The following is a 57363-nucleotide window of genomic DNA, read 5'->3' on the forward strand; positions in this document are numbered from 1 at the left end:
TGCTGGCGACCATAGCAAGAGTGAACCACCTGATCCCTTCCCGAACTCAGAAGTGAAACCTCTTCGCGCTGATGGTAGTGTGGGGTTACCCATGTGAGAGTAAGTCATCGCCAGCTCATTATTCAAAGCCCCCTTGACATAAACGTCAAGGGGGCTTTTTTATACGGAAAGGAAAATATTAAGAAGAAAAGTAGAAGAAAGAAGTTTAAAACAATATATTTACAATAATAAATTATGTGAAAAATATAGCATATATCAAAATATCATAAATTACTGCAAGTCTATTTGGTCGAATTTATCTACAACTTTAGTCTAGGTTTTTAAGAAAATTAACCAGAGTTAAGTTTTTGCTGTAGACAAAAAGTGAATATTGATTCATTTTATATACAAAAGTGAATAACCATTCATTTTTTATAAAATAAAAAGCTCACAATTGGAGGTGAGGGAAAAATGACAGCAACAACAATGAATGTGAATGCTGTAGTGGATCAAGCAAAGTTTAAACCTTTTCATTTAAAAATTGTACTTTGGTGCGTATTTGTCGTTATTTTTGACGGTTATGATTTGGCGATTAACGGTGTGGCTTTACCACTACTGATGCAAGAATGGAATATGACGGCTGTACAGGCAGGTATGCTTGCGAGTACGGCACTGGCAGGCATGATGTTTGGCGCCATGCTGTTTGGCATGTTGGCAGACAAAATTGGCCGTAAAAATGTCATATTAATTTGTGTGACGTTATTTAGTGGCTTTACTTTTTGGGGCGGCTTTGCATCCAACCCAACAGAGTTTGGTATTTTACGTTTTATTGCAGGTTTAGGGATTGGCGGGGTATTGCCTAACCTCGTGGCTTTAACCTCTGAATATGCACCACAAAAAATGCGTAGTACCTTAGTTACCACCATGTTCAGCGGCTATGCCGTGGGCGGCATTATGGCAGCCTTACTTGGTGCATGGTTGACGCCTAGCTTTGGCTGGGAAGTGATGTTCTATATTGCGGGATTACCGTTACTTATTTTGCCTTTATTGTGGTTTTTCTTACCAGAATCTTTAACTTTTTTGGTGAAAAAACAGCAACATGAAAAAGCGCGTCACATCGTCCAGCAAATTAGCCCACAAGAAAATATCAGCCCACAAACACAATTTGTATTAAATGAAGTACAAACCGCAGATGCCTCAATTGCAGCCTTATTTCAAAATAACCGTGGCATGAGTACTTTGCTGTTTTGGTGCTGCTTCTTTATGTGTTTGTTGATGGTTTATGCTTTGGGCAGTTGGTTGCCAAAACTGATGATGGCAGCAGGTTATTCGCTGGGTAACAGTTTAATGTTCTTAATGGCGATGAACATTGGTGCTGTGATCGGAACCATCAGTGGCGGGATTTTAGCAGACCGTTTCCACTTAAAACCTGTGATTATTGGCATGTTTTTATTGGGCGCATTCTCTCTAGTGGGTCTAGGCTTTAATTCACCACAGCCTGTGATTTATTTATTGGTGGGCTTAGCAGGTGCTTCTGCCATTGGCAGCAGTATTTTATTGTATAGCTTTGTTGCTCAGTATTATCCACTTACGATTCGTTCTACAGGTATCGGCTGTGCTTCTGCAGTGGGGCGTGTCGGTGCGATTGTAGGCCCTATTATTATTGGCGTACTTTTGGGCATGGATTTACCACATAAAATGAACTTTTTGGCGGTGGCGATTCCTGCAGTGATTGGTGCAATTGCAGTAGCACTGATTCGTTTACAAAGTACATCACAGGTGGTGAGTGAGCCAAGCGTGGTTAAAAAAGCCAGCCGATCTTATAGTTAATTGATCGTTAGTGTTTTGGGACTTTGAAATTAAGGAGCATTGCTCCTTAATTTTTTGCCTATTCACTTTGTAGAAGATTTAAGTAAGAAAGTGTGTATCGCTACATTTCTACTGTGCACGAGGTACATTTCATTGATTATGATGTCTTGATTAGCACAAGCAAAGATTGAATGAATAGAGGAGCAATTAGGATGCTCAAGATAAATCGGCAATACTATGGATTTATATGTCTAGTTGTATTGGGTTTAACTACAGGGTGTAATGCGCAAGTTGAGCCGAAACAGAACACGGCTGCTTTAGAGTCAAAATCAACTTCTGCACAAAATTTACAACGCTATCAAATACAGCCAATTGCAGATTTTAATGAGCCGTGGGCATTGGCAGAATTACCCGATGGACGCCTATTAATTACAGAAAAAGCGGGGAAATTAAAACTTTTTGATCCAAAAACAGGTCAAAGCTTAGATGTTCAAGCTATCCCTGAAGTCGCCTATGGCGGACAAGGTGGTTTGGGTGACGTCATTTTAGATCCTGACTTTAAACAGAATCAGCAGATTTATTTAAGTTATGCCGAAGCGGGTGCGGGTGGTTACGGTGCAGTCGTGATTCGGGGCAAGCTTGTATTAGATGCCAAACCCACGCCAAAACTCACCCAAATTCAAAGAATCTGGCAGCAAGTGCCGAAAGTATCGGGACAAGGACATTATGCGCATCGTATAAAGTTTGGTGCAGATGGCAAATTGTGGATAAGTTCTGGTGAGCGACAAAAGTTTGAACCTGCTCAGGATTTAAAATCTAATTTAGGCAAAATTTTGTGTCTAAATGCAGATGGCACAACCCCTTTAGACAATCCATTTCAAACACATGGAGAGATTGCCAAGCAAGTCTGGAGTTTGGGGCATCGCAACCCTTTAGGCATGGCATTCGATTCTACAGGGCAGCTTTGGGTTGCAGAAATGGGACCTAAAGGGGGTGATGAGTTGAATCTGATTGCCAAAGGCGAAAACTATGGCTATCCGTTGGTGTCGAACGGTGATCATTATAATGGTTTGCCAATTCCAGACCATGCGACTCGTCCTGAATTTACAGCCCCAGTGCTGGATTGGACGCCTGTCATCTCTCCCTCAAGTTTGATGTTTTATACGGGAGATGTATTTCCACACTGGAAGCATAAAGCCATTCTTGGTGGTTTATCTTCAAAAGCAATTATTGTGGTGGATACGCAAGCACAGCCTGTTCGGGAGTTACAGCGTATCGAGATGGGTCAGCGGATTCGTGGCGTACTTCAAGCACAGGATGGCAATATTTGGGTGATTGAAGATGGTCAATCTGCCAGATTGCTTAAATTGGTGGCTCCATAAAATAAATTTCTTCAGGTCTAAACTTATTTCAAAGTAGGACAAAAAACAAATAGAAAAAAGCCCCAACATCATGTCGGGGCTTTTTCAGATTTATGTTTAGGTATTACTCCTGTTATACCTTTCAGCGTCCTGCCGTTATATTATTTATTATTGTTATTCTTGCTTTTAGAAACATCCTGTTTCTGTATGTGTTAAATATAAAATGAAAGCTGATCTTTGCCTAGCGTCAATTTTCTGCAGTGCATGTAAGCTAAAACGTACAACGATATATCGGTAAAATATAGATCAATAAACTGGATTTATTTAATTTTAAGTATTTGATTATATTTAATAATTATCTTATTCAATAAAAAATCTCCCAAATTCATTTTCTTGTACTTGGGAGATTTGAACAGCAGAAAGATGCAGTAAGTATGCAAATTGATTACATCAACTTAATACCTTGTTGTCCTGCTGGGGTCACTCTTAAGATTTCAACTTCAAAGGTAATATTTTTACCCGCTAAAGGGTGGTTAAAGTCTACTTCAGTCACATCATCGTTGACAGATTTCACCACGCCATAGAGGCTTTGTTTGGCTTTATCTTCAAATTCAATCATGTGTCCTTCAACTGGATGTTGCTCAAATTTAACCGTATCAAAAGTTTGTACGTTTTCAGGATTCCATGGACCAAATGCTTCTTCAGGTGGAAGACTCACGGTACGACGGTCACCTGCACGTAAACCAAATAATGACTTTTCAAAACCAGGTAATAGGCTGCCATCGCCCATGACCAAACTTACAGGTTCAGCGCGGCTACGGGTGTTGTCAATTTCTACACCATTTTCAATGGCGACAGAAAAGTGCAACTCGACTTTTGAGCCATCTTCAATACGAGTTTCATCATTTGGATTAATAATTTCAGTCATGTTGCGCCTGCGCTCGTTCAATTCGGTGTTTTTCTAGGAAAAACGTATCAATTAACAGCAAAATTGTGCCAAGCGTGATGGCACTGTCTGCAATATTAAAGGCAGGGAAGTGGCTGTTGTTGTAGTACACGTGAATAAAATCGACCACGTAGCCAAGGCTGACCCGATCAATTAAATTCCCAATCGCACCGCCTAAAATCAAGGCAATCGCCAAAGGCAGTACGATGACATTTTTTGGCATACGCATCAGCCAAAATACAAAAATTACAGACACTAAACCTGCCAGTGAGGTAAAGAAATAACGTTGCCATCCACCTGCATCGGACAAGAAACTAAAGGCAGCGCCATAGTTATGCAGTAAAGTCCAATTCAAAAAGGGCAATACAGGCACAGGATCTGCGTAATTCAGATGCGATACTGCAATCCATTTGGTCCATTGGTCGAGAATAATCGCGACAATGGACAAGCCCACCCACCATAAATTATGTGGAAAGAACTGGAATAAGCCCTTTTTGTGTTGTGGATTAGGCATATTTTCTCTCTTCGCCTTGACCTGTTGGAAGGTTGATAATACAACGTGAGCACAAACCTGGATGTGCAGAATGTGTATTCACATCAGGGAGTACATGCCAGCAACGTACGCATTTTTCGCCATCTGCTGCAGAAACTTTCACGTTCAAGCCATCTAAATCAGAGGCTTCGCCTTGTGCAGCATCAAAGCTATTCACAATCACTTGTGAAGTAATCAGAACAAAACGCAGCTCATCGCCTAGTTTATCCAATACGGCTTTGAGTTCGTCATTCGCCCAAAGCTCAACTTTAGCAGACAGGTTGGAACCAACGGTTTTGGCAGTACGTGCAGCTTCAATGAATTTATTGACGGCAGATTTAACTGCAATTAGGGTTTGCCATTCCGCTTCTGCCAAGATGTTGGCTTCAGAAGCCACTGGAATGTCATACCATTCTGCAGTGAAGACATATTTTTCTGATTGCTCAGGAATGAGTGGCCATGCTTCTTGTGCCGTAAAGCTTAAGATTGGTGCCATCCAGCGAACGAAAGCCTGAACCAAGTGATACAAAGCGGTTTGTGCAGAATGACGTGCTTGTGAGTCGGCTTTAGTGGTGTACTGACGGTCTTTAATGATGTCGAGGTAGAAGCCACCCAAATCGTTAATACAGAAGTTGGTCAGCGCACTGGTTACGATATGGAAGTTCATATCTTCATAGGCTTGCTGAATGGTTTTTTGCACTTCTGCGGCACGTTGCAGGATGTATTGATCTAAAGCAATCAATTGATCTACAGGAAGCGCATCTGTCGATGGTTTAAAGCCATTTAAGTTGGCCAACAAGAAACGCAAGGTATTACGGATACGACGATAACCGTCTGATGCGCGGCTAAAGATTTCCTTACCTGCAGTCATTTCATAGCGGTAATCTGCAGATGCGATCCAGAAACGTAAGCCGTCTGCACCCATGTCTTTAATGATGTCTTGTGGGGTGATGATATTGCCCAATGACTTCGACATTTTACGGCCTTTTTCATCGACCACGAAACCGTGCGTTAACAAGCCTTTATATGGTGCACGTTCATTGATGGCAATTGAGGTCAGCAATGAAGACTGGAACCAGCCACGGTGTTGGTCTGAACCTTCAAGGTAAAGATCGGCAGGGTCTTGTAGTTCTTCACGCTCACGTAGTACAGCGTAGTGGGTTGTCCCTGAGTCGAACCATACGTCTAATGTATCGCGTACTGCATTGTAGTGCTCGGCATCATCACCAATGAAGTCTTTGGCTTCACGGTTATACCAACCATCAATCCCTTCTTGCTCGATCAGTTTTGCAACGTCTTCGATCAATTCAGGTGTGCGAGGGTGTAATTCGTTGGTGTCTTTGTGTACGAAGAATGGAATTGGCACACCCCAAGTACGCTGACGTGAAATACACCAGTCTGGACGGCCTTCAATCATGGCTTGAATACGGTTTTTACCCCAATCTGGCACGAAGCTGATCTCATTTTCGATCGCATTCAATGCACCTTGACGTAAACCTTGGTTATCCATGCTGATAAACCATTGTGGTGTGGCACGGAAAATAATTGGGGTTTTATGACGCCAGCAGTGCGGATAGCTGTGTTTGATTGGGTGATGTGCCCACAGCTTATTGTTTTCTGCCAAAGTCGCAATAATTTGTGGATTGGCTTTGTAGATGTGTTCGCCTGCAAAGATTGGTGCAGTAGGTAAATATACGCCATTGCCACCGACAGGATTGTCAACTTTTAGGTTGTATTGTAAGCCAACTTTATAGTCGTCCACACCATGTCCAGGCGCGGTATGTACTGCACCTGTACCGCTTGTTGCGGTCACGTGTTCACCTAAAATCACAGGTACTTGGCGTGCTTGAATCAGTGGATGTTGTAAGATCAGGTTTTCGAGTTTGTCACCTGTGAAGTCAGCCAATACTTCATAGCTGCTAAAGCCATAGCGTTCAGTTGCTGACAGTACCAATTCTTTGGCCAAAATAAAGTTTTGTGGTGCTTTTTCATCGGCACGTGCCTTCACCAATTGGTATTCAATTTCGGCATGTAATGCAACGGCTTGGTTCGCAGGTAAAGTCCACGGTGTTGTGGTCCAAATCACGATATCTGTTGCATCGGTAATTTGAACGCCCAAACGTGCAGATAAATCGGCTAAATCGACCACAGCAAAACCGACATCAATTGCATCGGATTTTTTATCTTCATATTCAACTTCGGCTTCTGCCAATGCAGAACCACAGTCCAAACACCAGTTCACAGGTTTAAGACCCGGTTCAATATGACCTGCTTTGGCAATTGCACCCAATGAACGCACGATATCGGCTTCTTGCTTGAAGTTCATGGTGAGGTAAGGATTGTCCCAATCACCAAATACACCCATACGCACGAAGTCTTTTTTCTGTAATTCGACTTGGGTGTAAGCATATTCGCGACAGGCTTTACGGAAAGTCGAAGCATCGACTTTTACACCCACCTTACCCACTTTTTCTTCTACTTTAAGTTCAATTGGTAAACCGTGACAGTCCCAACCTGGAACATAAGGTGCGTCATAGCCATCCATGACACGGCTTTTAATAATGATGTCTTTTAGGACTTTATTGACCGCATGACCTAAGTGAATTTGACCATTGGCGTATGGAGGGCCATCGTGAAGCACATATTTTTTCTTGCCAATACGCGATGCACGAATCTGCTGATAAATGTTGTCGGCATACCACTCTTCTAACCATTTCGCTTCACGTACTGCGAGATTTGCTTTCATTGCAAATTCAGTACCTGGGAGGTTTAGCGTGGCTTTATAATCCACTGCATTTTCAGGAGTTTGCTTATCGCTCATGCAAGTTGTCTTCCAGTTGAATCAGCCCATGGACTGACGCGTTTTACATTAAATATTCAGGGTAAAATTAAAAAGGGAAATCGGGATGATCTTGTCGAAATTCAAGAAGTTTTTCAACATCATCATCAATTCCCGCTTTGAGTGCTTCAAGCGAAGGGTAATTTTTTTCGCCATGTAAATAGTTTAAAAATGTGACCCGCATTAATAAGCCATACAGATTAGCAGAAACATTGGGGAAATGTACTTCTAATCGCCATTCGGGCTGTACTTGTTGGATGGCTGGGCGCGTACCCACATGCCCTGCACCAAACAGACTGTTCGGGCTGTAGCCTGCAACACCCGTTTTGTGAGGATGATCGTGTTTGACTTTTTCGCTTAAAGCGGTGGTTTCACAGACCACTTCAACGCCATAAATGCCATTTAAGCAGGGTTTATGGCGGTTTAAGCGTACATTAATGGTTGGAAAATCAAGTGTGCGACCAATTTGATCGCCATATTGGACGCGCCCTGTAATGCTATATGGGCGTCCAAGCAGTTTGGCTGCCAGTGCCAAATCACCTGCTTGTAAGGTTTGACGAATACGAGTTGAGCTAACACGCTCACCATTTAGTTCAATGGTGTTTAAATTGGTGACCTGAAAGCCATAGTTGCGCAAAAACTCGCTATTGCCTTGGCGGTTTTTACCAAAATGGAAGTCATCACCCAAGACCAAATGCGAGGCATTCAGGGTATCTTTTAAAAGTTTTGCAAAGGCTTCGGCGCTTAAACTGCGGAAATGATTGTCAAATTTCGCTACTGCAATGTAGTCGATGCCCAATTCAGTCAGATATTCGACTTTTTCCCGCAACGAGCTGATGCGTGGTGGAGCATCGTAGCCTTTAAAAAATTCCAGTGGTTGAGGTTCAAACAGCATCACCACGGTTTTGAGTTGTTGCATAGCAGCAACTTCTTTGAGCTGTTGAATCATCGCCTGATGACCGACATGCACACCATCAAAATTGCCAATGGTCACGGCAGTTTGGGCGAGGTCGGTGGTTGAAGATAAAGCATTCAGGCGGAGCAGCTGCATGATCGGATGAAAGTTGAAAATTTGTAAGGGCTATATATTGCCATATTCTCGCGCTTTCGTCTTGCTGTTGTGTTTTTAACCTGAAAAATTATCTGAAAATCAGGCAAAATCCGACTATTTGAGCGCTAAAGGTGAACTGGATTTGCACCGCGTCAGATTTTCTTTTCTAATGTGCCCAGTTTCAATGATCTGTACGAGTAAATAGTGATGAATTCTGATTTCGCTTTAATTATGGCATTGCCCAGTGAGTCTAAAGGCTTGTTTGAGCAGGCTGGGATTCAGGTGCATTACAGTGGCATTGGCAAGGTCAATGCTGCATTTAAAGCCTTTGAAGTGATTCAAAAGACAGGTTGTAAAACTTTATTGAATTTAGGCACAGCTGGCAGCTCACATTTTGATGCACATGCTTTGGTGGAAGTCTGCCAGTTTGTGCAGCGCGATATGGATGTTTCTCCGTTGGGTTTTCAGGTGGGGGTCACGCCAATGGATCAGGAACATCCTGCAGAAATTCATTTGGAACGCTATTTTGAGCATTTGCCAAGTGGTATTTGTGGTACGGGGGATAGCTTTGAAACGGGTACGCCCAAAGTACCGTGTCAGTTGGTTGACATGGAAGGCTATGCGATTGCCAAAGTCTGTAAAAAATTAGGGGTGCGGATGCTGTCGGTGAAATATATTACCGATGGTGCCAATGATACAGCGCATTTAGACTGGGAAGAAAACTTGTTGTTGGGTGCGCAAAAACTATTGTCTTTGTATCAGGGTCTTAAATAATATCGTTGCCAAAACGCCACGACCCTAGTCATAACTAGGGTCGTGAGTAAAAGTGCGTATCTTAGTTAGTGCTGTGCAATTAGTCTTCTGATTCTTGTTCAGGTGTGGCAGTGACCACAGCGGCTTGAGGTGCATCCACTTCGTCCTGACGCGGCATAATACCGTAGAGCATCATGTGAACTGTATGTTGCAAGACACGTTGCAACATGCTGCGGTTGCGCAGGGTTTTACCTGTCACCATTTCCATTTGCGTTGCAAAGTCGGCATAGTTTTGGGTAATCGCCCAAATATTCAAAATAAGCAACTCAGGATCAATCTGCTTAGACAGTTTGCCTTGCTCTTGCCACATGGTAATGACTTTGGCTTTGCGTTTGACCAGTTTTTTCAGAGGGCCTTTTAAAATTTCCTGAATATGTGGCGCACCTTGAATCACTTCTAATGCAAATAGACGTGATGCTTTCGGCTGAGTACGTGAAACCTCAATTTTCTGCAGCAGATAATTGGTAATTGCTTCATCAGGCTCGAGTTCAGCTTCGAGCATTTGCAAAGGTGCAAGCCATTTTTGTAGTACTGTAGTTAGTACTTCAACATATAAGGCTTCTTTATTTTCATAATAATAGAAAATATTCGACTTATGCATCTCTGCAATTTGTGCGATTTCATCCAAACTTGCGCCGCTAAATCCGTATAAAGAAAATACGTCGAGTGCAGCATTGAGAAGCTGATGGCGTTTTTGTGTACTCTTTTTTTGTTCCATTCGTAATTTTAAAACAATGAAAAAAGGGAATTATTAATTGTACGGCAAATCATCAGGCTTGTGCATCTTTTAAAGATGTATTTTTAAAATATTTTTAGTTTATTCTGTAGTTTAGCTATGCAATCAATCAAAAAACCAATTAGGGTTGGGGAGTATATTTGCTCATGTATTTTCTGACTAAATGATTAGCGTTTGTTGATTTTATTTATAAATGGTAAAAGTGAAGTTTTCTTCTGTCTTGTATCAATTTTATTTAAAAAAACTAAACAGTGGTGTGAGTGCTGCCAATTTTGATCATCCCTACACTGCCGTGCTGACAGGTATAGGTGTGATGACCTGATTTAATCGGCAGCATGTTCCACGTGAAACATTTCTGGGTTTTGATTGTGCTGTGTCATTCAGCGTACCAAAAGTTTCGCTTAGAGCCGTTTTTTACACACAATTGAGTTGCGTTGATAGTTATATAAAGCCTGACGTGCATCGGGTAAATCATCGACACTGGCAGGTGCAAAGCCCTGTTCTAAAAACCAGTGTGCGGTGCGAGTGGTTAAAATAAATAATTGCTGAATACCCATGGTTTTGGCTTTATCTTCTAAATAATCCAGAATTTGGCGACCACGGTTGGATTTACGATAAGCAGGATGCACCGCGACACAGGCAATTTCGGCCGACTTGAGTTCATGACCTGTGGTCGGAATGGGGTACAAGGCGGCACAGGCGAGAATCATGCCGTCACGTTCAATCACTGCAAATTGTCCAATTTCATTTTCCAGACGCTCACGTGAACGATATACCAACACGCCTTCTTCTTCTAAAGGACGTAATAAACGAATCAAACCGCCTACATCCTGAATATTGGCCGTACGCACTTCTTCATAATGTGCATCACTCACCATCGTCCCTGAACCATCACGGGTAAACAGTTCTTCGAGTAAAGCACCATCGTAGGCATAGGAAATGAGATGTACCCGATGTACGCCGTTTAATGAGGCATCTTGGGCTGCATTTAAATGTAAAGCTAGTTCGGGATGATGTCGCTGAGCATCTTCAATATATGGATTTAAATGTTGCGGATGAACTTCACGTTGCAATTGACCTTCAGCATTTTGCAAACCGTGTTGTGCGCCTAAGAAAATCAGTTTGTCAGCTTTTAATTGAATGGCAGTTTTAGTTGCCACTTCTTCAGCCAACAAGTTAAACACTTCACCTGTGGTGGAATAACCTGTTGGACCGAGCAACACAATATTATGATTTTCTAAATGGCGTTGAATGGCATCGACATCTACAGTGCGGACTTCGCCAGTCAGTTGATAATCGACCCCATCACGAATGCCATACGGTTTGGCGGTGATAAAGTTACCCGACACCACATCAATCCGTGCGCCGTACATAGGGGAGTTAGCTAGCCCCATCGACAATAAGGCTTCAATTTGCAGGCGAATTGAACCGACAGCATTCATGACACACGATAAAGATTCACGAGTGGTGACACGACGTTGCAAATGAAACGGTGTATCAATTTGGCTGAATTTTAAGTTTTGATTAATTTGTGGACGCGCACCATGTACCAAAATCAAACGAATACCAAGCGAGTGTAGTAGGGCAATATCATGAATAATGTGCTGAAAGTTTTCATGCAAAACCGCTTCACCATCGAACATAATCACAAAGGTTTTATTGCGGTGGGCATTGATATAAGGCGCAGAATGTCTAAACCAATGCACATATTGTAAGGTTGTGCTGTGCGGGTTTTCAGTTGGAGTCATTCGTTGGCCTGCTGTAATGATCGATGGTGCTGTCTTTGATTCTAATCAAAAAATTCTGCAGCGGAAGACTAAATATAAAAAAACACCTGAATGGTGCTTCAGGTGTTGTGGAGAAATGCTATTTTTCAGCTCAGGCTGAACGGTTTTAGCCAATAATACGAATAATACGCTGGGTGCGCTCATTAATCAGCACATAGTCACCGTTGACTTTATACCACTGCTGATAACGACCTGTGTTGGGTAAACGACGTGCTTCACGATCACTGACTTTGTAGTGGTTCGCATCATATCCGCGTGGGAGGTTTTGACCTACACGCCAGTCACGACTTGGATTCACGCGTTTTTGATCATAACGCTTTTGTTCCCACTGTGCATGATGACGTGGATTGTCCCAGCGCTTGTCTTGATGTTTATATGCTGCACTCGCTTGATGACGACGATCATCATAACGATGGTCGGGTGCTGCCATGGCCGATGTTGCCATGATTGCGCTTAAAGACAGTGCTAAGGTGCTGAGTAATTTTTTCATGGGATTTACCTTCAGTTTTAAATATGGGTTGATGTGTTCAAATTAATCAAATACTCAAGATAAACGATGGTGGAAATTGAGGTGAATTGTGAATTTTATGGAGAAAACAAGGAGAGCTCGAGCGGGATATTTCACAACAATAAGATGAGTGTGAGCATCATCCTATAAAAAAGCCCAAAGTGGACTTTGGGCTATGGATTTAGAGCTTGTGTATGTACAGCAGTAGGTCTATAAACCTGCGATACGCAAAATCTGGTGATTTTCGACATCGACCAAAATGTAGTCTTGGTTGATTTTATACCATTGTTGTTTGCGTTCAGGGCGGGGCAAGTTATGTTCCTGATAATCGACTTTATAACCATTGCCACGATAATGCTGCGGCATGACATAACCCGTTTGCCATTTATGTTGCTGTAGACGTTTTACACCACGTTCTTCACGCATGCGGCGTTTGTCTTGCATACGCTCTTCAGCATCGGCACGAAATTCACGTTTATTGTGTGCTTGGTGACGAGGATGGTCAGCAGAGTCTCGATCAAATTGAGGAGCGGCAGTTGCAAAATTGCTGCTTAGTAAAGCACTGAAAGACATTGCCAGAACTGTCAAAATCTTTTTCATGTAAACCCCTCATTCTCTCATCTTGATATCACAGTTCATACTTTAACCATTAAATGCAGAGAAACTGTGAAGAAAGCACATGAATTTTTTAAATACGCTCTGCAGGATGCGGCATGGTATAGATTCTATTATGCGACAAAATACGAAATTTAGCAGGTATAGCTCAGAAAAATAGGCTAGATGATTTTTGTTGTACTCAGGAAAGGATGAGGCATCACCATAGCAGCGTACTGCTATGGTCTGCTTTAGTTCCAATGTTCAGTTAAGCCTTGTAAAGATTGCACAGCGATGGCAACACATTCGGCTGTTTCACGATCATCCAAAGCCACAATTAAATGCTGACCTAATTGCAAGCTTTCAATACTTTGAATCACGGCAGTTTTACGTTGAATATCAGTCATCACAATTTACCTAATGCTTGTTGTGGAGATGCATCAAGCATAGGTGATGTATGTAATTTGTAAAACCGTTTAATTTTATAAAATCAATTCAGCAAAACGATTAACACCCCCCGTTGCCGTGATTTTTGCTTAATAGGCGTAGTTTAAGTCGGTATAGTCGGTGAGTGATTTTTGAATATGTGCATTAATAAATTCACGTACATCTTCAGCTGTCATCGGTGCACCTTGTTTTGTAATCACGTGTTCAATTTCAGGTTGCCCTTCAATTTTAATACGATAGACAAAGTTTTTAACCACGTGATAGCGATCATCCAACTTTTCAATGCCAGTGACATAGTGGTAAGCGTGTTCAAAATTGAGATCGGTATGTGAAAACACAAACTGATCAAACAGTTTGATTTTCTGACCGTTGTCGAGTGCCTGAATGTCATCTACGATGCTGGCTTCAAACTTCATGCCATATTTTTCAGAAATAGGCTGACCATCAATCAATAAAGACACCATACCATCTTCAAGTGGTGTCACGGTGATGTTGTTTAATTCAGTCATGTTGCTCTCTGCATCGTTGAGGTTGAATTGAAATGTGAAGCATGGCAATCAGGCTTTGTGCTGCCAAAAATAGGCAGGGTAGAAACCTGAAGATGCTTGTGCGATGCCATTTTACCGCAAATCCATGCGCAAAAATTGGCAATATGCTAGGTTAAGTCCATAAAAAAGGAAGCAAGCGCTTCCTTTCTTCGGATCAAACCACAGGACTAATCCTGTGCATCAATACTTTGACCATTCATGTGCAAGCTGTCATCGCCCATTAAATATAAATAGGCAGGCATGATGGCATCGGGTGTAGGTAAAGTTTTTGGATCTTCATCAGGATAGGCTTTGGCACGCATGGCAGTGCGGGTTGCACCCGGGTTAATGCAGTTGTAGCGAATATTTGGATGCACCTGTTCTTTGGCAAATAACTGGCTCACCGCTTCAATTGCAATTTTAGACACCGAATAAGCACCCCAGCGTTCACGTGCTTCACGACCTACACCTGAACTGGCAAACACGACTGAAGCATGTTCCGATTTTGCCAAAAGTGGTAATAATTCCTGAGTGAGTACAAATGGCGCACGTAAATTCACTGCCATGACGTCATCCCAAACATCGGCAGGGTAATTTGCCAACTCAGTCCGTTCGCCTAAAATGCCTGCATTATGCAAAATACCATCCAAACGTCCGAATTGTTTGTCTAGGGTATCGACCAGTAATTCATAATCTCGTGGTGAAGCACTTGAAAGCTGCAGCGGCAAAATAGCAGGTTGTGGTGCGCCTAAACTTTCGATTTCATCATAAATCACTTCAAGTTTATTTAAGGTACGACCATGCAGCACTACGGTTGCTCCGTGTAGCGCATAACTGAGGGCAGCCGCTCGTCCAATACCATCACCCGCACCTGTGATCAGGATAATACGATCTTTGAGAAGATCGGGGCGAGGTTGATATTCTGAGTATTTCATGGGCATCCCTCCTGTTCATTTCTTATTGCTTATGGGTTGAGTTTCATGTCATCGCTTTACAGGACTGATTCAAGCATTGGCACTGCTGTTTTGCGTTGCAGCTTGCAGCACCAATTTGTCTAAAACCGTATGTAATTCAGTCACTGAATCCACTATACAATCTGCTTGCCATGCTGTTAAGTCATCTTTGTGTTGCAAGGGTAAATAACCGTATGCTGCCAAAATGGTATACATATTGGCGTTACGACCTGCATCGATATCACGTGGATGATCGCCCACATAAATACAATGTTCTGGGGCAATTTCAATCTGTTTGGCCGCCAAATACATAGGTTCTGGGTCTGGCTTGGTACGGCTAACATCTTCAGGGCAGACCAAAACTGCACAGCGTTCAGTTAAATTCAGTGCTTTGAGCAGTGCTTCGCTGAGCCAGCGCGGTTTATTGGTGACAATACCCCACGGAATTTGACGCTGTTCCAACGCATCAAGCAGTGGATACATGCCTTCAAACAGATCAGTTTCGACTGCAATATCTGCGCCGTACAGGTCTAAAAAGCGTTGTCGATGCGCAAGAAATACAGGGTCATCTACTTCAAGTTCTGGATAGACCAATTTGACCATCGCCCGTGCACCTTCAGACACCTGCGTGCGAATGGCTTCTGCTGCCACAATCTCACAGCCTTTATCGTGGCACATGTCTTGAATGATGCGAATAAAATCTGCAGCGGTATCAATTAAGGTGCCATCGAGGTCGAATAAAACGGCTTTCATTCTGTTGCCTCATTGACCGTGTAAACCATGTAGTTCACATCAACATTAGGTGCCAACCAATAGCGTTTAGTCAGTGGGTTGTAGTGTAAACCCGTCATATCTTTAAGTTTTAAACCCGCTTGGCGAATGTCGTGTGCCAATTCAGACGGTTTAATAAATTTATGATAATCGTGTGTGCCTTTGGCTAACATGCGCAGCACGTATTCTGCCCCAATAATGGCAAATAGGTATGATTTAGGGTTGCGGTTAATGGTCGAGAAAAATACATGACCGCCCGGCTTGACCAGTTTTTGGCAGGCTTGAATAATCGAGGCCGGATCAGGTACGTGCTCTAACATTTCCATGCAAGTCACCACATCGTATTGACCAGCTTGCTCATCTACCAATTGCTCAACAGGAATTTGGCGATATTCAATATTGTGTACGCCTTCTTGTTCTGCATGCAGGCGTGCCACGTTTAAAGGTGCTTCGCCCATATCAATTCCAAGCACATTGGCACCGCGACGAGCCATGCTTTCTGCCAAAATACCACCACCACAGCCGACGTCTAGCACTTTCTTGCCTGCCAAGCCGCCTGCGTGCTCATCAATCCAGTTTAAGCGCAGTGGATTAATCATGTGCAGGGGACGGAACTCGGAATGCTGATCCCACCATATGGCTGCAAATGCTTCAAATTTGGCAATTTCTTGTGGATCAACATTCAAATGCGACATGGGTGCCACCTCAATTGGGTCGTGATAATTGGAAAAATAGATATAAACCCTAGTGTAGCGTTAATTCTAAAAAAAGCGATAAAAGCTGTAAAAAAGTTCACAGAAGGAAAACGAAATCAGCATAATTGATTTATAGTGTTGCCATACACTAAACAGAATGATTTAGAGGATTATAAACGCAATGAAAAAATTCCTTTTAGGTAGTTTGGCAACTGCCATCTTTGCTATTTCTGGTAGCACTATGGCGGCAAATTTTGTAGCAGGTAAAGATTATAGCGTTGTCGCCAACCCGGGTAAGGTTGATGTACCAGGTAAAATTGAAGTGCGTGAGTTCTTTTGGTATGGCTGTGGTCACTGCTTTACTTTAGAACCATATATGCAAACATGGTTACGCCAGTTACCTAAAGATGTGAATTTTGTGCGTACTCCTGCAGCCATGAATCCTGTTTGGGAAATGAATGCACGTGGTTATTATGTGTCTGAAGCTTTGGGTGTGCGCAAGAAAACTCACTTGCCACTTTTCCATGCCATTCATGACAAAGGTCAGCAAATTTTTGACCAACAATCACAAGCTAAATTCTTTGTGAAATATGGTGTACCTGAAGCGAAATTTAACAGCATGTTTAACTCGTTTGCGATCACCTCTAAAATTTCACAAGCTAAACAATTGGCGCGTCAGTACCAATTGACAGGTGTACCTGCGGTGGTGGTGAATGGTAAATATATCGTTCAAGGCGATAACGGCAAAGTGATTCAAGTAGTGAACTACTTGGTTGATCAAGAGCGTAAAGCTAAGAAATAAGCAGATGCAATAACAAGATGATGCAAGGCTGAATCAGCAGCGCATCGCTAAAAACCGCAATGATTGCAACGTCATTGCGGTTTTTTTATTGCAGGTTAAAAGTGTGTTGTATGTTTAATCTGCGACAGGCTGCGGACGTTGCCAGTGGCAAATGCCACGAAATAATAAATGTACTTGAGTAATGGTTTGTTGAATAAAACGCTGCTGTTGTTCAGGTAATTTTTCGGCTTCAAATTGGCGTTCTAAACCAATCCAGCTCATTGCCCAATTTAACGATAAATTAATTAAAATATTGGCCAGAATGTGAAAATCTTCAGCATGCTGAAAATGTTGTACGCTTTCGACCCGTTGTAAATCATTAGCTAAATCTTCAATTAAAAAATCAATTTCACGGGCGATGGCTTGCCGTAAAATGGTCGAACCGCCCCAGCGTTCGGCAATTAAAAAAATCCATTGTTGTGGATGTTGATCGACAGATTTAAAAAATAGGGTCAATGCCTTTTCGGTCTGTGCATCGGGTTGGTATAAATAAGCTTGTCCCAACTGATACAAAATACCTTTAATGTGCAAGGCAACTTGATCGACCAAATCTAGCCCCAACTCATCCATATCTTGAAAATGCCGATAAAATGCGGTGGGCACCAGTCCAATCTGTCGTGAAATTTCTCTTAAGCTAATGCTGCTAAATGCACGTCCTGCGCTGCTGAGTTGCAGCACTGCATCCATAATTGCCTGACGACTTTGTTGTTTTCGTTCTTCCCGAATCGACATTGTATTTCCTGATTCTGCCAGTGCCGCGCAGTCTAACAAAAACCTGTGTTTCACGATAATACTAAAAGATGAATGAAGCCACTTTGTAAAAATACAGGCAAAATTTACCGAAACAGCACACGTCAAGCTTTGGAAAAGCGACCTGCGCTGTGGCATCTGTTATACTTGCGGGCAATTTATTTGAGCCAAAAATAAGGACACATTATGCGTATTGACCAACGAGCTTTAGATCAATTACGTGAGGTAAAAATTACCCGTAACTATACTCGCTATGCTGAAGGTTCAGTGTTGGTAGAGTTTGGTCATACCAAAGTTTTGTGTACCGCAAGTATTGATAACTCTGTACCGCGCTTTTTAAAAGGGCAGGGACAAGGTTGGGTAACTGCAGAATATGGCATGTTGCCACGTTCAACTCATACCCGTAGTGACCGTGAAGCGGCGCGTGGTAAACAAAGCGGACGTACACAGGAAATTCAGCGCTTAATTGGTCGTAGCTTGCGTGCCATGGTCGATTTGAAGAAACTGGGTGAAAACACCATTACCATTGACTGCGATGTGATTCAGGCCGATGGCGGTACCCGTACTGCAGCCATTACAGGTGCAGCAGTGGCATTGATTGATGCTATGAATGTGTTGCTGGAAAAGAAAAAAATTAAGCATGACCCATTAAAGGGTTTGGTGGCTGCAATTTCTGTGGGCATGTACCAAGACCAAGTGTTATTGGATTTGTGCTATGAAGAAGATTCAAATTGCCAAACTGATTTAAACGTGGTGATGACACAAGCAGGTGAATTTATTGAAATTCAGGGTACTGCTGAAGATAAGCCGTTTAATCGTGTGCAATGTAATGCCATGTTGGAAATGGCAGAAAAAGGTATTCAGGAATTGGTAAAAAAACAGCAGCAAGCTTTAGGTTGGTAAGCTAAGCTTTTTGATGTTTTTCTGCTGTTTAAGAGCGCATCTTCGGATGCGTTTTTTTATGGATGAGATTTAGATTGCGATAGGAAGCGTGAAGCAAAAAGCTACAATATTGCAGGATGCGTTCTTTTAAGATGGAAAACTGTATGCAAAGAGCCTGAATGAAAAGAGGAGGAAAGCATGAAACTATTGATTATTTTAATGTCTGCCATGATGTTGTTTTTAACTGCATGTGATTCACGTACTGAGCGTGAAAATGAAGACAATCGTAGTGTACTCGGTCAAGCTTCTGACAACGACAACGACAACGACAACGACAACGACAACGACAACGACAACGACAACGACAACGACAACGACAACGACAACGACAACGACAACGACAACGACAACGACAACAAGGACGATGATTAAATTCAAAATTGAGGCATAAAAAAAGGAGGCTCATTTGCCTCCTTAAAATCAATTTTTGGAAAAAATTAAGGGTGCAGATTGCACCCTTAATTTTAAAAGTAATCGTTTACGCATTAAAACGCATTGATAAATCCACAGCTTTGACATCTTTGGTTAAAACACCCATCGAAATATAATCTACGCCTGTACTAGCCACTTCACGTAAATTTTCAATGGTGATGTTGCCCGACGCTTCAAGTTTACAACGACCTGCCACATGCTTGACCGCATCAATCATTTGTTGCTGGCTAAAGTTATCCAACATCACAATATCAGCTTTGGCTTCAAGGGCTTGATTTAGTTCATCCCAAGTTTCCACTTCAACTTCTACAGGTTTGCCCGGAGCAATGGCATGTGCTTTGGCAATTGCCTGAGTAATGCCGCCTGCTGCCATAATGTGATTTTCTTTAATCAAAAAGGCATCAAATAAGCCTAAACGATGGTTTTGTCCACCACCGACCGTGACAGCATATTTTTGTGCAATGCGTAAACCCGGTAAGGTTTTACGGGTATCTAGCAGTTTGGTATTTAAGCCTTCAAGTTGTTGCACATAGGCTGCGGTTTTAGTCGCAACAGCAGACAGGGTTTGCACAAAATTCAGCGCAGGGCGTTCTACCGTTAACAGGCTGCGTGCAGAACCTGCCAATTTCAAAAAGGCTTCATTGGCAGCAACGTGGTCGCCATCATTTTTTAACCACGTGACTTGCACATTGGCATCGTATGCTTGAATCAGGGCATTTACCCACGGTTGACCTGCCAAAATCATGTCTTCACGGCTAATAATGGTGGCAGTGGCCTGCTCATCTTCAGGGGTCAATAATGCGGTAATATCACCATCGCCAATATCTTCATGCAAGGCTTGCTGAATATTGATTTGGATGGATTGTTCAAGCAAAGCTGGAGAGATGCTCATAAGATTTTCCGTGTCGATCTTGCCCATGAAAATTGCGCGTTATATTAACACTGTTCTGCGTCAGGATGTGTTTTTTAGCCACGTTCGGGTGTAATTTAAGATGTTCATTGTCACGCGTTGGCATTAAACTGAAATTTCTGTTCTATTTTTCTATTCTAATGGTTTGGGGATTGCCTTATGCAGCATGTGCCGTCGTTTCAGGTGGTTGAGGGTCAATTACAAGGGGCAAGACAAGTCCCATCTCCGAATTTCAACGCCCGTCCGACAGACCAAGAGATTCAATTGCTGGTCATTCACAATATTAGTTTGCCGCCGTCACAATTTGGTGGTGGTTATATTGAGCAATTTTTTCAGAACCAAATGGATTGGTCGCAGCATCCTTACTTTCAGACCATTCAAGGCCTGCAGGTTTCGGCACATTTGTTGATTTTAAGAACAGGCGAGGTGCTGCAATTTGTTAATTTTGCAGATCGGGCGTGGCATGCGGGGCGTTCTAGTTATTTGGCACAGCCTGAATGTAATGACTATTCAATTGGGATTGAATTAGAGGGCAGTGATGACTTGCCTTTTGAAACAGCGCAATATCAGAGTTTGGTGCAGGTGGTACACAGTTTGCAGCAGGCCTATCCGAGTATTCAACAGCATATTGCAGGACATTCCGATATTGCACCGGGACGTAAAACTGATCCAGGGCCGTATTTTGACTGGCAGTATTTTCGTGAACAGTTATCTCAACTTAAAGCTTCGACATCACAGGAAAAATTGATCAATCAATAACAAAACTTTGTTGATGCTTTGATTACAATAGCGACTAAATTTTTAATTGGGTGGTAACGATGGCGCTTTGGCGATCGACCTTTATTGTCAGTGCAATGACCATGCTGTCACGGGTGCTAGGATTAGTCCGTGATGTGGTATTGCTGAATGTGTTTGGTGCAGGTAAAGATTTCGATACCTTTGTGGTGGCGTTTCGTATCCCCAACTTTTTCAGGCGACTGTTTGCCGAAGGGGCGTTTTCGCAGGCATTTATTCCTGTATTGACCGAATATAAAACCAGCCGCACTCATGCCGAAGTACAAATTTTAATTAGTCGGGTTTTTGGCTGTTTAATGACGGTAATGACAGGGCTAACCTTTACCGCCATGGTGGCTGCGCCTGCGGTGATGTATATCTACGCACCGGGTTTCCATAGCGACCCTGAAAAGTTTGCGCTAGCCACCGATATGTTCCGCCTGACCATTCCTTATTTGTTGTTTATGTCGCTGACGGCATTTGCCAGCAGTATTTTGAACAGCTATGGCTCATTTACCACGCCTGCCTTTGCGCCTGTATTGCTGAATGTGGCGATGATTGCAGGTGCATTATGGCTCACACCGTACATGGCAGAGCCGATTATGGCACTGGGTTGGGCGGTGATTATCGCGGGTGCTTTACAACTTGCGATTCAAATTCCAGAACTATGGCGTAAAAAGCTGCTGATTCCCCCTAAAGTTGATTTCAAGCATGAAGGGGTGGATCGGATTATGAAGCTGATGCTGCCTGCTTTATTTGGGGTATCGGTCACGCAAATTAACCTGCTACTCAACACCATTTGGGCATCTTTTATGCAGGATGGTTCGGTGTCGTGGTTGTATAGTGCGGAACGTATGACAGAGCTACCTTTGGGCTTAATTGGTGTAGCGATTGGGACGGTCATTTTACCGTCACTGTCTGCGCGTCATGCAGAACAAAATATGGATAAATTCCGCGGCATGATGGACTGGGCTGCACGGGTGATTATTTTGGTAGGTGTCCCTGCCAGTATTGCACTGTTTATGTTATCAACGCCTATTATCCAAGCCTTGTTTGAGCGTGGTCAGTTTAGTTTTAAAGATACGCAAATGACCGCTTTGGCCTTGCAATGTATGAGTGCAGGGGTGATTTCATTCATGCTGATTAAAGTCTTTGCACCGGGTTTTTATGCACAGCAAGACACCAAAACACCAGTACGTGTGGGTTTAATGGCTGTGGCTGCCAATGCGATTTTAAACGTGGTGTTTATTGGCTTCTTTAAACTGATTGACTGGCAAGCTGAACACATGGCATTGGCACTGGCATCATCAGGTTCGGCTTTGGTGAATGCAGGCATGTTGTATTTCTATTTGCATCAACGCAAGATTTTCCGTTTTGGTGCGCACTGGAAAAAACTCATGGTGCAGTTTGCAGTGGCAAATGCCGTGATGATTGCTGCGTTGTGGTATGCCTTAACTTGGTATAACGGTGATGTATCACAATGGATGCGTGTGGCAGAAGTCACTGCGCTGTGTGTGGTGGGCGTAGTGGCCTATGGGGTTGGATTGTTGGCAACGGGTTTTAGACCACGTCATTTAAAACCTTAATGAAGCGAAGTTGATCTGAAAAAATACCGCAATTTAAATTGCGGTATTTTTTTGTTTAAAGATGATGCGGCTTTGGATTATTTTACAATTTCTAAAAGTTCCACATCAAAAATAAGCGTGCTGTTTGGCTCAATTGCATCGCCTGAGCCAATTTGACCGTAGGCTAGAGCAGCAGGAATAAAGAAGCGATATTTGGCACCAACTTTCATGAGTTGTAAGCCTTCAGTCCAACCTTGAATGACTTGGCTGACCTGAAATTCTGCAGCTTGATCGCGGGCGATAGAACTGTCAAATACCGTACCATCAATTAAACGACCTTCATAATGGACTTTAACGGTAGAGGTGGCTTTGGGTGATTTGCCCGTACCTGCCTGTAAGACTTGATATTGCAAGCCAGACTTGGTGACTTTGACCCCTGCCTTTTTGGCATTATTGTTTAAAAAGGCTTGCCCAATTTTAGCATTGCTATCGGCTACTTTTTTAAGCTCAATCAGTTGTTTGGCTTCGGCTTGCTTTTTGAATTGAGTCAGCACTCGTGCCATTTCTTCATCGCTTAAACTGGCGGCTTGGTCTTGTGTTGCCATTTTTAAGCCAGCAATGAAGGCTTCGAGATCAATATCTTTTAAGGTTTCCGCATTGCTGCGCCCCATTAAATAACCAAAGCTATAACCGACCTGATCTGCAACAGGACTTTTATTGGTCACGGTTTTGGCAAAACTGCCACTGCTGAGCAGTGCGATACACACAAGGGCAAGGTGTTTTTTCATTCTTTTCGTCCTAAGACCATACAGGAGAGCCAAGCTCTCCTGAAAGGGTGATGTTGTTATTTCACTTCAATCAGTTCAACATCAAAAATTAAGGTGCTGTTGGCAGGAATCATGCCTGGTACACCTTGTTCGCCGTAGCCCAGTTTCGATGGAATATAGAGCGTAGCTTTACCGCCTTCCTTCATGAGCTGTAAACCTTCAGTCCAGCCCGGAATGACTTGATTCAGTGGGAATTCAATTGGCTCACCACGTTGTACCGAGCTGTCAAATACTTTGCCATCGACCAGTTTACCCGTGTAGTGCACTTTGACCACAGAGCTTGCCGTTGGCTGTTTGCCTGTGCCTTCTTTAATCACTTGATATTGCAAGCCAGAAGCTGTGGTTTGTACGCCTGCTTTTTTGCCATTTTCAGTTAAGAATGAATCACTGGCTGTTTGTGCAGCTTGCGCCTGAGTGGCTTGTTTTTGTTGCAACTCTTGCTGGAATTGCTCATAGGCTTTTTGTAATTCTTCTTCGGTGTAGGCAGGTTGTTTACGCGCATGACCTTCACGCACACCTGTTACAAAGCTGTTGATGTCTAGCTCTGGTGGGGTTTGATGTGCCACTTCATAACCCAAAGCGTAGCTGATTTTTTCAACCGCAGAAGCATTTGCCGACGCTTTAGAGGTCGCCACTGCTGGGTTTTGAGAGGCATAATAAACAGGAACAAGTGCAGCACCGCCTAAAATTACAGCAACAGCGATGGGTAAGGCTTTACTCATAGGTTTTCTCAAATTCATTTTATAGTTAAAAAAGCAGCATTCATCTTAGCAGACTTTTTCACAGACTTTTCTAGTTTGGCACGTGGCTTTGCAGCCTGTGTCGATTCAACTTTTTAATATATGCTGCTTACGCAGTTTATTCTATAACAGACTGAATATCTAAAACATTTTTTATACATAAATCTTATCAATTCAGGACTAGATGTGGGTCATTTAAGAAAAGTCAGATTGCGTTTGGGCTGTAGGTAAATTTTTATTGTAATCGCATAAATGATCAAGACAGCGTCCTGATGGGTTGTTGTCCAATAATAGGATTAACCTTCGGTTCGACCCACTTTTGTTTCGGCAAAAGTGGGCAAAACCATTGTCATCCACAAAACCTGTTTAATTCTTGTATCTCATTCATTATTTCGCAGAAACAATAATGGTCTAATGCTACGCAGGTTGTGGATGACACTTCCGAGTATCCTCATGTGATCTAGGTTTTTAGATGAGCGGTTTTACCTAAATAAAGATAGAAATATATTTGACTATCATGACTTATCTTAAAAGTCAGTCAAAGTCGGCCTTTAACACAACCCGATAGCGTGCCTTGCCCTGATGCAAATGTTCAATTGCCTGATTGATCTGTGACATCGGAAAAACTTCCACCTGTGGGGCAATCTGTTTGCGTGCGGCAAATTGTAGTAATTGACGCAGCGCTGCAGGCGAACCTGTCGATGAACCAGTAACCGATTTTGCACCGCCAATTAAGCTGCCCGCCTTAATTTGCATGGGTTCTAGCGCTACACCTAGCATGTGAATAGTGCCATGTGGTGCAAGCGTACTTAAATAAGCATTCCAGTCCAAGCTTACGTTTACCGTACTTAAAATCAGGTCAAACTTGCCACGCTGGGTTTTAAGGGCAGCAGCATCACGGCTGTTCACTACATGGTCTGCACCCATAGCCAGTAATTCTGCGGTTTTGTCTGGATTGGAACTGAACGCCGTAATTTCACAGCCCCATGCTTTTAATAATTTGATGGCGATATGCCCCAAGCCACCAATACCAATCACCGCAACATGATGTACTGCCTGAATTTGATGTTTCAAGATCGGATCAAATACGGTAATTCCACCACAGAGCAAAGGCCCTGCACTGACAGGATCGACCTCATCGGGTAATGGAATGACCCACTGCCAACCTGCACGGACTTTATCGGCAAAACCACCTGCATGTCCCACAATGGTTGCGGTGGTGCCATTGCTGCACAGCACTTGTTCGCCTGCAATACAGGCATCGCAGTGTTGGCAACTGTCTGCAGTCCAGCCAATGCCTACACGTTGCCCCACGGTTAAACCTTTGGCTTCACTGCCCAATTGAGTAATCGTGCCAATAATTTCATGTCCTGCCACCACAGGATATACTGAGGAATGCCAGTCATTTTGAATGACTGAAAGATCGGAATGGCATAAGCCACAATATTCGACTTTGACTTCTACCTGATGCGCCTGCAGTTCACCCGCATCAAATTGATAGGCTTGCAGGGCTTCACCTGCCTGCATTGCGGCATAGGCTCGAATGGTATTACTCATATTGCACCGTCCTTGTCATAAGGCTGACTGTATTGATTGGTGATCTTGCTATTATGGGTTGAGCAGTTTTGAATACTAAAGCTTGGATGTTGCTTTAAGATGTTGTTTTAAAGTGACAGTGATTTTCATGATCATCGACCATGCCTACAGCTTGCATAAAAGCATAGCAGGTGGTCGGGCCTACAAATTTAAAACCATTTTTCTTTAGGGCTTTCGACATGGCAACACTAGCGTCGGTTTGTGCAGGCGCAAGACGATAGTCAGGTACATCATTCCTAATAGGTTGCTGTGCAACAAAACCCCAAAGCCATGTCACGACGTTTATATCGGCGTCTTTTAGTTTTTGCCATGCACGTGCGTTGTCACGAATTGCTTGTAATTTACCTCGATGTCGAATCAATCCAGCATCTTGTAATTTGAGCGCAATATCATCATCACTGAAGGCGGCAATTTCAGCAATGCTGTATTGAAAAAAATGCTGACGATACGCTTCACGTTTTTTTAATACAGTAATCCAAGACAAGCCTGCTTGCTGTCCTTCTAAACACAGCATTTCAAATAAATGCACTTCGGCAAATACAGCTTGTCCCCACTCTAAATCATGATAGGCAATATAGAGCGGATCATCGGAACACCAGCCACAGCGTTGTATCGTCATGGGTCATGCTCCTTGTTGAATAGATAGCTGAATAGATGTGAATGGGACGGACTTAAAGCTGAAATGCTGCCCATTGGTCATGTTGGTTATCCCAATAATATAGTTCTGCCTGTTGCAGATCGTGAAAGGAAATCCAGTTGTCTTTACCAACTTTATCTGAATAACCTGTGCTGATGAGCAGGGCATCTTCAGTAATTTCCATGACCCAGCCTTGATGGACTTGTCCTGCCAATACAATTTTTTGTTGATTGCCAGATTCTGCAAATTCCACCAATCGATTTATCAAGGCTTCAGACATGAAATGTTCCTAACAAAATTAACGTAAATAAGGATAAGGATTGACCGCACCGCGTCCTTTACCATTTAAATAAAGTCCGTAATGCAAATGTGCGGCAGTGTGTCGGGCGTTGCCTGTATTGCCGACATAGCCAATATGCGTTCCTGCCTTGACATAATCGCCCACGTTTAAACCGCGTTTATGTCCATCCAAGTGTGCATAGTAATGCCAAGTGCCTGCAGGCCCTAATATCCAAATTACTTTACCACCTAAGCGATTATCGCGTAAGTCTGCAATTAAACCTTCTGTAGCGCTATACACTTTGCTGCCTTTGGCGGCAAGAATATCAATGCCTTCATGCAAACGTCCGCTACTACGAGATGCACCCCAAGTGTCATTCAACTGATGCGCTTTAATGCCCTGCACAGGAATGGGCAAGCGAGTTTTTAAACTCATTTGATTGAGTTTTTGCACCAAGGCAGGCGGGAGTGGGGTACTAGGACGTTTCGGTGCAGAACTACAGGCCGCAATCAATAAGGTAAAGAGTGACAGGCTTAAAACAGCAATCCATCGAAACATAAGACATCCTTGTAATGGCAGTGAAAGCAAAGATTTCATTCATCACGATGCTTGACTATGTCACAGATTGATTGCCGAGATCAATTTTTTCATGGCCGTCGGAATGCCCAAATCGCTGGCTTGTTGCGGACTATACCAATCTGCATTCAGTTCTATTGCCAAGTGTTCTTGTAGATCAGCATCGACCTGAAAACACAGTGCTTCAAGCTGCCAAGTGAAATGGGTAAAGCTATGTGAAATCTGTGCGCGTTGCTGTACCTGTTTAAGGCTCAAGCTTTGACACAGTTGCTCAAAAGCCTGTGCATCTTCAATGACAGGCAAACACCATAGTCCACCCCAAAGTCCTGTATTGGGACGTTGTTGCCATAACCACTGATCTGCGCATTGCAGTACTAAGACCTGTGCAGATTTAACGGGTACGGCTTTTTTCGGTTTTTTAAAGGGCAATTCCTGCTCTAAACCTTGTTGATGTACTTTGCAGTGTTGTTGCATTGGGCAATATAAGCACAGTGGCTTTTTGGGGGTACAAATGGTGGCGCCCAAATCCATAATGGCCTGCGTATAGTCGTGATTACGCACTTCGGGGCAGAGCTGTTCTGCCAGTTGCCACATGGCACGTTCATGCACAGGTTTGGATAAATCATCTTCAATAGCAAAAAAACGTGCCAATACCCGTTTGACGTTGCCATCCATAATGACGCCGTATTGGCGTAAACCCAGCGACATCATGGCACCACCCGTAGAGCGACCAATGCCCGGCAAAGCCATCCACTGTTCGAGCGTACTTGGAAAATGTCCTTGCTGTGCCACAATGGCTGCGGCTTTATGCAAGTTGCGGGCGCGGGCGTAATAGCCTAAACCTGCCCAATACGGTGCAACTTCATCCCAAGTTGCACGTCCTAAATCTTGCACTGTCGGAAAGCGCTGCAAAAAACGCTCAAAATATTGCAATACGGTTTTGACCTGAGTTTGTTGCAGCATGATTTCAGACACCCACACCGCATAGGGATCATCGGCGACTTGCCACGGCAGGTCATGGCGTCCGTGTTGATCGAACCACGTGAGGAGAGCATCGGAAAATGAAAAAGCAGTCATGCGAACCCAGTTTGTAAAGTAGCGGCTTAGTATAGCCAAACTGGCGTGGGAATTACGTGCATAAATAAAGAAGATGAGCGTGCATCTTCTTCTTTAGGTTTGGTTTCACTTGGTTTGGGATAAAACGAGTCGTGGTTTAAATTTGACCGCTCATACCCCAACGGTTATCCAATTTTAAGGTCTGACCTTCATAGCGTGGAATAATGTGGATGTGTAAATGCTCAGATTTAGCATCAAACACATCGCCATCATTAAAACCCACATGGAAACCTGCAGGTTGATGACGCAATTGCAACTCATTGCGCGCCAATTCTAATAAAGACAATAAGCTTTTACGTTCTTTGTCTGTAATGTCAAAAAAAGAGCCGACGTGACGTAGCGGAATGATCACGCAATGTCCTTTAGACAGGGCATTGGGTTCAGGCAAAATTACCCCAAATTCATTTTTTGCCAAAACATCATAATCATCAAAATTGCAATAAGGGCATTGCTCAGTCATTGTTATATCCTCTTCTTTAAAATTTTCTTGGCTTGCGTTGAGTATATGCTGCGTAATGTGAACAGCAGATTAATCTGCTAAACGACGATCCAACACTTCATACATGGCAGCTAAACCTTGTTGCTCTGCCGATGCGTTATAGCCTAAATCGACCCCATTGGCTTTGGCACGTTCATCGGCTTGAGGGTTACTAAAGCCGTGTTTGGCATCTTCAAAAATAATCACTTCATGCTCTACTTGAGCCGCGTGCATTTCTTCACGGAAACTTGCGACGTCGTCTAAAGTCACCATGCTGTCCAGTTCACCATGCAACACCAAAATCTCGGCTTGTACCTGACCTTGTTGTGCAGGGGCTTTCGGGCTGAGGTTGGCGTGGAAGGTCACCACTGCTTTTAATGCTGCGCCAGAACGAGCCAAATCCAGAACGACTTTGCCGCCATAACAGAAACCAATTGCAGCGAGTTTATCGCGATTTACTTCAGGTTGGGCAGCTAAAGTGTCCAAAGCTGCAGACGCACGAGTCACAATTGTGTCAGCATCTGCAAAAGTTTGCATCATCCATTCATTGGCTTGGGCTGCGGTGGTGGTGACTTTTTTATCGCCATACATATCAATCGCTAAGGCTGCAAAACCATGTTCAGCCAATTCACGCGCACGTTGTTCGGTGTATTCGTTACGTCCCCACCATTCAGGTGCGACAATCACCCCCGCGATAGCTTGCGCTGCTTCTGGTGCAGCAAAATAACCGATCAGTTTGCTGCCATCTGCAGCGGTATATTCAATTTCGCGAGTTTTGATTGCTAAAGCCATGCCTTATTCCTTATCGTTTTCAATGCCATGATTAAAGCATAATAATATGGCACGCATTTTTAAAAACAGGGGAAATACTGCCTATAAATGTGAGAAAATATTTTAAAAAGAGCCAAATTGGCATTTGTTGCGTAAAAAGCAGACATAAAAAAAGAAGGAAAAATCCTTCTTTTTTATCTGATTTTTAGGAATTTATAGACGAGGTCACTAGATTTTTCCGCGAGAGAGGAAACCAACAATTGCCAAAATCACAGCAATCACCAATAAAATAATGGCAAAGTCTTTGGATAAACCTGCGACACCACCAAAACCAAGTAAACTCGCGATTAACGCAATCACTGCGAAGATTATAGCCCAACGAAACATAATTGTTCTCCATGTGTTTTTATAGCTTCTGAATTTAGTATAGGGAGCTGAACGCAGCACACTGTTTTGTTTTTGTGTATTAAATGTTCAGTTGTTTGAGTTAAGTGTTTGATTCATTTAAAGACTAAACAAAAGCAACAAGTTGAAACAAGGCTGTTATAATGACGCAGTTTTGTTATTTTCTGTGCGCTATGTCTGATCAATTACGACCTGAATTTTGGAAAAACTATCCGCTGAATGCCTTAAATACTGCGGAATGGGAAGCCTTGTGCGATGGTTGCGGTTTATGCTGTTTGGTCAAACTAGAAGATGAAGACACGCAAGAAGTGGCCTATACCAAAGTGGCGTGCAAGTTACTGGACTGTAACACAGCACGTTGTTCAGATTATGCCAATCGCTTTGACTTTGTGCCCGATTGCATTCAACTTACCCCCGAAAAACTAGAAAAAATTCACTGGTTGCCGCCAAGTTGTGCCTATCGTCGTTTAAAACAGGGCAAAAATTTGCCATCTTGGCATTACTTAAATACGGGCTCACGCCAAAGTGTGATTAAAGCCAAAAAATCTGCGGCAGGGCGTTGTATTTCAGAATTGGATGTTGCAGAAGAAGATATAGAAGATTATGTGGTGCGTTGGGTGCGTTAATTCATACTGCAGAATAAACTTTGAATCGTGTTTTAGCGATAAATCGGTACGATTAGAAATACTCCAAAGCTTGAGATCATAGTAGACTAGGTTGAAGTCAAGTATAGAAATAACAAGATGTCAGAGAGTCATATTCCACTGCCTGAGCGTTTGCGTCCACGCGATTTATCGCAAATTATTGGTCAAGATCATCTTTTAGGTGAGCAAGCGCCGTTACGCCAAATGATTGATCAGGGGCATTTGCCTTCAATTATTTTCTGGGGGCCACCAGGGGTGGGGAAAACCACCATCGCTTTGCTGTTGGCGCAGGCGGTAGATCGTCCTTTTATCAGCCTTTCTGCCTTGAATACTGGGGTCAAAGAGCTGCGTGAAATTATTGCCGAAGGCGGCGATTTGCTCACACCAGTGGTGTTTATTGATGAAATTCATCGCTTTAATAAGTCGCAGCAAGATGCCTTATTAAATGCGGTGGAAAAGGGCAAAATCACCTTAATTGGTGCGACCACTGAAAATCCATCTTTTGAAGTCAATAGTGCGCTGCTTTCACGTTGTCAGGTCTATACCTTAAAGGCTTTAGATGCCGATTCGATTCAGACTTTGCTTACTCAAGCCATTCAGCAAGATCAATTCTTAAAAGACCGTTATATTCAGATTGAAGAATTTGATGCTCTGATTCAGTTTGCTGCAGGTGATGCACGCAAGGCTTTAAACCTACTGGACTTGGTGGCAAGCACCTTTGAACCCGAGGTGGAAAATATCATCACCAACGCGATTGTGGTCAAGGTTGCGCAACAAAACATTGCCCGTTATGACAAGTCAGGCGAGCAACATTATGATTTGGTATCGGCTTTTATTAAGTCAATTCGTGGCAGTGACCCCGATGCTGCATTGTATTGGATGGCGCGCATGCTCAAAGGCGGTGAAGACCCGAGCTTTATTGCGCGTCGCATGTTGATTGCTGCTTCGGAAGATATTGGTAATTCAAACCCCAATGCCTTGTTATTGGCAGGCGAGTGTTTCCGCTCGGTACAAGTGTTGGGTATGCCTGAAGCGCGGATTATTTTAGGACAATGTGCAGTATATTTAGCGACCAGTGCCAAAAGTAACAGTACTTATTTGGCAATTAATAAAGCCATGGATTTGGCTGAAAAAACCGCCAACTTGCCTGTACCACTGCATTTGCGTAATGCACCGACCAAACTGATGAAAGAACAGGGCTATGGGGTAGATTATTTGTATCCACATAACTACCCAGAGCATTTTGTGTTACAAGACTATTTGCCGCCTGAACTGAAAGGCACAAAGTTGTATGAGTCGGCGCGTAATAAGCGTGAAGTGGAAGGTGAGCGTTTACAACAACGTCGTTGGCAGCAGATTCAATCCTAAGCGGTTTGGTATAGCTGAAAAGATATTTGCAAAAGTCTTGGCATAAAAAAAGCTCAAGAATCAACTTGAGCTTTTTTGCATTTGTTTGCAGCCTTGCGTGCTGCATTCAAAGGCTTAGAGCGGTTTGATGTTTACAGCATTCGGGCCTTTTTGACCTTGTGCAATGCTGAATTCAACTTGCTGACCTTCGTGTAAAGTCTTGAAGCCTGAGTGTGCGATTTCGCTGAAATGTGCAAACACATCTGGACCAGATTCTGGTTGAATAAAACCAAAACCTTTAGTTTCGTTAAACCACTTTACCGTGCCTTTCATTGTCGGATTTGACATAGGGAAATATCCTGCTGAATTTTAATATGTTGCAATCTAAAAAAGATTTGGAATAACTGGGAAAAAGATGCGACTTAAAATCTGAACAAACGAAGGATTACAAAATAAAACTACGGACTTAGACGATTAAAACGAACTTCATATTTTTCTAGTATGGCAATAAGCATACACGGAATTGCAGAATACACAATTTAAATTCAGATAAATTTAAAAATAGGCGGGCGGACTGGGTATTGTGGATGGGGCGATTTTTTTCAAAGATTTGGTTTGTAAACCCTGTTTGGTCTACAGCAAAATACAAAAAACCGAGCAATGTTGCTCGGTTTTGGGAATTCAGCTTTTAAAATTGAAAAGCTTGAATTAGATATTGTCTAAGTCGATGCCTAAACGTGCAGCAACTTCTTCATAAGCTTCAACCACACCGCCTAAACCTTGACGGAAACGGTCTTTGTCGAGTTTCTTCTTGGTGTCTTTGTCCCATAAACGGCAACCGTCTGGAGAGAACTCATCACCCAACACAATACGGTCGTGGAATACACCAAACTCAAGTTTGAAGTCGACCAAAATCATGTTACCTGCATCAAACAATGCTTTTAATACATCGTTGACTTGGTAAGTTAATTCTTTCATTTTTGCCAATTGTTCAGCATTGGCCCAACCTAAAGCAATCGCTTGAGATTCGTTTACCATTGGGTCGCCAAGAGCGTCATCTTTAAAGAACAATTCAAATGTAGGTGGGGTCAGTTCTTTACCTTCTTCTACACCTAAACGACGGCAGAGTGAACCTGCAGCGTAGTTACGAATAACGCACTCTACAGGAATCATGTCTAACTTTTTCACCAATACTTCGTTTGGTGTAAGTAGTTTTTCAAAGTGAGTTTCGATACCCGCTTCAGCCAATTTTTCCATGATAAAGGCGTTAAAACGGTTGTTCACCTTACCTTTACGATCTAGTTGTTCGATTTTTTCGCCATTGAACGCAGAGGCATCATCACGAAAGACTAAAATCAGGTGGTCTGCACTGTCTGTGGTATAAACAGATTTTGCTTTACCAGTATAGAGCAAGGTTTGTTTTAACATGAGGGAACCTTTTTCAAAAAAAAATGCCTAGTACGGCTAGGCTGGCCAATTTTGGTAAATCTGGGCCAACAGATCTGCAGCTTTTTCTTGATCTGCAAAGCTGTTATCGGCATTGAATACAGCTAGGTTGTTGCTCGAACCGACAGAGGTCAATCTTAAGACATAAATCTGTTGATCGACCTTAATGGTTGCCTCGTAACGGTTCTTACTTTGACCAACAATGCTGTAATTCAGACTGCTGAGGGTGGCAAGTGTGTATTGCCAAATTGTAGCAGAATTTCCATCAATTTTGAGCAACGGATTTTGGTTTCCGTCAACTACGGGTTGAGGACGTCCAATTTGCGTACTGTCTTGAACTGTGTTGCTGCTGGCTTGCATGGCTTCAGGACGTGGCATCGCAAAACGGTTGCCACGTGCATTTTCAAGCTTAGGTGCATTTGCCGTTGCTAAAGGGTCAACGCTTGGTGCAGGATACAACGGTGTTGCAGGTCGAACCACAGAACCTTCTGGATATTGAAGTGGTGCTAAAGTAGCGGCGTCTTTATAGTCCAATGAACCATTATTGATGGCAAGAGAACTACAACCAGCCAAACTCAATACTGAAAGTGCGGCGATAAAACCAAAACGTAATTGCATCATACTAAGCTCTTTTATTGAATGACACCCGCAGCCTGAAGGGCTTCGCGTAACGGTGCACGATATTGTTCTGCAAGCGGAGTTAATGGCAGGCGAATTCCTGTACCAATTAATCCCATTTCATGAAGTGCCCATTTCACAGGAATTGGGTTCGATTCACAAAATAGAATATTGTGTAAATTTGCAATCGCACTGTTTTGTTGCTCTGCACCTGCAGCATCACCTGCGATTGCAGCCGCGCAAACTTGGCTCATGGCTTTTGGTGCAACATTGGCAGTTACAGAAATATTGCCTTTTGCACCGTGCAGCATCAATTGATATGCCGTAGCGTCATCGCCTGAATACACCACCATGTTTTTGCCTGTTAAGCCAGCCAATAATTGCTGACCACGTGGCACATCGCCCGTTGCATCTTTTACGCCCACAATATTTGGGATGTCTGCAAGACGGATGACCGTTTCATTTGACATATCTACACCAGTACGACCCGGTACATTATATAAAATGATAGGTAAATCAACTGCTTCTGCAATTGCTTTATAGTGCTGGTATAAACCTTCCTGAGTTGGCTTATTATAATAAGGCGTTACCAATAAGGCCGCATCTGCGCCCAATTGTTGTGCTTCTTTGGTCAGTTCGATGGCTTCATGCGTTGAGTTTGCACCAGTACCAGCAATGACAGGAATACGCTTATTTGCGACGCGAATAATTTCTGCGATCACTTTGGTGTGCTCTTCCATACTTAAGGTCGATGCTTCACCAGTTGTACCTACAGCAACAATACTGTTGGTACCTTGTTCTATGTGCCACTCAACGAGCTTCTCGAGACCTTTCCAATCTACGCTGCCATCTTCTAACATTGGGGTGACAATTGCGACAATTGAGCCTTGAATGGTCTGTGCTTGCTGAGTCATTTTTTAAAAAGATCCTATTTTTCCATCCACAGAGGTGTAGAAAAGGTAGATGTGGATGGTTGCAGTATTTTGATTTGGGTCAAAATTCAATCAAATTGATTAAATAATGCTTAGCCAAATTATGACTGATTCAGTGTGTCAGAACAATATGCTTTCGTCAAAGCAATCATAAACTTTGTTTAATTTAGTATTTTAGGATCAGCAGCTTGTTGTTCAAAATAAAAAAATAATAACCATCTCCTTTGTACCCAAATTTTCATTGGTATGGCGCAACCCTCATCAGCACTTTTTTAGCCTCAAGTTTGAAATACAACGCTGAATATAGGGTCTGTTGACATTTCATAAATGGCTTGCGCTGTAGGCTAAAACTGAGCAGATCAGGCATGAAACGCAGGGAATAGCGAGACTATTGCCAAGTTTCATAACGCAATCTGAGAAAGTTTTAGCCACAGCCTTTCAGGGCGAGCATATTTTTTGCTGCTATTGCGTTATGTGCCAGTCATTTAGAATGACTAAATTTCCTGTCTCATGCCTTATATCAGCTAAAAAATCTTGCGAGATATATCTCTCACGTCGCAAACATAGATGAATTGTCAACAGACCCTAGATATTTATATAAAAAAACGCTCAATTCAGACCTTATAGCTCTTATATCTGACTGTTTTAATCGGGATATTTTGATTTTTGATTCTTAAGAATAATAGCTTTTAAGTCTACCTATGTTGTCGCTGACTTCTTAAATGGTGAGAAATCTTGCGCTGAATTTACTGCTTTAAGCGGGAAAATAGCGTGTAATTTGCCAGATTTATTGTTTTTTTCGCTATGTTTTTTTCTACATGCTGCGCAACACGTTTGCGCTGATCTGAAAAAATTCACTTTGGTCTAACACTTATTGATAGCTATTGCTGCAGTTTAAAACTGCGCAAGATGCAGGCTTTCACATGGCTATCTAATTCTAGTAGAGGGACCCAATGGATAGATCAACACAACATAGCGATCAGCGGCATGCGGTGATTACCGTCGCGATCTGCTTTTTAATTGCAGTGATTGAAGGTCTGGATATTCAGGCAGCAGGTATTGCTGCGGCAGGTATCCGTGAGCATTTTGGTTTAGACAGCTCGCAGCTTGGGGTATTTTTTAGTGCGGGTATTTTAGGTTTATTGCCAGGTGCTTTGGTTGGCGGACGTTTTGCAGACCGTATTGGTCGTAAAAAAGTATTAATCTGGTCTACAGCAGTCTTTGCTTTATTTACCTTATGTACGGTGTGGGTGAATAGCTTTGAAAGCCTATTGGCGGTGCGCTTCTTGGCAGGTGCGGGTTTAGGGGCAGCCATGCCAATTTTAATTACTTTGGCATCTGAAGCTGTTTCGCCACAAAACCGTGGTCGTGCTGTGGGCTTGATGTATTGTGGTATGCCTGTGGGTGCAGCCATTTTATCTTTAATTGCCAGTACAGATTTTGGCTCAAACTGGAAAAACATTTTCTATTTGGGTGGTTTGCTGCCATTTATTGTCATTCCATTGATGATGTGGTTATTGCCAGAATCACGTGAATTCTTAAAAGCACAAGCGGCAGGTAAAGATGTCACAGCACAAAATGCTGCGCCAAAAGCATCTTTTAAAGATTTGTTTAATTCACAAAACTTATTGCGCACCTTATTTATTTGGGTGAGTTACTTCTTTACCTTGATGGTGGTTTACATCATGTTGAGCTGGTTACCATCTTTATTTATGGAATTAGGTTTCTCGCGTAAAGAAGGCAGTACTGCACAGTTCTATTTCATGGTGAGTGCGACAGTCGGTACTGTAATTTTGGGTATGCTGACCGACCGTTGGAAAAAAGCCTACGTGATTTTATTGATGTATGGTGGTATTTTGGCAGGTTTATTTGCTCTAAATGCAGCGGGTTCACTCATGCAAATGTATATGGCTTCAGCTTTGGTCGGTGCTTTTGTGATTGGCTGTCAGGGCGTGTTATATGCTTTTGGTAGTATTGTCTACCCAACCGAAGTACGTGGTACTGGGGTCGGTGTTGCCTCTGCTGTTGGTCGTGTAGGCGCAATGCTTGGCCCTGCTATTGCAGGTCAGTTGTTGGCAGCAGGCTTTGGTGCGGCTGGGGTTATTTCAGCAGCCATTCCATGTATTATTATTTCAGCCATTTTCATGTTGTTATTGGTACGTCGTATTCAAACTGTTTAAAAGGATGAGAACAGTTGAAAGACCAAATAGCCTGCACCTGCAGGCTATTTTTTTGTATGTTGATCGCTGATTTTTGAGAGAAAATGCTCGAATGAAGTGTGACAAGTACTGTCGCAAAGCTGCCTGTTCTACTGGGTGGCAATGACGCAAGCAGGGTATAATAAGTCCTAAAAAACAGTAAATATAAGAGTATCATTTGAAGCAGAAAAAATTGATTGCAGAATTTCAGTTGGATCAACAGCAGTTTTCGCTGTATCTGATTGAATATGAATTTATTTTAGAACTGAAACGCCATTTTCGAGCAACACGGACTTCTCCAAAACAAAACGCGTGGCTGGCATTTGCCGATCAAGCTACTTATGAAGATGTCAACGCAGGTATTGATGCCTTTCAGGTGATGCGTTTAACCCGACAGCATTTGGTCAATTATTTAACTCGGCATCCATTGCCTTATTTTTATTTTCATGCCGCGACTGCACGCAAAGCCAAAATCTATCCACGTTTTGTACGGCAATTATTGTTACAGCTACCGAACTATCAACATTGTGCCGAAAACGATTCTTTTTATTTTTATCAAAGCGATACAACTCAGACTTAAATTTCAGCTATGCTGAGGGTAGCGTTTAAGATGGGAAAGGAAACAGCATGCAGCAGCTGAATAATGCCTTGATTGTGGTTGATGTGCAAAATGGTTTTTGTCCAGGAGGTAATTTGGCGGTTGCAAATGCCGATCAAATTATTCCCTGCATTAATGCGTTGGGACGTGTGTTTCAGAACATTGTGATCACCCAAGACTGGCATCCTGCAACGCATGTGTCCTTTGCTGCCAACCATGCAGGCAAACAGGACTATGAGCAGATTCAGCTCAGTTATGGCGAGCAAGTGTTGTGGCCTGTGCATTGTGTGCAAGGCACAGCTGATGCTGAATTACACCCAGATTTAGATTTGCCTACAGCACAATTGATTATACGCAAAGGTTTTCACGAGCAAATAGACAGTTATTCTGCCTTTATGGAAGCAGACCGCAAAACCACCACAGGCTTGGCGGCCTATTTAAAAGCCCGTGAAATTGATACGGTTTATATTGTGGGCATTGCCACCGACTTTTGTGTGGCGTGGACGGCAATAGACGCCTGTGAGTTGGGTTTTAGCACCTATGTGATTGAAGATGCCACCAAAGCGATTGATTTAAATGGCTCTTTAGAACAAGCATGGCAACAGATGTTGGCACAAGGAGTACAGCGAGTACAAAGTCAGCACTTACTTGGCTAAAACTAGATAACGAACTGGCCGCGAAAGGGAAGGGCGAAATCTTCCTTTTTTCTATAAAAATAGATTAAATGTAAAATAAATAAAAATCAATTTTTTACATATACTCAATTTTGACGAAATGTTCTGCGATTGATTGTGGGTGTAACATGATTGTCATAATCTCTACCTACCATGCCTTGCACAGAGGCGAAATAAGCAGACTGTCTTAAAAACAGCATAGAGAAGATATGGAACACTTTCAGCATTCATCTGATACTTATTTTAATCGTGAACTCTCTTTAATTGAGTTTAACCGTCGGGTCTTGGCGCAAGCTTTAGACCCAGAGTTACCTATTTTAGAGCGACTCAATTTTTTAATTATTTTTTCACGTAATTTAGATGAGTTTTTTGAAATTCGCGTTGCAGGTTTAATGAAGCAACTCGATTTGAATGCCATTACCCGTACCCCAGATGCCATTCCGACTGAACAGGTCTTGGTAGAACTGTCTGATAAAGTGCATCAGGCGGTGAAGCAGCAATACGACACTTTAAATTATGCCATTTTGCCGCAGCTGCAAAGTTTAGGGATTCACTTTATTCAATACCATGACATTGTGGATAAACATAAAGCGTGGATTGCCGATTATTTTGCCCGTCAGGTACAGCCTGTTTTAACGCCAATTAGCCTAGACCCATCGCATCCATTTCCGCGTTTGGTCAATAAAAGTCTGAACTTTATTGTCAGTTTACAAGGCAAAGATGCTTTTGGACGTGAAATTGAAATGGCGATTGTGCCTGCGCCACGCTCTTTGCCACGTTTAATCAATTTGCCAAAAGAAGTGGCAGGTAGTGCGACTGAACATATTTTCTTGACTGCGATTATTCAGCAGCATATCAATGATCTGTTCCCAGGCATGAAAGCCACAGGTTGCTATGCGTTTCGAGTGACCCGCAATGCCGACCTGATTTTGGCCGAAGATGTCGATGATTTGGCAGTTGCCTTAAAAGATGAATTATCGTCACGTCGTTTTGGGCGTGCGGTACGTTTAGAAATTGAAGATGATTGCCCGCAAGATATTATTGATTATTTGCTCAGAGAGTTTGATTTAGATGAGCAGCAATTATATCGGATTAGCGGGCCGATTAACCTGTCGCGTCTGACCAGTAGTTTTGACCGACCTGAATTGAAATATCCACCTTTTGCACCTGTGATTCCAAAAATATTTCGGAAGCAAAAACCGATGTTTGAGATTCTGAAAAAGCAGGATGTGTTGCTACATCACCCATTTGACTCTTTTCAGCCGGTGATTAATTTACTCAAAGAAGCGGCGAAAGACCCAAATGTGTTGGCGATTAAGCAAACGCTGTATCGTAGTGGCCCAGATTCTGAAATTGTGCAGGTACTTGCAGAAGCCGCACGTAATGGCAAAGAAGTCACTGCCGTGATCGAGCTACGCGCACGTTTTGATGAAGAATCCAACATTATGGTCGCCAACGTCTTGCAAGAGGCAGGCGCAGTGGTGGTGTATGGCATTGTCGGCTATAAAACCCATGCCAAAATGATTTTGATTGTGCGTCGTGAGCAAGATCAGTTGGTGCGCTATGTGCATTTGGGTACAGGCAACTATCATGCGGGCAATGCACGTATGTACACCGACTATGGTTTGATGACCACACATCCTGATATTTGTGAAGATGTGCATCGGGTGTTTCAGGAACTCACAGGCATGGGCAGATCGGCAAAATTAAAAAACTTGCTGCATGCACCATTTACCTTGCACAGTGAATTGCTCAAACTGATTGAACAAGAAATCGGGTTTGCACAAGCAGGCAAAGCTGCCCGAATTATCATTAAAGTCAATGCATTGACTGAGCCTGAGTTAATTACGGCTTTGTACCGTGCTTCGCAGGCAGGGGTACAGGTCGATTTAATTATCCGCTCAATTTGTTGTTTGATTCCAAAAGTGAAAGGTATGTCTGAGCGTATTCATGTCCGTTCGATTGTGGGACGCTTTTTGGAGCATACCCGCGTGTATTATTTTGAGCATGGTGGTGCAAAAAAATTGTACTGCGCCAGCGCAGACTGGATGGGGCGCAACTTATTTTCACGGGTGGAAACTTGCTTCCCTATTTTGGATGAGAAAATTAAACAGCGTATTGTAGAAGATGGCTTGCTGAGTTATTTGCATGACAATCAAAATGCGTGGGAGCTACAAGCCAATGGCGAATGGCAGAAAGCTGCTGTGGTGGGGCAGGCTGCTGTACACAATGCGCAAATGTATTTGGTCGAGCAGAAGCAGTTGAATGTGTAAATTGGGCTGCAGTAAATGGATGTGATCTAGCATCTGTGAGTATAAAAAACCTGAGTATGTGTGCATACTCAGGTTTTTATGCTTTTAAGGCATCTCATGGATTATTTTAAGAAGCTCTTGAATGTTTGCCTTTTAGAATTTCAGTTCGCAGGCTTTGCGCCAACTCAGCCGATTGGCTGTCCATGCCATTAACCATAAAGGCATGGCGCATCAGCACATTGGTCGGATTTGGCATACTCACCAATTCATAATGCGTAGACAGTTCATCTAGTAATTCATTCGGTAAATGCACTGCATTTTCACGAGCAGATAATTGATGCACCAAACGCTCTGCTGCCTGCACTGCAGATAACTGCATGGCTTCGACTGCGGTTGATAAACCACTGCGAGTTTGCAACACAAAACGCTTTTCTTCACGATAACGCTTATACAGCACTTCAGACAATAACTGGAACACCGTGCCAATCATGGCCATACAGGCTGCTGCATTTGGTGTATTGGCTGCAATACTGAGTGTTGCGCCATCTTCATGGAATGGTTGTACTGTTTGAATGTCGGAACGGTTTAACTTGTAGTGTTGTACGCACAGTTCAATGCTTTTGTTCAGGAAAATCTGACATAAGCTAAAATAAGGCACAGACACACTTTGCGTGACCGTGTCTAATAATTGTTTCGGGTCATAAAACTGAATATTCAGCGCAATGTTGTTTTGCTCTTGGCTTTGCTCAATGGCTTTGTTTGCTTTAGGCGACATCACAGGTTTAGGCTGTTGCTGTGCCTGCGCAAGTGCCAAAGCCGTTTGATGTTTTTCTTGTTCAAGGGCTTGCGTCAATAATTGTAATTCGTGTTTAAGGCGAGATTCATTATTAATGCGTGCTAAATATTCACTACGACTTGGACGGGCAATCGCGCGATAAGCCAACCATAACAAGCCATGAACCAATAATGATAAAAGTGTCGCTAACCATTGGGTACGCAGAATTTCACCAATACTTGGCTGAATTAAGGTAATTTCAATGCTGCCGACTTTCTTTTCATTGATGATTGCATCGCGGACAAAGACTTCACCTTCACGGGTACGTGACTGTCCACCTGTCGCCAAGACCTGATTTTGCGCATCTAAAATACGAATAGAAGCAATGCTTGGATTGGTGGCATAACGATTCACCAATAATGCCAGTGATACTGTATTGGCAGGTTCCAGCTCAGAAAGGCTGTCTGTGACCAGTTGGCTGGTCATTAACTGCCCCTGATTGGCGCGGTTTTCATTTAATTGGTGTGTTGTTGCAAGCACCAATAAAAAGGTGTGAAAAGCAAAACTTACAATCAATAGGCTAGCAAATAGCCCTTGTCTAGGCGCATTCAAGGTAAAACTTCCAAGGCATTTATATTCAATTTAGATTATGATTCTCACAATAGTTGTAGCTCAGACCCGAGTCAATTCATGCGAGAAATCATTCTTATATCATTTTTAGGACCTGACCAACCTAATCAGTTTACTCGATTAATGCAGGTATTGTCCGCTCATTCCTTACAAATCTTAGATGTTGGCCAAGCTGTTATTCATAATCAACTGACTTTAGGTATTGTTGTTGCATCAGAAGACCAGACTGCAACTGCTTTAGCCATGAAGGAGATTCTGATTTTAGCACATGATATTGGCTTAACTGTGCGTTTTAAACCAATCTCTGCAACTGAATATGAGCAATGGGTCAAAGAAGGCGGTCGTACCCGTTATATCGTGACTGCACTGGCACCAGAGCTGAATGCCTCACATTTACAGGCGGTCACGCATATTGTATCTAGCCAAGGTTTTAACATTGAAACTGTAACCCGTTTGTCGGGTCGCCCACAGCTTAATGTAGCCGAAGATGAACCTAAACGTGCCTGTATTCAGTTTGGATTAAGTGGGCAAATGCTAGATGCAGTGGCTATGCGTGCTGCGTGTTTAAGCCTGTCGAATGAACTGAGTGTGGATGTCGCGGTACAAGAAGACAATGCCTACCGTCGTAACCGCCGTTTGGTATGTTTTGACATGGACTCGACGCTCATTGAACAAGAAGTGATTGATGAGTTGGCGATTGAGGCAGGTGTGGGCGATCAGGTGGCGGACATTACCGAACGTGCTATGCAGGGTGAACTGGATTTTCAGCAAAGTTTCCGCGCGCGTGTAGCATTACTCAAAGGTTTAGATGCTGCGGTGCTGCCTAAAATTGCAGAACGTCTGACCGTGACCGAAGGTGCTGAACGCCTGATTTCAACCCTGAAATCTTTGGGTTATCGCACCGCTATTTTGTCGGGCGGTTTCCAATATTTCGCAGAATATCTGCAGGAAAAATTGGGGATTGATGAAGTGCATGCCAACATTCTAGATGTGGAAAATGGCATGGTTACAGGCGAAGTAAAAGGTCACATTGTGGATGGTGCGCGTAAGGCATTATTGCTACGTGAACTGGCAGACAAAATGGGGATTTCTTTGGAACAAGCCATTGCGGTGGGTGATGGTGCGAACGACTTACCAATGCTTTCTATTGCAGGTTTAGGTGTGGCGTTCCGTGCTAAACCGTTGGTACGTCAAAACGCCAATCAAGCCATTTCAAGCGTGGGCTTAGATGGTGTGCTGTACTTATTGGGCGTGCATGACAAAGACTTGAACCGTGCCTAATATGACAATTCAATGAAAAAAACGCAGCAGTCATGCTGCGTTTTTTGTTTGTATAATCAGCAGATAACGATGAACGGTAAACAAAAACTGTCGATAAAAACCGCAACAGCATTGAATGAAAAAAATATTTTTTAAGGCAAAAAAATAAGGTGTTTTTTTGTAATGACACGCGAATAAAGAGCTAGCTTAGCTTCCCGAAAACTACAAAATTTAAAAAATGTAATGACAATATAATATTGCGACAAGGTGTGTCGCTTTATAAAAATACAAGTCTTTTTTTATCTAGAAAACGCAGCATAATGCAGACATAGAATTTAAATCGACATCCATTATTTATTTAAACGGTATTTGAAGTCGCAGACCAATTCAAAAAGAGGCTGCATCTTTAGACGGAGGTTTTTATGCTAACAGCGAATTTAGCGACCATTGTAGGCTTAAGCCTCGTCGCAGCTGCGTTGATTGCTGTTTTCTTTTCGCCTTATCGTCGCTGGTTAAACTTTATGTTGGCAGGTATGGTGTTTTGGGGTTTATTGGAAGTGGTGCGCTACAGTGTGCAAAGCGTATTTGAACTGCCAATTACCTACAGTTACTTGTCGGCAATTTTCTTGGCGATGACTTTGGTGACTTTATTATTATTACGAGAAGACCGTCGGGCAGAGCGTGCTTTGGCAAAACGTCGCTATATCGAACATACCCCAGTCTATGAAGACGATCAGCAGCAGTGCTCAAGCCGCTAAATCGTACAGACTAAATTCAAAAACTTTAAAAAGATGCAACTGGTTTGCATCTTTTTTGCTTTATCTGTACGGCAGTTTGCGCCATCCAAACAGCGACAAAATTTTAACACCCTCCTAAAGATTGTTATACAAAGCCTTGCAGCAAAAAGCGGGAGTTGTGATAGGATGAGTCTGTTCATTATCCAACAATTACAATAGGCTTCACTGTCATGAAACTTTCTGCAATTCCTGTGGTCAAACTTCCTTTGGTTAATGTCAGCACCGATCCACTTGACCTTCTCGTGGCAGGTTTGGCATTGCGTATGAAACAACTGGCACGTACCAGTCCAAAATTTATTGAGTTGGTGCATGAACGCCAGTTCCGTATTCAAATTGGCACAGACTTGGGTATGGCGCGTCAAATTATTGTCAACAATGGACATATTGACACTGTGGCAGGCGATGCAGAAAAAGCCGATTTTATTTTGCAGTTTGCAGACAGCGAGCAAGGCGTAAAAACCTTAATGAAAGGTGATCCAACTGCATTTATGACAGGCATGCAAAATGGCAGCATTAAAATGGAAGGTGATTTTGGCTTATTGGTGTGGTTTAACCAAGCAGCGAAATTGATTCCACCTAAACTACCAAAACCTGTAAAAGAAAAAATTAAAATGGCACGCCAGTTTATTAAACAAAAAACGGGTAAATAAGCTGCTCAGACCCAAACAAAAACCTCTGATCAATTTTTGACAGAGGTTTTTTTATATGTGATTTACTCGACTTCCAAACAAAAAGTCACAGGCCCGTCATTTACCAAATGCACTTTCATATCGGCAGAGAAAATACCTGTTTCCACCCTGTCAAACTGACTTTTGGCATAGTCCACCAATTGTTCATACAGCGCTTTGGCATCGTTTGGGGGCATCGCAGGGCCAAAATCAGGACGTAAACCTTTTTGAGTCTGTGCCATGAGGGTAAATTGTGAAACCAATAACACACTGCCATTGGCCTGACTGACATTCCAACCCATTTTGCCTTGTTCATCATCAAAAAAACGATATTTTAAAATTTTATCAATCAGCTTTTTGCCTTTCTCAAAATTATCGTCTTTGCCTAAGCCCAAAAATACCAAAATACCCTGTTGAATCTCGCCAGTGATTTCACCATCGACCACGACTTTGGCTTCAAGAACTCGTTGTAATAATGCGCGCATGGGGGACTAATTTTCTCAGTGTGGGGGATGGCTGCAGATTGTAGCAAACTTAGGCACTTTGGCGTGCATTAACATCAATCACGAAAGCATCACAACGGTAGCTGCCCGCAGAGAGGTAAAATATCTTGGGAAGGCTACACTTCAGCAAAGTTGTAACAAGATTGTCGATAAAAGCCCTTTTTTGCTGAATAAAGTATGCTTTAATGCAAGAAGTACCGCGAAATGATGATCCCTATGACCCCCATTATTCAATCTCTGCTCGATACTGATTTATATAAATTCACCATGTTACAGGTGGTGCTGCATAAATTTCCGCAAACGCACAGTGTGTATCAATTCCGCTGCCGTAATCTTGAAGATACCGCGTATCCACTGAGCGATATTTTAGCTGAGTTGAATGCGCAGCTTGATCATTTGTGTCAGTTGAAATTTAAAGAAGATGAATTGCAGTATTTGCGTAATTTACGCTTTATTAAAAGTGACTTTGTCGATTATTTAGAATTATTTCAGCTCAAGCGTCGTTTTATTCACGCCAGTATTGATGCGCAAGGTCGTTTGGATATTCGGGTAGAAGGCCCGATGGTACAGGCCATGATGTTCGAGATTTTTGTCCTGGCAATTGTCAATGAACTGTATTTTCAGCGCATCCGTAATGATGAGGTTTGGGCAGAAGGTGAGCGCCGTTTACAGCAAAAAATTGCCCTGATTCAAAGTTACCAACAGCAGCAACTGCCTGAAGATCCACCATTTTTGGTTTCAGATTTTGGTACGCGCCGCCGTTATAGTTTTGCATGGCAAAAGCACGTGATTGCGGCTTTTCATCAAGCTGTACCTGAAGTGTTTCGTGGTACTAGTAATGTACTGTTGGCTAAAGAATTAGGCATTACCCCAATTGGGACAATGGCACATGAGTTTTTACAGGCATTTCAGGCGCTAGATGTACGTTTACGTGACTTCCAAAAAGCCGCACTAGAAACTTGGGTGCAAGAATATCGGGGTGATTTAGGCATTGCCTTGACTGATGTGGTCGGGATGGATGCTTTCCTGCGTGACTTTGATTTGTATTTTGCCAAGTTATTTGATGGCTTGCGACATGACAGTGGCGACCCGTATGTGTGGGGCGATAAAGCTTATGCACATTATAAAAAGCTAAAAATTGACAGTAAAACTAAAATGCTGACCTTCAGTGATGGCTTAAATGTCGAAAAAGCATGGGCCTTGCATCAGTATTTTAAAGACCGTTTTCAGGTTAGTTTTGGGATTGGTACCAACTTAACCAATGATATGGGGCAAACTGCGCTAAATATTGTGTTGAAATTGGTGGAATGTAATGGTCAGTCGGTGGCGAAATTGTCCGATAGTCCGGGTAAAACCATGACCGATAATGACACCTTCTTGGCATATTTACGCCAAGTTTTTGAAATACAAACGCCTGTTTAAAACCTGAGCACATTGAAAAAACCGAAGAAAATCTTCGGTTTTTTTCTAGATTAAAGCATGTGATTGTTAAAATTCTGCGAAAGTTATGAAAAAAACAGCATGCTATCAAAAATGACCTATACTAAGTTAAAGTTGATTGCCAAACAGACTGAACCGCATAAAAATGAGCACTTCTCCATTCAATTTTGGACTGCTGATTGAAGCAGAAGATTTAGTTCCCTTTTTAGGGCATGAAAAATTGCGCATTGTCGATTTGAGCCGCAATTCGGTGTACGAGCAATTGCATCTTCCGCATGCTTTACAGGTCAAACCGAGCATGTTGCTACGTCAGGATGAAGATACATCGGGTTTATTGCCTGAACCCGAGGCTTTACAAGACTTGATTCAGTATTTGAGTATTTCCCCTGAGCATCATGTGGTCGCCTATGACGATGAAGGTGGCGCATGGGCAGGGCGTCTGATTTGGAATTTACACTGTTTAGGCTTTGAAAATACCAGTTTACTAAATGGTGGGATTCACGCCTGGTTGGCAGCAGGTTTTCCAACTACTTCTGAGGTTGAACCGCTAACACCCGTCAGCATGCTTGTTCCTGTTGCCGAGCAAAATCAGTATCGAATTCAATATGATGAGCTATTAGAAAAGTGCCAAAACCAGTCGGTGCAACTTTGGGATTGCCGCACCATAGATGAATATACAGGGCTGCGTTTGGCTGCACGACGCGGCGGTCACATTCCTGGGGCATTGCATTTTGAATGGAGTACTGCCCTTAATCGTGAAAATCATTTAAAATTGCATCCCTTAGAACGCACACGACAGCGTCTGGAACAACTCGGATTCAATTTAAACGAACCTGTAGTGGTGTATTGTCAGTCACATCACCGTTCAGGTTTGGCCTACATTTTAGGGCGTTTATTGGGTTGGAAAATTCAGGCCTATGATGGTGCGTGGAGTGAATGGGGCAACCGCCCTGACAGTCCTGTTATTACTGGAGAGTTGCCGTCTTGAGCCTCACATCACGTTTAAAAAAACAAATTTTCATTCAGGCACAACGCGTTGTGCCACAACATCAATTATCACGTGTTGTGGGTAAACTTGCAGCCAGTGAGCATCCTGTGCTCAAAAATGCGGTGATCACTGCATTCAAGGCGCAATACGGCATTGATATGTCTTTGGCAGAACAAAGCAATGCCTTGAAATATAAATCTTTTAATGAATTTTTTACCCGTTCTTTAAAGCAGGGTGTGCGGGAAATTGACAGCAATCCGAACAGCATTGTATCGCCTGCAGATGGGGCGATTTCACAGTTGGGTAAAATTGAAGATGGGGCAATTTTTCAGGCCAAAGGTCAGCAATTTACTGTTGAAAACTTAATTGCCGACCCGCAATTGGCTGAACCATTTAAAAATGGTCAATTTGCAACCGTGTATTTATCTCCGCGCGATTATCACCGTGTACACATGCCTTTTGCAGGCACACTCACCGAAACTTTATATGTGCCAGGTGAGTTGTTTTCTGTCAATCAAACCACAGCCGAAAATATTCCGGGTTTATTTGCCCGCAATGAGCGCATGGTGTGTTTGTTTGATACCGAACTGGGGCGTATGGCAGTTGTTTTAGTGGGTGCCATGATTGTAGCGGGCATTGAAACCGTGGCGACAGGCAAGGTCAAACCATCGGGGCGTTTGGAACTGAATCAACACCAATTATTCCTTGAAAAAGGTGCAGAATTAGGACGTTTTTATTTGGGTTCAACCGCGATTGTTTTGTTTGAAGAAAATAAAATGCAGTGGGATGCCGAATTCAAAGCCAACTCTGTGGTGGAAATGGGGAAAAAGTTAGGCTTTTTACTTTAATTTTCAATTTATAACGTTACAATTATCCCTCAATATTAAATATCTGCCTATTTTGTAGGCAGATGCATTATAAAGTGAGGGTTTTATTTATGTGGTTATGGATTTTACTTGCCTTAATTGCAGCGATTATTTATTTGGTTCTTACTTCTTATAATTCGCTGCAGCGTAAGGCGCATGATATTAAAGAGTCTTTATCCAATATTTCTGTCTCAATTAGTAAAAAAGTTAATTTAATTAATCAGCTTATGGATGTTGTTCGAGGTTATCAAGAAAGTGAGCAATTGACACATTTAACAGTAGTTAAAGAAACAGGAATGAATGCTATCTATTCTAGTTATCAAGATAGTAATATGATGTTAACGAACTTACAGGGTATGGCTGAGAGATACCCTGATTTAAAGGCAGACCAACAATACCATCGCTTAATTACAAATATTGAGCAATGTGAGCATGAAATTTCTCAATGGCGCAATGAATATAATGCTCGCGTGAAAGCTTATAACTCACATCGTTCATCTATCCCTACGATTTTTGTTGCTAACGGGATGGGTTTTTCTGAAGCACCATATCTTGATTTAACAATAGAAAATGCAGAACAAACTATTTTAAAAGATTTTAAAATGGATGATGGAGAGCGTTTGAATGCTTTATTTAAATCAGCAAAAGATAATATTGTAGATGGTTCTAAAGCCTTAGCCTCAACCTCTAAAGTTGTATTGGATAAAGCAGCAGATACAAGCAAAAAAATTGCGTCTAGTGAACAAGTACAAGGAATTGTAGATAAAGCAAATGTTTATATGGGGAAGCCAAGTACAACTAAATTCTTCTATTTATTATCTGATTCGACACCAAAAGGTCCTGTAAAAATAGAAGAAATTATTATGTTGGCTGAAGATCCAAATTGGGTTGAACAAGTCCGTTTATCAGAAGTCGGGACAGAACAGTGGATGAGCTTTGAAGAATGGACTACGCTTCATACACAACCAACACTGCAATTACAACAACGTGATATTTAACTTAAATAGACTCTCCCTTCTATTATAAGAGCATAGGTATCTACACAATTTCCATGTTTTGCGTTAAATTGAAGAGCATGCTCTTCAATTTTAACATCTCTCGCTTAGATCAGCGCCTTGTCAAACGTTACAACAACCTTGTTCAGTTCAATATGAATCCTCTTGCTTCACTTGCCCCTGCAATCAAAGATATTGCCTCTGCTCAAAAAAATAGTTTCGCAACGACGCAAGCTGTATGGCGGTTTTTAAATAATGATAAAATTTCATTTAAACAATTAAATGAACCTATTCAACAGCTTGCTTGTGATCAGATTAAGACATCGCTGCATCGCTATGCTTTAGTTATTCATGATTGGTCACAAATCCAATATGTGACACATCGTAATAAAACTCAAAAACTCCAAAGGACACATCAGTACGACTCAGGCTATGAATTACAAACGAGCTTACTTGTTGATGCTGCTTCTGGACTTCCTGTTGCTCCATTAGCTCAAACCCTTTCTAGTGCTTCAGGTTGCTATTCGACATTTAATGAGCAACAGACCGAACGTAAAACTCATTTAGACTCCCTTTCTGAACAAATACAAAAAGTTGAACAGTTTCCTCTTGAGAAAACCTGCGTACATATTATTGATCGTGAAGGAGATTCCATTGCTCATCTCAGGGAATTAAGCAGTCATGGTTTTCAATGGCTTATTCGAGCAAAGGAAGGCAATCGGATTGAGCATCAGGGTGAAATATGTAAAGTTGGAGAAGTTGCTGAACGTATCGAAATACAGCAAGTGAAACCCATTTCTTACAAGGGTAATCAACATATGCTTTATGTTGGAGAAACCAATGTTCGGCTTACCCGTGCTGCAAAATCAAATAAAAAAGATTCTTTAGGTCAAAGAGTTGCTCCTCAGAAAGGTGCTGCAATTGAGGCTAGACTGATTATTGCGGTGGTTAAAGATATTAATGAAAAGACAGTTGCAAGATGGTCATTGATCAGCAATGTATCAACCGAGATTACCGCAGTGGAATTGACAACTTGGTATTACTGGCGTTGGTCAATCGAATGTTATTTCAAACTTCTCAAGCAAGCAGGTCATGATATTGAGTCATGGCTTCAGACTACCCCAGAAGCGATTTTAAGGCGTTTGCTGATCAGTTGTATGGCTTGTGTGTTGACGTGGAGAGTGCAGCGTTGTACAGATGAGCAAAATCAGAAAGTCCGTGCATTTTTGACTAGGCTTTCAGGTAGACAGCAGAAAAGAGGCAAGATAGAGAGTGCGCCTGCCATATTGGCAGGACTCTCGATTTTACTAAATACTCTTCAACTGCTCTCAGAATATTCAATAGATGAACTGAATGAAATCGCAACCATTGCACTAGGTACCTAAAGATGTGTAGATACCTATGATTATAAGAGGGGAGAGTTTTCCTATTAAATCTCGTAATACAAACGCTCTTTCGGGAACACAGCTTTGAATATAGAGCCTTGATTTTCTTTAGATTCGACTTCTAAGTGTGCATTATGCTGCATCAAAACGTGCTTCACAATTGCTAAACCTAAACCTGTGCCGCCTGTTTGTCTGCTACGCGCGCTGTCTACACGATAAAAGCGTTCAGTTAAGCGTGGTAAGTGTTTCGGATCAATCCCGATGCCAGTATCTTCTACAGTAAAATAGCCTTGATTGCCATTATCATGCCAGCCAATGGTAATCGTCCCGCCTTTTGGGGTGTATTTAATTGCATTGGTGATTAGGTTGCTAAAGGCGCTGGCCAATTCTACATCTGAACCAATCAGATCATAATGACTGTCAATATTTAAGTTGAGTGTATGTCCATAATCGACGTTATAGGCATGTGCATCGTCAAATAATTGATTCATTAAACTTGGCATTTCAATGATTTGATTTTTGGCGATGGTTTTTTCATTTTCCAGACGTGACAGCAGCAGAAGGTCATTCACTAAAGCATTCATGCGTCGGGTTTGTGACTGCATTTGCTCAAAAGCACGTTTCCAACGCGGGTTAATATCATCCTGATCGGTAAAGGTTTCGATATAACCACTCAGCACCGTTAGCGGAGTGCGTAATTCGTGTGAAATATTATCGACAAAGTCTTTACGCATTTGTTCTAGGTTATGCATACGCGTCATGTCGTAAGCAAATAACAAACGGCTATCGCCACCAAACTGAGTCATTTTGACTTGCACATATTGCCCTTCATGCACGCTAGATTTCATTTTTAAACCGTCAGGTGCTTGATCAATATGATTAAAATATTCAATAAAACTAGGTTGGCGCAAAATAGTGAGGATGTTGCGTCCACGGTCTAAAGGCTGAATACCCAATAGCTTTTCAGCAGCAGGGTTCCACCATTCAATTTGATGATTTTCATCAATCAGCATCACGGCTTCATCCAACGCCACCAATGAAGACTGGGCGCGATCAATCAACCCGACCATTTCGGCCTGAACGATACGTTCCTGACGTTGTGAGCGATAAACATTGAACAGTAATGCACCCCAAATACCATGCAGATTTGGCGGCACATCATAAGGACGATTGGAAATCCAATCATTAACTAAATAGAGGGAGCGCATTTGCTGAAGAAAAAACAGCAAAAAGGCGAGGCTAATACAAATCCAAAAATACCCAATCCCAAAACCAATCAAGCTTGCAATAATTAGGAAAAAGGCCAATAAACGAAAATCTTGTTTGGCAAAAGTCCATAAACTGCTGTAACGAACTTGTTTGAGGTCACGGGCGAGTTCAGGGACTGGGTAAGGTTCGTACATAAAATAATTTTAGCCTAAAGCAACATCCGCACGTGTCGAGAAGCGATAGCCTGTACCACGTACCGTTTGTACAAAACGGTCTACGCCATACGGTTCTAAAACTTTACGTAAACGACGAATATGCACATCAATAGTTCGGTCTTCAATATATACATTGCCGCCCCAGACTTGGTCAAGCAATTGCGCTCGGGTGTAAGCGCGCTCTGGGTGCGTCATAAAGAACGCCAATAGACGATATTCGGTTGGGCCCATTTCTAAAATATTGTCACCAAAACTGACACGCTGGCTGACTGGGTCCAAAATTAAACCGTTGGCATCAATAGTTTTTTCACCGCTTAAGGCATTGGCACGACGTAAGACCGCTTTAATACGTGACACCAGTTCACGGGTCGAGAACGGCTTAGTCATGTAGTCGTCCGCGCCAGCATCTAAACCTTGAACTTTGTGATCTTCTTCGCCACGTGCAGTGAGCATAATCACAGGAATTTCAGCAAGGTTGTCATCGCGTTTTAGGCGACGGCACAAGTCTACACCGCTGACACCGCCTGGCATCATCCAATCAAGCAAGATAAGCGCTGGACGTTGATCGACAATCATCTGATGAGCTTGTTTTGCATCTTCTGCTTGTAAGCACTGAAAGCCTGCCATATCTAAAGAGGTATGGATCATCTCCCGAATTGGAAGTTCGTCATCGACGATTAAAATGTAGTCATCTTTCACAACGCAATATCCTATAGATGTTAACGGTGGACCGTTTTATTTATGACAGGCTTATTACAAAGATTAATTATGACAGTATCATTGCAGAAAGGGTTGAATGGGCTATTTTTGCAATAATTTGTGACAAAATAGTGTCGATTTGATGAAAAAACTGAACAGATTCAGTCAAAGTAAATAGGGTCTGCTGACACTTCGTCTATGTTTGCGACGTGAGAGATATATCTCGCAAGATTTTTTAGCTGATATAAGGCATGAGGCAGGAAATTTAGTTATTCTAAGTGACTGACTCATAACGCAATAGCGGCAAAAAAATATGCTCGTTCCGAAGGACTGTAGCTAAAACTTTCTCAGATTGCGTTATGAAACTTGGTAATAGACCCACTATTCCCTGCGTTTCATGCCTGATCTGCTCAGTTTTAGCCTACAGCGCAAGCCATTTATGAAATGTCAGCAGACCCCTCTGAATTTGAAAAATATTATGAATATTTTTCGATTTTATGACAATGTCGAAGAATCTTTCACAAAAGCTTGCTCTTTTTCCGAAAAGGTCTGTAATAACGATAAAAATACAATACGGCAAGAAGACAAGACATCTTCCATGGATTGTTTGAAATCGCTCATCACCCAGCGAATCGCAATTTGGGTGACATAACCATTTAAGCCTGTCGCTACCAGTGAAATTTCTCGGTTGGGGCGGTCTAAATGCGGCATCATCAGCATGACAAAGGCCTGAATCATGCGGTCAAAACGCGACATAGTTTCGTGAATGGTGGCTTGGTTATGTAGTTCTTGCACCAGCATGGCATCAATATAAATAATACGTGCCATTTGCGGGTTATTTTTTAGCGTGGTCAGTAAAGCAGTCAGTCCTGCATCAATCATTTTTTTAGGATCAGCCGAGGCTTGCATAATGGCTTGCATGACATTTTGCTGTAATTCATCAATCAATTTTAAAAAAATGGTCTGAAACAGTTCTTCGCTTTTTTTAAAGGATTCGTAGAAATAGCGCTCGGTTAGTTTGGCTTCGGTACAAATATCTTTTACGGTCACGGCAAAAAAACCATGCGTGCCATAGGCTTGAATACCTGCCTCAATCAGTTTTTCACGACGCGCCTGTTTGCGCTCAGTTAAAGACAAGCCTTTAAACTGACGTTCTTTTTGTTGTTTCTGGGTGGTTTTTTCTGTTTCTGCAGTCACGGGCAGTTGTTCTGTCATGTTCAGTTAAGCCAAATAAGAACCGTAATTAGGCTTTATACTAGCAATAATTATCTGTTAAACCTATGTTTTCAGATTCATTTGCGATATTCGTACTGGCTTATATTGACAATACTTATTGTCAAAATTATATTTAAACCACAGCGCATCGCACAGCCCTACAAAACAACAAGCAGGTCTGAACTGTGCACGCCACATACTCAAGGAAATCACATGAAAAATTTTAAAAATAAAGTTGCCGCAATTACAGGCGCAGGCTCGGGTATTGGGCAGCAATTGGCTGTTCTATTGGCGAAGCAAGGCTGTCATTTATCGCTCAGTGATGTGAATGAACAAGGTTTGGCGCAAACAGTGGATTTGCTCAAAGACAGTAATGTGCGCGTGACCATTAAAAAGGTGGATGTTTCTAAATTAGAACAAATGCGCGAATGGGCAGCTGAAACTGTGCGAGACCACGGCTCGGTCAATATGATTTTTAATAATGCAGGCGTGGCGTTGGGTTCTACCGTAGAAGGTGCAAGTTACGAAGAGTTGGAGTGGATTGTTGGTATTAATTTCTGGGGTGTGGTCTATGGCACCAAAGAATTTTTGCCTTTAATCAAACAAACGGGAGATGGTCATATCATTAACATTTCCAGTTTATTTGGTTTAACTGCACAGCCAACGCAGTCGGCTTATAACGCAACCAAATTTGCGGTGCGCGGTTTTACCGAGTCTTTGCGTCAGGAATTGGATTTGGAAAATTGTGGTGTGAGTGCGTTGAGCGTGCATCCAGGCGGGATTCGTACCAATATTGCCAACAATGCTAAAATGAACGACAGCATGCGCACTTTGGGCATGAATCCTGAAAAATCGGCACGTGCTTTTAATAAATTATTGCGTTGCCCGCCTGAAGAAGCGGCGCGCCAAATTTTAGGAGCGGTACAAAAAGACAAGCGCCGTTTATTGATTGGTAATGATGCCAAAACTTTGGATTTAATCCAGCGTATTGTTCCAACGGGTTATCAGAAAGTTACCGCATGGGCGACTAAGTTGGGCAAGAAACGCGGTTAATCTAACTTACAAATATAACAGACCATTCAGACCAAAACCTGAATGGTTTTTTTCTTCCAGACAAATTGATAATACGCACCTTGACCGATGCACAGACTCACAAATGCCAAGGCATAGGCATACCAAATTCCTTGCAAACCCCACCACTGACTGAAGAAATAAGCACACGGTACTTCAATTAAAACAATCGCTAAAATATTGATGATCATTGGAACATTGACCGTGCCACTGGCGCGCATAATGGAGGCAAAAATTGCACTGGCACCAAAAAATAAAATGGCCCATAACACAATAAATAAGAGCTGCTGACCCAGTACCACCACCGCAGGATCGGTAATAAACAACGCCATCAGATATTTAGAAAATAAATAACCCAAGGTGACTAAAATACCTGTAATCAGCAAATTCATGCCTAAGGCTGTACGGGTCACTTTAGCCAGTAATTCGGCTTTGCCTGCACCAATGGCTTGTGCAGCAAAAATTGAAGCGGCAATTGCAATAGATAGCGCAGGAAATTGAATATAGTTCAACACCTGATTAACTGCGCCATAGGCGGCAGTGGCCTCAGCACCATGCCGATTGACCAAACCGACAATCACCAAACCTGCCATAGAGGTAGTGACCATTTGTAAGCCTGTGGGAATCCCTAAGCGTAAAATCACCTTGCTTAAATTGGGTTGATGCCGAATTTGACGTAGTAGATGCACATCCATTTTTAAGGGATGATTCTTTTTATTCAGGTAAATCACCAAAAAAATTAAAACAGCCAGATAGCCCAGAATGGTGGCAATTGCAGGGGCAATAATGCCCAAGCGAGGAAAGCCAAAATAACCTGCAATCAGGATGGGGGTAATCACCAATCCCATTAAACTAGTCAAACTCAGGGCAATGAGTGGCGTAAGGCTATCGCCCACTCCACGTAAAATAGAGGTATAAATAATATAAACAAACAGCAGTGGGCTGCCTGCCAACATCCATTGCACATACGGCAGGGATAGATGCATTACTTTAGGGTCTGTGCCTAATAATATTAAAATTTGTTCGGCAAAAATCACCCCCAAACAGGCAATGAAACTGCCGCCAATTAGGGTCATAAATAAAGTCGAACCGACAATACAACGCACTTTTTCGACATTTTGTGCGCCCCACGCTTGCCCGACCAACACGGTCGATCCTGCCGAAAGCCCAATCACAAAGGCCATCAGGCAAAAAATAATGGGAAAAAATACCGACACCGCAGCAATGGCTTCCACACCGAGCATTTGCCCGACAAAAATCGTATTAATGGTGCCCGAAAGATTTTGCAAAATATTGGTGGCAATCAGTGGCAATAGAAACACCAAAAAGGTTTTCCAAAGCTGAGGGTGATCGACCAGTGCCTGAGGTCTTGCCATGCCAAATCCTGCGCTTCAATATGCGGTTGTTTGAAATTTCACCCTAGCATGATTTGGTCATAAAAAGCCTTAGCTTTTCAGTAACTCAGTGACATTTCAGTGGAGCTTCATCGCTTAAATTGCCGATAAAATTTCACCTGCACGCAACAGGGTTTCGGTTTTTTTAGCAAAGCAGAAACGGATTAAACGTAAATCATCGGGTGGGGTTTGATAAAATGCAGACACAGGAATACCGACAATGCCGTGCTGCTCGGCTAGAAAATGGCACATATCGACAGCATTTAAGCCGGGACGGATATTGCTGTAATCTAAATTTTGAAAATAAGTGCCTTGTGCAGGGCTGAATTGAAAGCGTGAATTGGCAATGCCTTGATTAAACAAATCACGTTTGTCCTGATAAAACTTTGCCAGTTCTGCAATATGTTCAGGGTGCTGCTGCATATAATTTGCCAAAGCCACTTGCACAGCGCTAACTCCGCAGAAATTAATAAATTGATAGGCTTGGCGAAAGAGCTGCATTAAGGCAGGTGCAGCCGCACAGTAGCCTGTTTTCCAGCCTGTGACATGAAAAGTT

General features: G+C 42.5%; 59 protein-coding genes and 1 rRNA gene (1 of these 60 only partly in view). 24 read left to right on the forward strand and 36 right to left on the reverse strand.

Annotated features, from left to right (window positions below):
• The first annotated feature begins 1 nt into the window (after position 1).
• From rrf to FTU66_RS06800, 3 genes are all read left to right on the forward strand, one after another.
• Positions 2-116 (forward strand): 5S ribosomal RNA (gene rrf / locus FTU66_RS06790).
• Between the two features lie 334 nt (positions 117-450).
• Entirely contained in the window at positions 451-1809 is a 1359-nt protein-coding gene (locus FTU66_RS06795) for an MFS transporter (protein ID WP_136144752.1), read from the forward strand.
• Positions 1810-2000: 191 nt separating this feature from the next.
• Complete coding sequence (locus FTU66_RS06800) at positions 2001-3170, forward strand: PQQ-dependent sugar dehydrogenase (RefSeq protein WP_178867010.1); 1170 nt, start codon at positions 2001-2003, stop codon at positions 3168-3170.
• Positions 3171-3594: 424 nt separating this feature from the next.
• Here the strand turns inward: FTU66_RS06800 and FTU66_RS06805 are convergent, their stop codons facing one another.
• The 4 genes from FTU66_RS06805 to ribF all read right to left on the reverse strand — a co-directional run bounded on the left by FTU66_RS06805 (position 3595) and on the right by ribF (position 8517).
• Positions 3595-4077, reverse strand: coding sequence for a peptidylprolyl isomerase (locus tag FTU66_RS06805; protein WP_180112526.1), 483 nt, complete (start codon positions 4075-4077; stop codon positions 3595-3597).
• Entirely contained in the window at positions 4070-4609 is a 540-nt protein-coding gene (lspA, locus tag FTU66_RS06810) for a signal peptidase II (protein WP_180112527.1), read from the reverse strand. Before lspA ends, FTU66_RS06805 begins: the two co-directional genes overlap by 8 nt.
• The gene (gene ileS, locus FTU66_RS06815) at positions 4602-7448 is read right to left on the reverse strand and encodes an isoleucine--tRNA ligase (protein ID WP_180112528.1); all 2847 of its coding nucleotides are present in this window, start codon (positions 7446-7448) and stop codon (positions 4602-4604) included. The genes lspA and ileS overlap by 8 nt, the downstream gene beginning before the upstream one ends.
• 67 nt (positions 7449-7515) lie before the next feature.
• A complete protein-coding gene (gene ribF, locus FTU66_RS06820; RefSeq protein WP_179997042.1) occupies positions 7516-8517 on the reverse strand; it encodes a riboflavin biosynthesis protein RibF in 1002 nt (333 codons plus the stop codon).
• Between the two features lie 207 nt (positions 8518-8724).
• On the opposite strand from ribF, the gene FTU66_RS06825 reads away from it, so the two are divergent.
• A complete protein-coding gene (locus FTU66_RS06825) occupies positions 8725-9291 on the forward strand; it encodes a 5'-methylthioadenosine/S-adenosylhomocysteine nucleosidase (protein ID WP_136144516.1) in 567 nt (188 codons plus the stop codon).
• 79 nt (positions 9292-9370) lie between these two features.
• Here FTU66_RS06825 and FTU66_RS06830 read toward each other — a convergent pair whose 3' ends face one another.
• The 9 genes from FTU66_RS06830 to ubiG form a co-directional block, all read right to left on the reverse strand.
• On the reverse strand, positions 9371-10048 hold the full coding sequence (locus FTU66_RS06830; protein ID WP_136144515.1) for a TetR family transcriptional regulator C-terminal domain-containing protein: 678 nt from the start codon (positions 10046-10048) through the stop codon (positions 9371-9373).
• 419 nt (positions 10049-10467) lie between these two features.
• Complete coding sequence (gene argA, locus FTU66_RS06835) at positions 10468-11814, reverse strand: amino-acid N-acetyltransferase (RefSeq protein WP_004974049.1); 1347 nt, start codon at positions 11812-11814, stop codon at positions 10468-10470.
• A 145-nt stretch (positions 11815-11959) separates the two neighbouring features.
• Positions 11960-12343 carry an RcnB family protein gene (locus FTU66_RS06840; RefSeq protein WP_180112529.1) on the reverse strand — a complete coding sequence of 128 codons (384 nt, stop codon included), beginning with the start codon at positions 12341-12343 and terminating at the stop codon, positions 11960-11962.
• Between the two features lie 228 nt (positions 12344-12571).
• Positions 12572-12961, reverse strand: coding sequence for an RcnB family protein (locus tag FTU66_RS06845; protein ID WP_180052144.1), 390 nt, complete (start codon positions 12959-12961; stop codon positions 12572-12574).
• A 245-nt stretch (positions 12962-13206) separates the two neighbouring features.
• On the reverse strand, positions 13207-13362 hold the full coding sequence (locus FTU66_RS06850; RefSeq protein ID WP_004974054.1) for a hypothetical protein: 156 nt from the start codon (positions 13360-13362) through the stop codon (positions 13207-13209).
• A 129-nt stretch (positions 13363-13491) separates the two neighbouring features.
• Positions 13492-13911, reverse strand: coding sequence for a hypothetical protein (locus FTU66_RS06855; RefSeq protein ID WP_178867025.1), 420 nt, complete (start codon positions 13909-13911; stop codon positions 13492-13494).
• 206 nt (positions 13912-14117) lie between these two features.
• On the reverse strand, positions 14118-14864 hold the full coding sequence (locus FTU66_RS06860; protein ID WP_004974058.1) for a YciK family oxidoreductase: 747 nt from the start codon (positions 14862-14864) through the stop codon (positions 14118-14120).
• Between the two features lie 69 nt (positions 14865-14933).
• On the reverse strand, positions 14934-15635 hold the full coding sequence (locus tag FTU66_RS06865; RefSeq protein WP_179990219.1) for an HAD family hydrolase: 702 nt from the start codon (positions 15633-15635) through the stop codon (positions 14934-14936).
• Positions 15632-16348: a bifunctional 2-polyprenyl-6-hydroxyphenol methylase/3-demethylubiquinol 3-O-methyltransferase UbiG gene (ubiG, locus tag FTU66_RS06870; protein WP_004974063.1), complete on the reverse strand. Its 717-nt coding sequence runs from the start codon at positions 16346-16348 to the stop codon at positions 15632-15634. The genes FTU66_RS06865 and ubiG overlap by 4 nt, the downstream gene beginning before the upstream one ends.
• Before the next feature lie 181 nt (positions 16349-16529).
• On the opposite strand from ubiG, the gene FTU66_RS06875 reads away from it, so the two are divergent.
• A complete protein-coding gene (locus FTU66_RS06875; RefSeq protein WP_004974070.1) occupies positions 16530-17150 on the forward strand; it encodes a thiol:disulfide interchange protein DsbA/DsbL in 621 nt (206 codons plus the stop codon).
• Between the two features lie 114 nt (positions 17151-17264).
• Here the strand turns inward: FTU66_RS06875 and FTU66_RS06880 are convergent, their stop codons facing one another.
• On the reverse strand, positions 17265-17921 hold the full coding sequence (locus FTU66_RS06880) for a TetR family transcriptional regulator (protein ID WP_004974072.1): 657 nt from the start codon (positions 17919-17921) through the stop codon (positions 17265-17267).
• A gap of 204 nt (positions 17922-18125) precedes the next feature.
• On the opposite strand from FTU66_RS06880, the gene rph reads away from it, so the two are divergent.
• Together rph and FTU66_RS06890 are read left to right on the forward strand one after the other, a co-directional pair.
• Positions 18126-18842 carry a ribonuclease PH gene (gene rph / locus FTU66_RS06885; protein WP_004974074.1) on the forward strand — a complete coding sequence of 239 codons (717 nt, stop codon included), beginning with the start codon at positions 18126-18128 and terminating at the stop codon, positions 18840-18842.
• 177 nt (positions 18843-19019) lie between these two features.
• The gene (locus tag FTU66_RS06890; protein ID WP_179997043.1) at positions 19020-19253 is read left to right on the forward strand and encodes a hypothetical protein; all 234 of its coding nucleotides are present in this window, start codon (positions 19020-19022) and stop codon (positions 19251-19253) included.
• Positions 19254-19359: 106 nt separating this feature from the next.
• Here the strand turns inward: FTU66_RS06890 and nadC are convergent, their stop codons facing one another.
• Complete coding sequence (gene nadC / locus FTU66_RS06895) at positions 19360-20205, reverse strand: carboxylating nicotinate-nucleotide diphosphorylase (protein WP_180112530.1); 846 nt, start codon at positions 20203-20205, stop codon at positions 19360-19362.
• Between the two features lie 177 nt (positions 20206-20382).
• Between nadC and ampD the strand changes: the two genes are divergently transcribed.
• Positions 20383-20982 carry a 1,6-anhydro-N-acetylmuramyl-L-alanine amidase AmpD gene (ampD, locus tag FTU66_RS06900; RefSeq protein WP_004974083.1) on the forward strand — a complete coding sequence of 200 codons (600 nt, stop codon included), beginning with the start codon at positions 20383-20385 and terminating at the stop codon, positions 20980-20982.
• Between the two features lie 50 nt (positions 20983-21032).
• Positions 21033-22583 (forward strand): murein biosynthesis integral membrane protein MurJ, encoded by a 1551-nt coding sequence (gene murJ, locus FTU66_RS06905; RefSeq protein ID WP_171287394.1) that lies wholly within the window; start codon positions 21033-21035, stop codon positions 22581-22583.
• 77 nt (positions 22584-22660) lie between these two features.
• Here the strand turns inward: murJ and FTU66_RS06910 are convergent, their stop codons facing one another.
• The 10 genes from FTU66_RS06910 to FTU66_RS06955 form a co-directional block, all read right to left on the reverse strand.
• Positions 22661-23350 (reverse strand): FKBP-type peptidyl-prolyl cis-trans isomerase, encoded by a 690-nt coding sequence (locus tag FTU66_RS06910; RefSeq protein WP_004974089.1) that lies wholly within the window; start codon positions 23348-23350, stop codon positions 22661-22663.
• 56 nt (positions 23351-23406) lie between these two features.
• A complete protein-coding gene (locus FTU66_RS06915) occupies positions 23407-24111 on the reverse strand; it encodes an FKBP-type peptidyl-prolyl cis-trans isomerase (protein WP_004974091.1) in 705 nt (234 codons plus the stop codon).
• Between the two features lie 552 nt (positions 24112-24663).
• Positions 24664-25686: an NAD(P)-dependent alcohol dehydrogenase gene (locus FTU66_RS06920; protein ID WP_004974093.1), complete on the reverse strand. Its 1023-nt coding sequence runs from the start codon at positions 25684-25686 to the stop codon at positions 24664-24666.
• 94 nt (positions 25687-25780) lie between these two features.
• The gene (locus FTU66_RS06925; RefSeq protein ID WP_104852759.1) at positions 25781-26344 is read right to left on the reverse strand and encodes a DNA-3-methyladenine glycosylase I; all 564 of its coding nucleotides are present in this window, start codon (positions 26342-26344) and stop codon (positions 25781-25783) included.
• 52 nt (positions 26345-26396) lie between these two features.
• Positions 26397-26642 carry a hypothetical protein gene (locus FTU66_RS06930; protein ID WP_104852758.1) on the reverse strand — a complete coding sequence of 82 codons (246 nt, stop codon included), beginning with the start codon at positions 26640-26642 and terminating at the stop codon, positions 26397-26399.
• 18 nt (positions 26643-26660) lie between these two features.
• Positions 26661-27200 (reverse strand): M23 family metallopeptidase, encoded by a 540-nt coding sequence (locus FTU66_RS06935; RefSeq protein ID WP_131261236.1) that lies wholly within the window; start codon positions 27198-27200, stop codon positions 26661-26663.
• A 60-nt stretch (positions 27201-27260) separates the two neighbouring features.
• Positions 27261-28295: an A/G-specific adenine glycosylase gene (mutY, locus tag FTU66_RS06940; protein WP_180112531.1), complete on the reverse strand. Its 1035-nt coding sequence runs from the start codon at positions 28293-28295 to the stop codon at positions 27261-27263.
• A gap of 136 nt (positions 28296-28431) precedes the next feature.
• Positions 28432-28794, reverse strand: a complete 363-nt coding sequence (locus FTU66_RS06945; protein ID WP_070155794.1) for an HIT family protein — start codon at positions 28792-28794, stop codon at positions 28432-28434.
• Positions 28795-28863: 69 nt separating this feature from the next.
• A complete protein-coding gene (locus tag FTU66_RS06950) occupies positions 28864-29604 on the reverse strand; it encodes a dienelactone hydrolase family protein (RefSeq protein ID WP_131261234.1) in 741 nt (246 codons plus the stop codon).
• Positions 29605-29811: 207 nt separating this feature from the next.
• A complete protein-coding gene (locus FTU66_RS06955) occupies positions 29812-29970 on the reverse strand; it encodes a DUF1328 domain-containing protein (RefSeq protein ID WP_004974108.1) in 159 nt (52 codons plus the stop codon).
• A gap of 191 nt (positions 29971-30161) precedes the next feature.
• On the opposite strand from FTU66_RS06955, the gene FTU66_RS06960 reads away from it, so the two are divergent.
• Positions 30162-30614 (forward strand): YcgN family cysteine cluster protein, encoded by a 453-nt coding sequence (locus FTU66_RS06960; protein ID WP_136144131.1) that lies wholly within the window; start codon positions 30162-30164, stop codon positions 30612-30614.
• Positions 30615-30731: 117 nt separating this feature from the next.
• Complete coding sequence (locus FTU66_RS06965) at positions 30732-32000, forward strand: replication-associated recombination protein A (RefSeq protein ID WP_180112532.1); 1269 nt, start codon at positions 30732-30734, stop codon at positions 31998-32000.
• Positions 32001-32114: 114 nt separating this feature from the next.
• Here the strand turns inward: FTU66_RS06965 and FTU66_RS06970 are convergent, their stop codons facing one another.
• The 4 genes from FTU66_RS06970 to dapA form a co-directional block, all read right to left on the reverse strand.
• Positions 32115-32327, reverse strand: coding sequence for a cold-shock protein (locus tag FTU66_RS06970; protein WP_004974113.1), 213 nt, complete (start codon positions 32325-32327; stop codon positions 32115-32117).
• Between the two features lie 360 nt (positions 32328-32687).
• A complete protein-coding gene (gene purC / locus FTU66_RS06975) occupies positions 32688-33407 on the reverse strand; it encodes a phosphoribosylaminoimidazolesuccinocarboxamide synthase (protein ID WP_004974116.1) in 720 nt (239 codons plus the stop codon).
• A 36-nt stretch (positions 33408-33443) separates the two neighbouring features.
• Positions 33444-34043 (reverse strand): hypothetical protein, encoded by a 600-nt coding sequence (locus FTU66_RS06980; RefSeq protein ID WP_026438344.1) that lies wholly within the window; start codon positions 34041-34043, stop codon positions 33444-33446.
• A 14-nt stretch (positions 34044-34057) separates the two neighbouring features.
• Positions 34058-34957 carry a 4-hydroxy-tetrahydrodipicolinate synthase gene (gene dapA, locus FTU66_RS06985; protein WP_131261232.1) on the reverse strand — a complete coding sequence of 300 codons (900 nt, stop codon included), beginning with the start codon at positions 34955-34957 and terminating at the stop codon, positions 34058-34060.
• A gap of 971 nt (positions 34958-35928) precedes the next feature.
• On the opposite strand from dapA, the gene mhpT reads away from it, so the two are divergent.
• The 4 genes from mhpT (at position 35929) to ppk1 (ending at position 40718) form a co-directional block, all read left to right on the forward strand.
• A complete protein-coding gene (gene mhpT / locus FTU66_RS06990) occupies positions 35929-37155 on the forward strand; it encodes a 3-(3-hydroxy-phenyl)propionate transporter MhpT (protein ID WP_131261231.1) in 1227 nt (408 codons plus the stop codon).
• A 196-nt stretch (positions 37156-37351) separates the two neighbouring features.
• Entirely contained in the window at positions 37352-37753 is a 402-nt protein-coding gene (locus FTU66_RS06995) for a hypothetical protein (RefSeq protein WP_131261230.1), read from the forward strand.
• A 47-nt stretch (positions 37754-37800) separates the two neighbouring features.
• Positions 37801-38427, forward strand: coding sequence for a bifunctional nicotinamidase/pyrazinamidase (gene pncA / locus FTU66_RS07000; RefSeq protein ID WP_104852749.1), 627 nt, complete (start codon positions 37801-37803; stop codon positions 38425-38427).
• A gap of 227 nt (positions 38428-38654) precedes the next feature.
• On the forward strand, positions 38655-40718 hold the full coding sequence (ppk1, locus tag FTU66_RS07005; RefSeq protein WP_131261229.1) for a polyphosphate kinase 1: 2064 nt from the start codon (positions 38655-38657) through the stop codon (positions 40716-40718).
• A gap of 106 nt (positions 40719-40824) precedes the next feature.
• Here the strand turns inward: ppk1 and FTU66_RS07010 are convergent, their stop codons facing one another.
• Positions 40825-42084 (reverse strand): hypothetical protein, encoded by a 1260-nt coding sequence (locus FTU66_RS07010; protein WP_004974135.1) that lies wholly within the window; start codon positions 42082-42084, stop codon positions 40825-40827.
• Positions 42085-42162: 78 nt separating this feature from the next.
• Here FTU66_RS07010 and serB point away from each other — a divergent pair, with 78 nt between their 5' ends.
• The 3 genes from serB to FTU66_RS07025 all read left to right on the forward strand — a co-directional run bounded on the left by serB (position 42163) and on the right by FTU66_RS07025 (position 44809).
• Positions 42163-43383: a phosphoserine phosphatase SerB gene (gene serB / locus FTU66_RS07015; RefSeq protein ID WP_004974136.1), complete on the forward strand. Its 1221-nt coding sequence runs from the start codon at positions 42163-42165 to the stop codon at positions 43381-43383.
• 401 nt (positions 43384-43784) lie between these two features.
• Complete coding sequence (aciT, locus tag FTU66_RS07020; protein ID WP_004974137.1) at positions 43785-44120, forward strand: ciprofloxacin tolerance protein AciT; 336 nt, start codon at positions 43785-43787, stop codon at positions 44118-44120.
• Between the two features lie 209 nt (positions 44121-44329).
• A complete protein-coding gene (locus FTU66_RS07025; protein ID WP_180112533.1) occupies positions 44330-44809 on the forward strand; it encodes an SCP-2 sterol transfer family protein in 480 nt (159 codons plus the stop codon).
• 62 nt (positions 44810-44871) lie between these two features.
• Here FTU66_RS07025 and dtd read toward each other — a convergent pair whose 3' ends face one another.
• Positions 44872-45312: a D-aminoacyl-tRNA deacylase gene (gene dtd / locus FTU66_RS07030; RefSeq protein ID WP_004974142.1), complete on the reverse strand. Its 441-nt coding sequence runs from the start codon at positions 45310-45312 to the stop codon at positions 44872-44874.
• A 234-nt stretch (positions 45313-45546) separates the two neighbouring features.
• Here dtd and pncB point away from each other — a divergent pair, with 234 nt between their 5' ends.
• The 5 genes from pncB to FTU66_RS07055 all read left to right on the forward strand — a co-directional run bounded on the left by pncB (position 45547) and on the right by FTU66_RS07055 (position 51004).
• Positions 45547-46752 (forward strand): nicotinate phosphoribosyltransferase, encoded by a 1206-nt coding sequence (pncB, locus tag FTU66_RS07035; RefSeq protein ID WP_131261228.1) that lies wholly within the window; start codon positions 45547-45549, stop codon positions 46750-46752.
• A 163-nt stretch (positions 46753-46915) separates the two neighbouring features.
• Positions 46916-47758 carry a sulfurtransferase gene (locus FTU66_RS07040; RefSeq protein ID WP_167846417.1) on the forward strand — a complete coding sequence of 281 codons (843 nt, stop codon included), beginning with the start codon at positions 46916-46918 and terminating at the stop codon, positions 47756-47758.
• A complete protein-coding gene (asd, locus tag FTU66_RS07045; RefSeq protein WP_104852745.1) occupies positions 47755-48606 on the forward strand; it encodes an archaetidylserine decarboxylase in 852 nt (283 codons plus the stop codon). Before FTU66_RS07040 ends, asd begins: the two co-directional genes overlap by 4 nt.
• Before the next feature lie 89 nt (positions 48607-48695).
• On the forward strand, positions 48696-49622 hold the full coding sequence (locus FTU66_RS07050) for a LemA family protein (protein WP_158660398.1): 927 nt from the start codon (positions 48696-48698) through the stop codon (positions 49620-49622).
• A gap of 152 nt (positions 49623-49774) precedes the next feature.
• Positions 49775-51004: a transposase gene (locus tag FTU66_RS07055; protein ID WP_180112534.1), complete on the forward strand. Its 1230-nt coding sequence runs from the start codon at positions 49775-49777 to the stop codon at positions 51002-51004.
• A 44-nt stretch (positions 51005-51048) separates the two neighbouring features.
• On the opposite strand, the gene phoR is transcribed toward FTU66_RS07055, so the two are convergent.
• From phoR to FTU66_RS07070, 3 genes are all read right to left on the reverse strand, one after another.
• Positions 51049-52407, reverse strand: coding sequence for a phosphate regulon sensor histidine kinase PhoR (gene phoR / locus FTU66_RS07060; RefSeq protein ID WP_104852743.1), 1359 nt, complete (start codon positions 52405-52407; stop codon positions 51049-51051).
• Between the two features lie 9 nt (positions 52408-52416).
• Positions 52417-53127, reverse strand: coding sequence for a phosphate regulon transcriptional regulator PhoB (phoB, locus tag FTU66_RS07065; protein ID WP_004974162.1), 711 nt, complete (start codon positions 53125-53127; stop codon positions 52417-52419).
• A 495-nt stretch (positions 53128-53622) separates the two neighbouring features.
• Positions 53623-54342, reverse strand: coding sequence for a TetR/AcrR family transcriptional regulator (locus FTU66_RS07070; protein ID WP_004974164.1), 720 nt, complete (start codon positions 54340-54342; stop codon positions 53623-53625).
• 213 nt (positions 54343-54555) lie between these two features.
• Here FTU66_RS07070 and FTU66_RS07075 point away from each other — a divergent pair, with 213 nt between their 5' ends.
• Positions 54556-55395 (forward strand): SDR family oxidoreductase, encoded by an 840-nt coding sequence (locus tag FTU66_RS07075; RefSeq protein ID WP_179990730.1) that lies wholly within the window; start codon positions 54556-54558, stop codon positions 55393-55395.
• A 26-nt stretch (positions 55396-55421) separates the two neighbouring features.
• Here the strand turns inward: FTU66_RS07075 and FTU66_RS07080 are convergent, their stop codons facing one another.
• Together FTU66_RS07080 and FTU66_RS07085 are read right to left on the reverse strand one after the other, a co-directional pair.
• Positions 55422-56789, reverse strand: coding sequence for an MATE family efflux transporter (locus FTU66_RS07080; RefSeq protein ID WP_096901501.1), 1368 nt, complete (start codon positions 56787-56789; stop codon positions 55422-55424).
• A 114-nt stretch (positions 56790-56903) separates the two neighbouring features.
• Positions 56904-57363, reverse strand: the 3' portion of a protein-coding gene (locus tag FTU66_RS07085) for a methionine aminotransferase (protein WP_180112535.1). 695 nt of this gene lie beyond the right edge of the window; the window shows 460 of its 1155 coding nt (coding positions 696-1155); its start codon lies beyond the right edge, outside the window; it ends in the stop codon at positions 56904-56906.

It is taken from the genome of Acinetobacter sp. YH12131 (assembly GCF_013418635.1).
Taxonomy (GTDB): Bacteria; Pseudomonadota; Gammaproteobacteria; order Pseudomonadales; family Moraxellaceae; genus Acinetobacter; species Acinetobacter towneri.

What these genes read in the sequence shown, in the direction of transcription:
- FTU66_RS06795 (WP_136144752.1), top strand. Translation starts at nt 451, where the DNA reads ATGACAGCAACAACAATGAATGTGAATGCTGTAGTGGATCAAGCAAAG.
- FTU66_RS06800 (WP_178867010.1), top strand. Translation starts at nt 2,001, where the DNA reads ATGCTCAAGATAAATCGGCAATACTATGGATTTATATGTCTAGTTGTA.
- FTU66_RS06805 (WP_180112526.1), bottom strand. Translation starts at nt 4,077, where the DNA reads ATGACTGAAATTATTAATCCAAATGATGAAACTCGTATTGAAGATGGC.
- lspA (WP_180112527.1), bottom strand. Translation starts at nt 4,609, where the DNA reads ATGCCTAATCCACAACACAAAAAGGGCTTATTCCAGTTCTTTCCACAT.
- ileS (WP_180112528.1), bottom strand. Translation starts at nt 7,448, where the DNA reads ATGAGCGATAAGCAAACTCCTGAAAATGCAGTGGATTATAAAGCCACG.
- ribF (WP_179997042.1), bottom strand. Translation starts at nt 8,517, where the DNA reads ATGCAGCTGCTCCGCCTGAATGCTTTATCTTCAACCACCGACCTCGCC.
- FTU66_RS06825 (WP_136144516.1), top strand. Translation starts at nt 8,725, where the DNA reads ATGAATTCTGATTTCGCTTTAATTATGGCATTGCCCAGTGAGTCTAAA.
- FTU66_RS06830 (WP_136144515.1), bottom strand. Translation starts at nt 10,048, where the DNA reads ATGGAACAAAAAAAGAGTACACAAAAACGCCATCAGCTTCTCAATGCT.
- argA (WP_004974049.1), bottom strand. Translation starts at nt 11,814, where the DNA reads ATGACTCCAACTGAAAACCCGCACAGCACAACCTTACAATATGTGCAT.
- FTU66_RS06840 (WP_180112529.1), bottom strand. Translation starts at nt 12,343, where the DNA reads ATGAAAAAATTACTCAGCACCTTAGCACTGTCTTTAAGCGCAATCATG.
- FTU66_RS06845 (WP_180052144.1), bottom strand. Translation starts at nt 12,961, where the DNA reads ATGAAAAAGATTTTGACAGTTCTGGCAATGTCTTTCAGTGCTTTACTA.
- FTU66_RS06850 (WP_004974054.1), bottom strand. Translation starts at nt 13,362, where the DNA reads ATGACTGATATTCAACGTAAAACTGCCGTGATTCAAAGTATTGAAAGC.
- FTU66_RS06855 (WP_178867025.1), bottom strand. Translation starts at nt 13,911, where the DNA reads ATGACTGAATTAAACAACATCACCGTGACACCACTTGAAGATGGTATG.
- FTU66_RS06860 (WP_004974058.1), bottom strand. Translation starts at nt 14,864, where the DNA reads ATGAAATACTCAGAATATCAACCTCGCCCCGATCTTCTCAAAGATCGT.
- FTU66_RS06865 (WP_179990219.1), bottom strand. Translation starts at nt 15,635, where the DNA reads ATGAAAGCCGTTTTATTCGACCTCGATGGCACCTTAATTGATACCGCT.
- ubiG (WP_004974063.1), bottom strand. Translation starts at nt 16,348, where the DNA reads ATGTCGCATTTGAATGTTGATCCACAAGAAATTGCCAAATTTGAAGCA.
- FTU66_RS06875 (WP_004974070.1), top strand. Translation starts at nt 16,530, where the DNA reads ATGAAAAAATTCCTTTTAGGTAGTTTGGCAACTGCCATCTTTGCTATT.
- FTU66_RS06880 (WP_004974072.1), bottom strand. Translation starts at nt 17,921, where the DNA reads ATGTCGATTCGGGAAGAACGAAAACAACAAAGTCGTCAGGCAATTATG.
- rph (WP_004974074.1), top strand. Translation starts at nt 18,126, where the DNA reads ATGCGTATTGACCAACGAGCTTTAGATCAATTACGTGAGGTAAAAATT.
- FTU66_RS06890 (WP_179997043.1), top strand. Translation starts at nt 19,020, where the DNA reads ATGAAACTATTGATTATTTTAATGTCTGCCATGATGTTGTTTTTAACT.
- nadC (WP_180112530.1), bottom strand. Translation starts at nt 20,205, where the DNA reads ATGAGCATCTCTCCAGCTTTGCTTGAACAATCCATCCAAATCAATATT.
- ampD (WP_004974083.1), top strand. Translation starts at nt 20,383, where the DNA reads ATGCAGCATGTGCCGTCGTTTCAGGTGGTTGAGGGTCAATTACAAGGG.
- FTU66_RS06910 (WP_004974089.1), bottom strand. Translation starts at nt 23,350, where the DNA reads ATGAAAAAACACCTTGCCCTTGTGTGTATCGCACTGCTCAGCAGTGGC.
- FTU66_RS06915 (WP_004974091.1), bottom strand. Translation starts at nt 24,111, where the DNA reads ATGAGTAAAGCCTTACCCATCGCTGTTGCTGTAATTTTAGGCGGTGCT.
- FTU66_RS06920 (WP_004974093.1), bottom strand. Translation starts at nt 25,686, where the DNA reads ATGAGTAATACCATTCGAGCCTATGCCGCAATGCAGGCAGGTGAAGCC.
- FTU66_RS06925 (WP_104852759.1), bottom strand. Translation starts at nt 26,344, where the DNA reads ATGACGATACAACGCTGTGGCTGGTGTTCCGATGATCCGCTCTATATT.
- FTU66_RS06930 (WP_104852758.1), bottom strand. Translation starts at nt 26,642, where the DNA reads ATGTCTGAAGCCTTGATAAATCGATTGGTGGAATTTGCAGAATCTGGC.
- FTU66_RS06935 (WP_131261236.1), bottom strand. Translation starts at nt 27,200, where the DNA reads ATGTTTCGATGGATTGCTGTTTTAAGCCTGTCACTCTTTACCTTATTG.
- mutY (WP_180112531.1), bottom strand. Translation starts at nt 28,295, where the DNA reads ATGACTGCTTTTTCATTTTCCGATGCTCTCCTCACGTGGTTCGATCAA.
- FTU66_RS06945 (WP_070155794.1), bottom strand. Translation starts at nt 28,794, where the DNA reads ATGACTGAGCAATGCCCTTATTGCAATTTTGATGATTATGATGTTTTG.
- FTU66_RS06950 (WP_131261234.1), bottom strand. Translation starts at nt 29,604, where the DNA reads ATGGCTTTAGCAATCAAAACTCGCGAAATTGAATATACCGCTGCAGAT.
- FTU66_RS06955 (WP_004974108.1), bottom strand. Translation starts at nt 29,970, where the DNA reads ATGTTTCGTTGGGCTATAATCTTCGCAGTGATTGCGTTAATCGCGAGT.
- FTU66_RS06960 (WP_136144131.1), top strand. Translation starts at nt 30,162, where the DNA reads ATGTCTGATCAATTACGACCTGAATTTTGGAAAAACTATCCGCTGAAT.
- FTU66_RS06965 (WP_180112532.1), top strand. Translation starts at nt 30,732, where the DNA reads ATGTCAGAGAGTCATATTCCACTGCCTGAGCGTTTGCGTCCACGCGAT.
- FTU66_RS06970 (WP_004974113.1), bottom strand. Translation starts at nt 32,327, where the DNA reads ATGTCAAATCCGACAATGAAAGGCACGGTAAAGTGGTTTAACGAAACT.
- purC (WP_004974116.1), bottom strand. Translation starts at nt 33,407, where the DNA reads ATGTTAAAACAAACCTTGCTCTATACTGGTAAAGCAAAATCTGTTTAT.
- FTU66_RS06980 (WP_026438344.1), bottom strand. Translation starts at nt 34,043, where the DNA reads ATGCAATTACGTTTTGGTTTTATCGCCGCACTTTCAGTATTGAGTTTG.
- dapA (WP_131261232.1), bottom strand. Translation starts at nt 34,957, where the DNA reads ATGACTCAGCAAGCACAGACCATTCAAGGCTCAATTGTCGCAATTGTC.
- mhpT (WP_131261231.1), top strand. Translation starts at nt 35,929, where the DNA reads ATGGATAGATCAACACAACATAGCGATCAGCGGCATGCGGTGATTACC.
- pncA (WP_104852749.1), top strand. Translation starts at nt 37,801, where the DNA reads ATGCAGCAGCTGAATAATGCCTTGATTGTGGTTGATGTGCAAAATGGT.
- ppk1 (WP_131261229.1), top strand. Translation starts at nt 38,655, where the DNA reads ATGGAACACTTTCAGCATTCATCTGATACTTATTTTAATCGTGAACTC.
- serB (WP_004974136.1), top strand. Translation starts at nt 42,163, where the DNA reads ATGCGAGAAATCATTCTTATATCATTTTTAGGACCTGACCAACCTAAT.
- aciT (WP_004974137.1), top strand. Translation starts at nt 43,785, where the DNA reads ATGCTAACAGCGAATTTAGCGACCATTGTAGGCTTAAGCCTCGTCGCA.
- FTU66_RS07025 (WP_180112533.1), top strand. Translation starts at nt 44,330, where the DNA reads ATGAAACTTTCTGCAATTCCTGTGGTCAAACTTCCTTTGGTTAATGTC.
- dtd (WP_004974142.1), bottom strand. Translation starts at nt 45,312, where the DNA reads ATGCGCGCATTATTACAACGAGTTCTTGAAGCCAAAGTCGTGGTCGAT.
- pncB (WP_131261228.1), top strand. Translation starts at nt 45,547, where the DNA reads ATGACCCCCATTATTCAATCTCTGCTCGATACTGATTTATATAAATTC.
- FTU66_RS07040 (WP_167846417.1), top strand. Translation starts at nt 46,916, where the DNA reads ATGAGCACTTCTCCATTCAATTTTGGACTGCTGATTGAAGCAGAAGAT.
- FTU66_RS07050 (WP_158660398.1), top strand. Translation starts at nt 48,696, where the DNA reads ATGTGGTTATGGATTTTACTTGCCTTAATTGCAGCGATTATTTATTTG.
- FTU66_RS07055 (WP_180112534.1), top strand. Translation starts at nt 49,775, where the DNA reads ATGAATCCTCTTGCTTCACTTGCCCCTGCAATCAAAGATATTGCCTCT.
- phoR (WP_104852743.1), bottom strand. Translation starts at nt 52,407, where the DNA reads ATGTACGAACCTTACCCAGTCCCTGAACTCGCCCGTGACCTCAAACAA.
- FTU66_RS07070 (WP_004974164.1), bottom strand. Translation starts at nt 54,342, where the DNA reads ATGACAGAACAACTGCCCGTGACTGCAGAAACAGAAAAAACCACCCAG.
- FTU66_RS07075 (WP_179990730.1), top strand. Translation starts at nt 54,556, where the DNA reads ATGAAAAATTTTAAAAATAAAGTTGCCGCAATTACAGGCGCAGGCTCG.
- FTU66_RS07080 (WP_096901501.1), bottom strand. Translation starts at nt 56,789, where the DNA reads ATGGCAAGACCTCAGGCACTGGTCGATCACCCTCAGCTTTGGAAAACC.